The following is a 57,671-nucleotide window of genomic DNA, read 5'->3' as shown; positions in this document are numbered from 1 at the left end:
TTTTTTTAGCCAATTTATTTTATTTCTTATAGGAACATATTCAAAATCTTTAACCGATATTTTAGGATTTATCCCATTATTAAGAACTATTTCCTGGGCAAAGTACTTTATATTTTTGTCTGTTATTAAATCATAAATGAGCCCCGTTTTTTTCCCAACTTCTATTAATGCTTTTATAGGTGATAATTCTTCACTAATCTCTTCTTTTTGACAAAATATTTTTTTACTCTTCTCATCTATATATTTAAATGAAACACTTTTATTTTCTCTATCTATTTCAATATCAATAGGCAAATAAACTCCTCTATTTTTTAAATTATCTATTAGAATTTTCGCGGGTATTATCTCTTGTTTCTTATCTGACTTATTATTTTCTTTAATAAATACTTTGCTAATCAAATTATCTATTGATGTCTCAAGTACAATACTAACAAAATCATCTTTAGCCGTTGAATTTATTGTAATTTTACCAAAGTTTTTAATTAAATCTCTTTTTATTTTTTTATATTCCTCATCAAATTTAAACATGTAATCATGCAGTTCAAAATTCTCTACTAACCCTTTGTTATCAAGATATGAAAACACTAATCTTCTTACAATAGGATTTTTTATCACTTTATTCAATATCTCTTTATTCTTTTCTATCAATAAAATAAAATCTATTTCAGGATTTTGCTTTGATGGTAATTTGTTTTCTGATTTCCATTTCTGTATATCATATTTTTTATCGTATTCGAATCTAACTTCTTTTGAATTACTGTCTACATTAATCAAAATAGGGACTGTTATACCATTATTCTTTAAGATAGTTTTAATTCTATCTGCAATACTTACGGTAAAATTACTATCATTACTGTTATGAGTATAGTACAACTTTATAATATCCTTAATTAATTTGTTTTTTAATATAATTTCTACAATTTCTTTTTCTGGTTCTTTGAAGTTCTCTATATATTCACTATCATCCTTATAAGTTATTACATCAAGTTTAATTGGAAATTCATCTAAATAATTTTCTCCCTCTTCTTCTAAAATTTTAATCAGTTTTAATGCTACTTCATTTCTATTTTTATCTATTTCATCCTTAACAATTTGAACAATAAAACTTGGTTTATTGCCTGCTAATAATCGCCCATATCTGTCTCTTATTTCCCCTCTTGCTGCTGTTATCGGTATCTGCTTAACTCTTTTATTATCAGATATTTCTCTATATTCATCTCCTAGTACTATAGTAAGTGTTGATAATCTGAAAGCAACTAAAAGAAATACTATTGTAAGAATAATTAACAAGATATTATATCTGTTTTTTATTTTTTCTCTAAAAGTCAATACTATCACCTTCTCACTCTTCTATCTGAATTTACAGAAGGTCTTCTTGTAATTTTACAACCAACTTGTAAATGAATACAGAAAGTAAACTATTATAAATTAGCTCAATAAAAATTATCTTTCTTAATAAATAAAGATAATTATAGTTAACTGATAAAAAATACATAAAAAAAGAATATACTAGATGATAAAAAACTGTTGAAAAAGCTGTTAGCACAAAAGGTATAAAAGAACTATCTTTATATATTTTGTCATTTATCGAACCAATTAGATATCCTACAACAAAATATATAAATGCATTAATTCCAATAACATTAAAGAAAAGTATATCTTGAATAAAACCAATAATCAAACCTATAAAAGAGCCTACTTTTTTCCCTTTTAACACAGAAATACATATTAGAATAATCAAAGTTGTATTTGGCAGTATACCAAATACTCTTAAATGTTGAAATATAGTGGTTTGCAGTACAAAATTAAAAATTATCAATAAAATCATTTTAAAAGGCATTAGCTATCCCTCACTTATATTCCTTAACCCCTGTGATTACATAGACATAATCTAATTTTTTAAAATTAATAGCAGGCTCAACTAAAATTCGCTTTACTAAATCATTTCCCTTTTTTATTACTTTTTTTATTTTGCCTATATAAAATCCTTCAACAAAAACTTCTCCTAGTCCTGAAGTTATAAGCTTGTCCCCCTCTACAATATCGGCATCAGAATCAAATAGATATCCACTCATTTCCCCATCTATACTTCCATTTAAAATACCACCATCTTGAGTACGAATTACTTTAAAACTGACTTTGCTACCTTCATCGACTATAGCTAAAACTTTAGACCAATTGTCACCAACTTCAATTACCTTTCCAACCAATCCTTCTTCAATAATATCTTCATCTAACTTAATAGCTTTAATAATTATACTTCCCTCTTTAATACCATCTTTTCTTCCCTTATTAATTACAAATCTATCAAACCAATTTCCAGGATCCTTACCTATAATTTTTGCTTTTATAAAAGTATATTTTGATTTTTCAAGCATAATAGCTTCATTCTTCAGGTACTCAGCACGACTTATAATATCTTCCATCTTTCTATTTTCTTCTTTTAGTTTTAGTATTTCCGCTTTCATTCTTTCATTTTCTTCTTTTAATTTAAATATATTAGTTACAGACTTTATTGCATTAGTAATTTTCTGATCAACTGTATAAAACAATTCTTGAATTGGTGTAACTATTTTCCCTGTTAAATTTTCTATTGATGTAATACTTTGTCTATCTTTGGAAGTTAATCCTATTATAATAAGTAGAATGATAGCGACTAAAGCCACTACCATTCTACTTCTATACTTTTTCATTTTATGCACACTTCATCACCAACCATTATTACCTATTTGTAGTAATTAACACTCTCCTTAAAGTTTCTATCTCTTCAAGTGCTTTACCTGTTCCTAAGACTACACAGTCTAATGGGTTTTCAGCAATGTGAACAGGCATTCCTGTTTCTTTCTTTATTAATCTATCTAACCCATCAAGTAATGCACCACCACCAGTAAGCATAATACCCTGTTCCATAATATCAGCTGCTAATTCAGGTGGAGTTTTTTCTAAAGTATATTTTATAGCATCAATTATACTTGAAACTGGTTCTTTCATAGCAGTTAGAATCTCTGCTGCACATATCTCTATAGTTTTAGGTAGTCCTGTTACCAAATCCCTACCTCTTATTTTCATTTTCTTATCTTGAGTTTTTGGGTTTAAATCTGCTGAACCTATCTGTATTTTTACTTCTTCAGCAGTTCTCTCTCCAATCATTAAATTGTATTCTTTTTTAATATAATAGATGATTGATTCATCTAATTCATCTCCACCAACTCTTATTGATTTGCTCGTTACTATTCCACCAAGTGAAATAATAGCAACTTCGGTAGTTCCGCCACCAATATCTACAACCATACTACCTGTTGGTTCTTGTACAGGAAGACCTGCACCAATAGCTGCCGCCATAGGTTCCTCAATAAGGTGCGCTTCTCTAGCACCAGCTTGTCTAGCAGCTTCCTCTACTGCTCTTTTTTCAACCTCTGTTACCCCAGACGGTACACATACTACCACTCTAGGCTGTACTAAAGAACGTCTGGGATATGCTTTTTTAATAAAATGCTTTAACATACTTTGAGTAACATCAAAATCTGCTATAACACCATCTTTCATTGGTCTAATTGCAATTATATCACCAGGTGTTCTACCTATCATTCTCTTAGCTTCCTCACCAACAGCTAAAACCTGATTTGTTTTTGATCTAATAGCTACAACTGAAGGCTCTCTAATGATTATCCCTTTCCCTTTGACATATACTAATGTATTTGCTGTTCCCAAGTCTATTCCCATATCTCTTGAAAAGATATTTAAGATGCCCATCTTTTTGCTCCTCCCTATTTCATCTTATATTATGTTTTTCTCTTTTAGACTTACATATTTTCCATCCCCAATAATGATGTGATCTAGCAAATCTATCCCTAAAATTTTTCCCCCTTCTACAAGTCTTTTGGTAATATTTATATCTTCTTTACTAGGTGTCGGATCCCCACTAGGGTGATTGTGTACTATAATTATCGAAGCACTACTTCTTTTTATTGCTTCTTTAAATACTTCTCTAGGATGTACTATTGAAGAATTTAAACTCCCAATAGAAGTATTTTCTATCGCAATTATATTATTTTTTGTATCTAACAAAATAGTTTTAAAATACTCTTTCTTTAAATACCTCATTTCTTCCATTAAAATATTAACTACATCATGGGGACAAGTTACCTTTATTCTACTTTCTGCATTAAAAGAAGACAATCTCTTACCAAGCTCAATTGCTGCAATAATTTGAGCTGCTTTGCACTTTCCAATCCCATTAAGCTGAGTCAGCTCTTCGAATGTTAATTCAGTTAAATATCTCAACCCACTTTTGTCCATAGAAAGTATTCTTTGAGATAGTTCAATAGCTGTGTACTTCCTATTTCCTGTTCTTATAATTATAGCTAATAATTCAGAATTTGATAATGCTTTAGGACCAAATTTAAATAACTTTTCTCTTGGTCTTTCTTCCTCTGGTAAGTCTTTTATGGTATAATTATCCACTCCACCCATTCATATCAACCCATTCTATAATAGTCTTACTCCAAAGTATTTTTCTAAAACACTATCTAATTTTGATATCGGTAAACCCACCACATTCCAATAAGAACCTTTTATCCATTCTACAAATATTGAACCGTAGCCTTGTATAGCATAAGCACCTGCTTTGTCTAAATATTCACCAGTTTTAATATATCTCTTTATTCGATCTAAAGTCAAGTCTTTAAACTTGACAATTGTTTCAGCATAGTCAATAACCTTATTATATGTGCCTGTCTCAATAATCGCAAAACCCGTAATTACAGAATGGGTTTTACCACTTAATTTAGACAACATTTCAAATGCTTCATCTTCATTACGTGGTTTACCTAATATTTTATCTTTAAAAACAACAATAGTATCAGCTGCAATTACTATTTCTCCATTTTTCATTTTTAGAGATACATCATTTGCTTTCTGAAATGCTAGAGACATAGCTGTTTGCTTTGGCTCATCAAAATCATTAATTATCTCTAGTGTATCACTTTGCACAATATCAAAATCAATATTGAATTTAGATAATAATTCTTTTCTTCTAGGTGAACCTGAAGCCAAAATTATTTTCTTTTGCATGCTATCACCTACAATTTTCTGTATATAAATACTGAGATTATCAAACCAATTACACTTGCAACACTAACATCTATAGCTATACCAAAAGTCAAACTGATTACTTTTAGGTCTAAATGTATTGGAGATTTCAATCCTATTGCATAATTATATGCCAATATAGGTATCTTATCACTTAGCAAATCCCCAATTATACCACCAATTACAATTCCCGTAATTAACAATAAAAATAAAACCCACGGGTTTCTAGTTCTAGATCTCATTATAACCCTCCTTAGAATCATAAATTAAATATTTTTTTTAAATGTTTTGTCGTATAAAGAGTGCTTAAACCTACAAAATATCCAGTAAATAAACTAACTAAATTCATAACTGGTAAATATGAAAATATCTTGATATTTTCCATCATAATACTTGCAACACTTATTTGTCCTATATTATGAAAAATAGCTCCTATAATACTTATACCTATAACACTAAAAATCCTTGATAAAAATCTATATGCAAAGTACATTGCAAATAAGCTTAGTAAGCTCCCAGTTAAACTATAAAATAAACTTGTAACACTTCCAGTTGCCAAGCTAAATGCTATACTTCTTAATACTACTACTGTCAGAGCTTCTTTATACCCAAATATAATTAAGGTCGATAAAATTACAATATTGGCTAAACCTAATTTTGCTCCAGGCGCGATAAAAGGTAATGGTATGAAAGATTCAAATATGCTTAGCGCAAGTCCTAATGCTACCAATAATGATAAAAAAATAAGTTTTTTAGTATTATTCACTTTACTCACTCTTTCTAGTAGCTTATATCATCTATTTCATCATCTGTTTCATTTTCTCCCACTATTTCAATAGTCAATTTATGTGGTAGGCAAACTATAATTTCTCCAGGTTTTGATATCCAACCCTGCTTAACATCTAATTTATCAGGACAATCTGCATCTATTACTCTAACCTTACCATCACCAATTTCAATCTTGTTATAACCATATTGTGTTCTTATATCAATAGTCTTTCCAATCATGTTTTTATCAAAAGTAATCTTTTTAATAACTTCTCCATTTACTGCTATCCTTATATACTTATAGTCCGATTTACTTATATCGCTTCTAACTATACTAAAACCTATTATACTTGACAATATTATAAAGAAAATAAGATACTTGTCCCATCTTGTCATAGAAAACACCTTTCAAAGTCTATGAAATGTAAATGTATACAGAACATACATATTATCACAGTTTTAGTTTACCACTTATATTATCTAAATACAAGTAACAATTTTTTCATTAAAGCGTTCAAAAGCCAATTGGTCTTTGATATTTCGTCATTTGCTATTTGTCTTTATTAATTATACAACAGCCTTAAAACAACGAACCCTGTTCATTGTCTTACATTTAGTTAATCACAAGAATAAAACCCTGCTATAAATAGCAGGGTAAGCTTATTTGAGTTCAATTGCATCTTTAGGACATTTCTGAGCACATAGACCGCAACCTACACACTTATCTTCTAATATTTTATGTTTCTCTTTTAACTCTCCTTCTATAGCATCTACTGGACATTGTTTCTTACAAATTGTGCATCCTACACACTTTTCTTCATCAATATAGGCTTTTTTTCTTTTTTCAAAATTAGCTGATATAGCATTAGTCGGACATTTCTCTGCACAAATCATACAATTAGTACATTTGTCATAGTTAATCTTTGCTAAGTTGTTTTCGAATTCTATTGCATCAAATGGACAAAATTTTACACAAATTTTACAACCAATACATCCAACAGTACATTTTGATTTAACTTCTTTTCCAAACTCCTTACTATTACAATCTACAAAAACTTCTTGTTCATACGGTACCATTACTATTACAGATTTTGGACATACCTCTATACATTTACCACATGCAGTACATTTCTCTGGATTTATTTTTGCTATTCCATCAACAATTTCTATTGCATCAAACTGACATGCTTCAACGCAAGTTCCTAATCCTAAACATCCATACTGACAAGATTTACTTCCTCCTGCAACCATAGCAGCTGCTTTACAGTCTTTAATTCCTAAATACTCATATTTCTCTGTGGCATTACATGAAGTACCTTGACATATAACCCTAGCTACTTTCTTTTCTCCTACCTTAGCAGCTACTCCCATAATTTCGCCCAATTTTTCAGCCGTCGCAGCTCCCCCAACTGGACACCCATTTACTGGAGCTTTGCCACTAGCTACTGCATTTGCAAAGCCGTCACATCCCGGGAATCCACATGCACCACAATTTGCTCCTGGCAATGCTTCTCTTATTGCTTCAACCTTTGGGTCAACCTCTACAGCAAACACCTTTGAAGCAATTGCTAATCCGATACCAAATAATAATCCCAAACCACCTAAACTTAATACTGAATATATAATACTAGTAGACACTACTATCACCTCCTATACAAGACCAGTAAAGCCTAAAAATGCTATTGACATTAATCCTGCTGTTATTAAAGCAATCGGAAATCCTTTTAAAGATTCAGGTACATCGGCTAATGCTAACCTCTCTCTAATACCAGCAAAAAGTACTATTGCTAAAGAGAAACCTATAGATGCACCTAATGAATGAACAATAGTTTCTATTAGATTATAATCCTCTTGAATATTAATTATTGCCAATCCCAATACCGCACAATTTGTAGTAATAAGTGGTAAATATACCCCTAAAGCTTGGTATAACGTTGGACTCATCTTTTGAATAAACATCTCAACTAACTGAACTAATGAAGCAATTATTAAGATAAAAGCAATAGTTTGTAAATATTCTAATCCTAAACTCACTAGTATAGTATGATGTACAACATAAGTTATAATAGATGACAAAGTCATTACGAATGTTACAGCCATTCCCATACCAAAAGCAGTTTCTACCTGCTTAGATACTCCAAGGAAAGGGCAAATACCTAAGAATCTTGAAAGTACAAAGTTATTCACAAGCATTGCGCTTATTAATATTGCAAATAATCCTCCTATACTCATCTACAAACCCCCTCTATACTCTAGCAGTCTTTCTCGACTTTAGCCAGTTAAATAATCCTATTAAAACACCTAATGCTAAGAAAGCTCCCGGAGGTAATATCATTATTAGAGCTGGTTTGAAAGCTTCACCTAATATTTGAATTCCAAATACACTTCCTGCTCCAAGCAACTCTCTTATAATTCCCAAAAGAGTAAGAGCCCATGTAAATCCTAATCCCATACCAATTCCGTCTACTATTGAATCAACAGGATTATTCTTTGAAGCAAAAGACTCAGCTCTACCCAATATTAAACAGTTAACAACAATTAAAGGTATAAACAAGCCTAAAGACCTATATAAATCAATAGCATAAGCATGCATAAACATTTCAATTAGAGTAACAAATGTAGCTATTATTACTATATAAGAAGGTATCCTAATTTTACTTGGTATAAATTTTCTCAATAAAGATATAACAAAGTTTGAACTTATTAATACAGTAGTTGTCGCCAATCCCATTGCCATACCGTCAGAGGCTGTTGTTGTTACAGCCAATGTCGGACACATACCTAAAAGCTGCACAAATGTCGGATTTTCTTTTAATAAACCATTTTTTAAATTATCTATAAATTTCATCTCTACACCTCCAAGCCCGAAGTACTATTTTGCAAGATTATTAATAAATATTTCTCTAGCCAAGTTAACACCTTTAGTAACAGCTTTTGACGTTATTGTTGCACCAGTAAGTGCCTGTATTTCATTTTCACTACTTGGACTTCCTTTAACTACTACTAACTCTTTTGAAGCATCTTTATCTTTAAATTGGTTTTGGAACTTAGGTTGAGTTGCATTAGCTCCAAGACCTGGAGTTTCTTTATGACTTACTACTTTTATACCAGTTACTTTGTTTTCTAATGAAATTCCTGTTATAACTTCAACATCTCCTCCGTATCCAGGAGTAGCTGTCTTTATAGCATATCCTACCAAACTTCCATTTTCAGAATACCCACTATAAATCTCTCTTATACTTGGATTTTCACTAATTATTTCATTCAAAATTTTTTCGTCTAAAGGTTTGAAACTTTCAGCTAGAGGTAACACTTCTTTTCTTGCTACTTCACTCGCTTGATTTTCTACACTCGCAATAACATCTTTAGTCATATCATGAGTAAAACCTAACACTAAAGCTGCTATAGAAGTTATCAGTAATAGTATTAAACCTAATTTTATAATATCACCCATTTTGCTTCACCTCACCAAATACTCTAGGGCTAGTATATTTATCTAAAAGAGGCGCTACTATATTCATAAGAAGTATTGAATATGAAACCCCTTCAGGATATCCACCGTAAAGTCTTATTACTGATGTTATAACACCACAGCCTATACCAAAAATAATCTGTCCTTTTGGTGTTACAGGAGATGACGCATAGTCAGTAGCCATGAAAAATGCTCCTAACATTAGGCCACCTGCAAATAAATGATACAGCATATTACTAAATCCTGCACCAGAAAGTAGCATTATAACTGCAACTGTACCTATATAAGTAAAAGGAATACGCCAGTTAATAACACCTCTATAAAGTAAATATAAACCACCTAAAATTAAAAGTATTGCAGATGTTTCTCCTAATGAGCCTCCTATATTTCCGAAAAATACATCTTTTAAAGGTGGTAAAATTGGAGTTGCTGCACTTACTGCATCATGACCATGAGCTGCCTGATTTGCTATTTGCTTCAATATAGCTAAAGGTGTTGCAGTGCTTACTGCCTCTGGCCCTGGAGTCACCCAATTAGTCATAATAACAGGCCATGACGCTAAAAGCATAGCTCTTGCTGCTAAAGCTGGGTTCATAAAATTATGCCCTAATCCACCGAAAGCCTGCTTTACTATAGCAATTGCAAAAGCCGAACCTATCACCGGTATCCACCAAGGGGCTGATGCAGGTATATTAAAAGCTAATAGTAAACCTGTTACAACTGCACTTAAATCATTTACAGTTATAGGCTTTTTTAATAACTTTTGAATTAAAGCTTCTGTTGCTACTGCAGTTAATACTGCTAATACAATCAACTTTAATGCATTAAACCTAAAATAGTATATACTAGCTAAAGTCGCTGGTAATAGTGCTATTATTACATCTAACATAATTCTATTGATTGTTTCATCTGATCTAAGATGTGGAGAAGATGAAACTATTAACTTATTATCCACTATTTTCCCTCCAATCACTTATCTTTTTTTTCTTCTAGAAATTAGTTCTCTCTTAGCTACTCTTATTGACTGCAATAAAGGCCTTTTTGATGGACAAATGAAAGAGCATGAACCGCACTCGATACAATCTAATGCATGGTATTTTTCAGCTTCATCATACATATTTTTTAGTGCAAATTGACTTATAAATAGTGGTTGTAAATTAACAGGACAAATATCAACACATTTACCGCATCTAATACATTGTTTAGGTTCAGGTATCTTAGCCTCTTTTTCATTTAATACAAGTATACCTGATGTTCCTTTAATAACAGGTACCTCATCTGTAAACTGAGCAATTCCCATCATAGGTCCACCCATAATTATTTTCCCTGGCTTTCCTTTATATCCACCACATTGTTCAATCACTTCTTTAAATAGAGTTCCTATCTTAACAATTAAATTTTTAGGTTCATTTATAGCACTACCTGTTATCGTAACTATTCTTTGTATAAGTGGCATACCTGTTTGAATTGCATCTGCTATAGCTGCTGCAGTACCAACATTATTAACTATAACGCCTACATCCATTGGCAAGCCACCAGCTGGTACTTCTCTCCCTGTAATAGCATTAATTAATCGTTTTTCATCTCCTTGTGGATACTTAGTAACCAAAGTAGCTATTTCAATGTTTGGCTCATCTTTGACAGCCTTCTCCATTGCTTCTATCGCATCTGGTTTATTGTTCTCAATTCCGATAAATCCCTTATTTACACCAACAGCTTTCATAATAGCTTTTAAACCAAAAACTACTTTTTCTGGAGTTTCAACCATTAATCTATGGTCAGAAGTTAAATAAGGTTCACACTCTGCACCATTTAATATTATAGTATCAATCTTTTTATCTGGAGGCGGCGATAATTTTACATGAGTAGGGAATCCTGCACCTCCAAGCCCTGTTATACCCGCTTCTTTAATGATATTCAAAATTTCTTCTTTAGTAAGAGAATCTAAATCTCCTTTAGGTTTAACGTTTTCATCCACTTCATTACTGCCATCTGATTCTATTACTACAGACAACACTTGTGTACCTATAGGACTTGTATAAGGTACAATCTTCTTTACTATTCCTGCAATACTAGAATGAATTGGTGCAGAAACAAATGCTTTTGGTTCACCTATCTTCTGTCCAATTTTAACTCTATCCCCAACCTTTACAATTGGCTCACAAGGTGCACCTATATGCTGTGCTAATGGAATAATAACTGTTTGTGGCTCTTTAGCTTTTTCTAACGGAATCTTTTCAGTATACTCTTTAAAGTGTGGCGGATGAACACCACCTTTAAAGGTAAGATTTTTTAATTTCATATATCTCACCTCTTATTTATAATTTTAATAATTTTTAAACAAATCTTGTATACAAAATACTTAAATAGATAAAAATTAACACAAATATAGGACCCTCCCCTCTTACGGGTCCTATCATTTTCAACTTAATTATAACACCTTTTAATAAAATTGTACAGAAAATAAATCGTTTATTTATTAACATATCCACTAGCTCTTCCTATTGACTATTCCTATAAAGATTTTTTATATTCTCATTAATATAATCTTTTATCCATAGTATTATATTAGCTTCATTTATTGGCACATCTCCCAGTATTTTTTTTACTTCCTTAGTATCAAAAACAAAATAATTTCCATTATAACTGTGTCTGTAAACAATTTCTATATTCTCATTTGCATTTATTAGTGAAATTATTGTTTGTCCAATATCTCCTATTGGTGCTCTATCTATATGACTATGCCTAAAAACACATGTTACTTTAGTTCCTTTACCTATTTCAGAAGATATTTTAAAATCTCCTTCACATCTTAAAGTAGCTGCTTTCATCAAAGGTATTCCTAACCCTACTTTTCTAGTTGTTCTAGATGTAACAAAAGGGTCTTCTACTTTCTTTAATAAATCTTCACTCATTCCTTCACCGTTATCTTCTAATTCTATGGTCAATAAATCCCTTTCTGTATCCTCATCAATGCTAATATTTATTTTAGTTGCTCCAGCTTTAACTGAATTTTCAGCTAAATCTAAAATATGAAGGGAAAGCTCCTTCATTTTATATTCCTCCAACTCTTACTAAGATATTCTACTAAAGAATTTATATCTTTTTTTTCTATATCTAAAAACATAACTGGTTCATTAATATCGCCAAGATAATGTGCATCAGAATTTTTAATTAAATTATATCTTTCCAAGTTTATTAAATTTTTAATTGACTGAGAAGAATAATTTTTTGAGACCTCAACTGTTTTTACATTAAGTTCATCTGGTATAAATCCTAAATTCATAAGTATACTATAAGATTTTTTATCAATATGTGCTGGTACAAGCACTCCATTTAGTCTATTAACTAAGTTATTAATTTCTTTAATTGTATACTTAGTACTGTTTAGAAGAAATTTTTCAACCTCTCCTATAATGTTATCATTTTCATCCATTAACAGTTGGTTTCCAAAAAACTTTTTATTATTTTTAATATCTGGTAATCCTCTATAAATAAAATCCTGAAATTCTATACCATCTTCAATATTCCTAAAATAACATAATACATGAACTTCTTCTTTTGTAGTTACCTCTATACCAGGTATAACTAAAATGTCCCTTTTTTTAGCTACCTTCATAATAGATTCTACATTTCCCATAGTATTGTGATCCGTTACTGAAATTATATCTAGTCCTTTAATATACGCCATATTGACAATATTGTTTGGTGTCATATCCTCATCTCCACACGGAGATAAAGCTGAATGTATATGCAAGTCATAACTAAATCTCATACTAAACACCCAATTCATGTAATCTACATGCTAATTCGTATGCACTAAGTTTTGACCTCAACACTGGTATACCAACTTCATTGGCTTTTTTTATAGTTTCATCTTCAACTTCCATACCTTCTGCAATCAAAACAGCTGATAAACCTACTAAAGTAGCTACAGCAATTACATTTAAATGCGTTTGAATAGTAATCCATAAATTATTTTCACTAGCATTAGCCATTACTAAACTTAATAAATCACCTATATAGACTCCCTCTACATTATTTTCAATATTTTTTTCAGTTAAAACTTCAAGCTCTAATTCTTTAACTATTTTATCTAATCTCATAAATATCCCCCTTAGACTAATCTCTAAATATACAGTCTTCTATTTTACTATACCCTCTTACTATATCTTCAGCCAAGGCTCTACAAGAAGGTGCTCCACATGAACCACAATCGAGTCCAGGTAATAGGCTTGTCAATTTTTTTATTTCTTCTATCTTTTTTATTGCTTCGACTATATTTTCATCAAGTTTCATAGTTCCTTTAGATTGGATTTTCTCAGTCCAACAAGCAAATCCTGAATTATATAATTCCATAGCATATTCTTTTGAAACTTTTATCTCATCATCATGCTTTTCTGCTAACCTTCTAATTCTACTTTTAGCTATAAATGGATTCTCAACACATAATGGGCCTCCAACACAGCCACCAACACAAGCTAAACCTTCAAAGTATTCAATGTTATTTAGCTTACCCAATTCAATCTCTTCCAAAACTTTTATAACGTTGTCTATTCCATCAACTGCAATATAATTATCAACTCCAATAGATTTACTTTGTCCTCCAGCTCTAGCCCAATCTATTCCATAAGTAGAAGCTGTCCTAAAAACATCTGTCTTTTCAGCAGTATTTGAATTTTTCACTATATCCCCATATATCTGCTTTATAGAAATAGCACCATCAACATGCGAATTTTTTATACCTATTGGATTTTTGATGCTTGTAACTTTAGCAGGACATTGTGTTATATAAAATATACCTATCTCATCAGACTTTAAATTATACTTTTCCATAGCATTTTTTCTTGCTAATCTAGCTGCCAATTCCATAGGTGATTCAATTCTTATTATATTATCAATTAGTGATGGAAAATTAATTTGTATCAATCTTAATACTGCTGGACACAAAGATGAAATAAGTGGTTTTGGTTGTTTATTGTTTTTCAAGTTTTCTCTAATAATCAAAGTTATAATATCTGCCGCATATCCTTCATCAAATACCTCATCGAAACCTAACATTTTAATCCCTTCAAAAACTTTATTCATATCTTTATCTAAACTGAATTGACCATATAGAGTCATTGGAGAAATAGCTATCTTATATTTATACTTCTCTAATTTATCCAAAGTATCTAACTGTGTCTGTTGAGCATGATATGGACATACTCTTATACATTCACCACAATCTATACATCTCTCTTTTATGATTATAGCTTTCTTATTTCTTACTCTTATCGCCTCTGTTGGACATCTTCTCATACAATTTGTACAACCATTACATCTATCTTTATCAAGTACAACTGAATGAAAGTACTCTACCATAAAAATCACCTACTAGATTTTATTTATTTATGTAAATTCTCATATGAACTTCTGTTTTACCATTAGGAGTAGACTCTATATTAAATTCATCAGAACATCTTTTCATATTCGGTAATCCCATTCCAGCACCAAACCCCAACTCTCTAATATGATTTGGTGCTGTCGAGTAACCTTCTTTCATAGCTAACTCTATATCTTTAATACCCGGTCCTTTATCGGTTGCATAAATATCTACATATTGCTCTGTTATTATAGCTTTAATAACCCCACCATAGGAATGTATAACTATGTTCATCTCTGCTTCATAAGCTGCTATAGCTACTCTTCTAACTATCTTTGCATCAATTCCAAGCTGTTTTAAAATTTTCTTTATGCTGCTCGAAGCTTCTCCTGCTCTTGTAAAATCATTCTGCAAAATCTCATATTCAAGCTTTATAGAATTTTTCTCATTCATCTATCTTGTTACCCCTTCTATAGAAATGCCTTTTAATCCCTTTTCATATAGCTTTCCACATGCTGTATACAATGTATAGTCAGTAAGTAAAACAGTAATGTTGTGTGATTTTGCCATTTCAATAATTTCTTTACTTGGTTTTTTGCCTCTTACAAATACAATAGCATATAAATCTATCATTTCGGCAGTTCTAATAACTTGTGGATTTGTTAACCCTGTAAGTAAAACTGAACCATTATCTACAAAAGCTAAAACATCGCTCATTAAATCCGACCCAAAAGCAGAAAGAACTTCTCTATCTAGATATTCCTCACCAGTTAAAACTTCAGCATTTAATATTTCCTTTATCTCTTTTAACTTCACAATACCACTCCTATTATAGCTATTTAAAAATTTTTATAAAATTAAACAACATTTTATAATACTTGTCATAACTATCTTGTATAATCTCTTTATTACTTATTAGGTTTTGTAAAATCTGTTCTCTTTCTTTAACCTGTATTCTGATATTATCTAAAATATTATTAAAGTCAGAATTTTCTACATCCCCATCTATATTGTTTAATAATTTACTTATTTGATCGTTATTTTCCCTTATTGTTTTAATTATTTCCTGTAAATCTTTTTGTACAAGAACATAGTACCATAAAGAAGTCTCTTCATCAAATGCCTTCTTAAATGTCTCAATAATTTCATTTATCGTATCAGCAGTTTCCTGTTCATTACTATTATATTTTATCACAAAATCATCAACAGTTATTTTATTTACAAATGCATCTTTATATGATTCTCTAATACTCGTTAAAACTTTATCACATATTTCTCTATTAAGATAAGTCCCATAAAATACTTTATAGTCACTTATCTTAACAATATAACCATTTGCCCCTTTTTCTCTTAATTCTTTTCTTAATGTCTTAGCATTTTCAATATTACTAAAACTACCTAATTGGATGTTATATAAATCAAATCCTTTAATTGTTAATTCTAATTTTTCTAAATCATCAATTTTTTGCTTGTCTATATCTTTAACAATGTTCTCATTACTCTTATTATTACTTGAACTATTTTCAATTTTATTTGTAAGTTTAGTATTATCAATATCTTCAAAATGAGGCAATATTAAATTTTGAACAATCAAAATCCCTATAATTATTGATATAATTGGTGCTATGATAAAAAATACAAATATTGTCAACAATTTATCCTTCTTATTTCTCCTTTTCCTCATCGAACTCTTCAATCTCTCGCCTCCTAATCAGTTAAGATAACTACATACTTGCTACATATTTACTAATTCTATTTCTTCCTTGTTTTTTAGCTCCTATATACATAGCTCTATCTGCATAAGCCAAAAGTGCAGCACCAGAATCTGCTTCATCTGGAAATTCAGCTAATCCACCACTTATTGTTACTTTTATTTCATCTCCTTCGACACTATAAAACCTAGTATTTTCAACAACTTTCCTTATTCTCTCTGCTATATCATAAGCATGTTGTTGATCAGTCTTTGGTAATATTACTGTAAACTCTTCTCCTCCATATCTAAATACCTTATCATTTGCTCTGACATTATTTCTTATGATATTAGCTACTTCACTAAGTATTCTATCTCCTGTCTGGTGTCCATAAGTATCATTAATTTTCTTAAAGTGGTCAATATCAAAAATTATAAGACTAGTTTTATTACATTTAATACAATTTTTAACAGCACAAGTCGCACATGTATCTGTTAATGAATCTAAAGTATTAAAGAAATATCTCTGATTATACAATCCTGTTAACTCATCTTTTATAGCATTATTATATATTTCTTTATACAATCTTGCATTTTCTATAGCTACCACAATTTGGTTCGCTAGATTGTCCAAAATATATAATTGCTCTTTAGAAAATCTACCTCTATATTTACTACTAATTAATACACATCCAATTATTTCACTATCTAAAATCAAAGGTTCATATATTAATGAAACCAAATCTTCTGGTACTTTTGCAGAATCGTCGATATATTTGCTCTTTCTAACATCTTCAAGCACAAAACTTTCTTTTAAAGTTAATATCTCTTTAAAGTGCTTAGTTAGATAATTATCAATTATTTTACTATCAAAATTTATGTATTCATCTGCATTAAAATCTAAAGTCCTAACAGTACAACTACTTTTATCAAATTCAATCAGAGCACAATAATCACAATTCACTAGTTGTTTTATTCCAATTAAAATGTTAGATATAGTCTCACTCAAATCAAGCTTAGAAACTATAGATGCAGAAACTTGATGAGATAAACTTAATCCTTTATTAATAAATACCAAATTTCTCATTAATCTAAACAGCAAATTGAAAGTTATGATCAATAAAAGGAATACAACTAACCCAATAAAGCTATATTGCTGGTAGGAATATGACATTAATATAGATAATGGAATAACTATAAAATTAGTATAAAAATCCCATTTAAAAACCTCAAAGAATTTTGTTGGCAATTTATTGTTAAACATAATAATATTTTGCATTATTAATATTATCCAATTGAACACAAAAATAGCTAATCCAAAGATAATACAATTTACAATATCATTAATATTAGATATAAAAGCTATCTGTTTCCCAGTAGCTTTAATCAAATAATGCGACAATATAAACATAATAAAGAGCATACCTATGCTAAAATACATCCTTATCGCTTGTCTATAATAATAAAGATAATTTGATGTCATAAATACTATAAAAATTAGCCATAAGGTAGGTACGAGTCCACTAATGAAATAAGAGCCTAACATAACTGCTGAACTTAAAGTTACAGTAAAATCATCAATTTTTATGCTCATTCTCTCCAACAAAATACCTGATATGCTTAAAATTACAAATAATACAATATTGAAGGAAAAATACTCTTTATTGGCAATAGTTGCTAAAAGAAGCAATCCAAAACCGATTGTTCCAATAAGAGACTCATAATGCTTTTTTAATTTGCTTAACATGGCAAAACCCCTTACCCCCATAATTTTATAAATAATATTCAATAAATGTTTTATTTTTCCTTCAAAAGTTTATTAATATTTATAATTTAAATTCTATATTTATAATCTATAATTCTATCAATTAATTTTTTCTGTGTCAAAATTATAGTAACATCTATATAATATATTAAACTTTAAAAAACAAAATCTCCAATTTAAATAAATTAAGGTAGATTTTGCCCTAATCCATTACGGAAATTATATTCAAAAATATACACAGTTTAACAAAGAATATAATTCCTATGGATTATAAAATATATTTAAAGGAGGTTTATTCATGGCAAATAGTCTTTTTGATGGTCTATTGGGGGATGGAAATGAAAGTTTGCTTTTCTTCTTCTTACTACTTGTGATTTTATTTGGTGGTTTTGGTCATAATTACTAAAAAATAAAATCAAAATCTCTTTCACCCATCTAAAACTTTAATCATATTATATAGTGACCAAGAAAATATAGATAAAAATAAGGAGGTTATATATATGACTGATGGAAAAGGTCTTCTAGGCGGATTATTCGGTCGTGACGGCGGCAGCGAATTGTTATTTTTCTTCCTATTGCTAGTTGTAATATTCTGTAATTGTTATGGAGGATTTGGTTGTAACAGATAATTTTACAAAACTATTTTGGTATTCAAATTAAACATCTCTAAAAAATATTAAAACATGTAAATGCCAATATAGGAGGGATATATATGGCTGATACTCAATGTGGATATGGCTGCAATGACAGCTTATTGTTCTTCTTCTTACTACTAGTTATATTATTCTGCTATTGCTATTAAGAATAAACTTAAATGAAAAAGGGAGCTAAGTGCTCCCTTTCAATTACATTTTTTAATTAAATTTTGGTGCCGTGGGCGGGACTCGAACCCGCACGAGCATATGCTCACTACCCCCTCAAGATAGCGTGTCTGCCAATTCCACCACCACGGCGCTTATTAGACACTCTTTTAGTATAGCTTCTAAATTTATTAATGTCAAGTTCTAATCTAATTAATCTTTCTTATTCTCTTCTTGAAGTTCTTTTGGAATAAACCATTTGTCAATATTATTGTATATATTAGAATAAATCGGTTTTATTTCGCCTTTTACTTTATCATCAATAAGTATTGCGTTGTTTCTAAAAAACAAACTTACATATGGCAAATCTTCAACTATCAGCTTCTGAATTTCTTCATAAATACTTTTCTTTTCTGCTCTAGTAGTAGCTCTAAAAGCCTTTACTAAAAGCTGATCCATATTCTCATTTTTATAATTAATAAAATTACTTCCTTCATCTATTTGAGTTGAATGAAAAGCAAAAGATAAATCTGGAAGCAAAGATAACTCCCAACCAAGAAGTACTAAATCAAAATCACCTTTTCGAATTTTATCAACCATATTATTCCATTGTCTTTCTGCAGTTTCCACATCAATATTATCTATTGTAGTATCATACTGTGGAACTACCTCTATCCCAATTGCTTTTAAATCTTCTATTATCATATTCGCTGTCTTTAATCTTAATGGATTATATGAATTTGTTAACAGCCTAATCTTTAGTTTGTTACCATTTTCATCTTCTAAAATACCATCATTGTCAGTATCTCTCCATCCAGCTTCATTTAAAATTTCTTTAGCTTTATCTACACTATAATCGTAAGCATTTTTTTGCGACAATAACCAAGAATTCGGATGAATTGGTACATCTACCTTTGTTGCATGACCTAAATAAACTTTATTAATTATATTATCTCTGTTTATCCCAAATGCAATTGCCTTTCTTAAAGCTAATCCTTTTTCACCGTTGATTAACTTATTCTTAAAATTAAATCCTAAAAACTCATACTTTTGAGTAATATATTCATATATTGCTACTTTATTATCCTGAGCATATTTCTTCCAATCTACACCTTCTGCCCTAGTCAAGTCTAATTGTCCAGCTTCAAACGATACTACTGCTAGTTCATTATCTGACAATATTTTCCCAACAATTTTGGAAATGTAAGGCTTACCTAAATGCCAATCATCATTTCTCACAAGTTCAACTCTTTTAAGTTTATCATATTTGCTAAATTTATATGGTCCTGTGCCTATAGGGATAATATCTTTACTTAAAGCTTTTAAATATGTTTTCTTACTTATCTTAATCCCATCTTCGACAAATTGGTGCTTAGGTATTATTGGAAATGTTAAACTTTCAAGCGCATTACTATAAGCTCTATCAAAATGTATTTGTAAATTCAAATCATCTATAATTTTAACATTTAGAATATGCTGTATATCTGTTGGTTTAGCAGCTTTAAATGCAGCTTCTAACATATCTTTGTATAAAACATCATTTGCACTATATTTTATTACATCTATCGTAAACTTTACATCTGAAGCTGTAAATTTATGACCATCATGCCATCTAACATTATCTTTAAGTCTAATATCTACAGTCTGACCATCTTGACTGATTTTATAATCTTCTACTAATATTTTTCTTAAATTTAAATTTTCATCAAAATCAAATAAACTTTCATATATCAATTTATTAAAATAATATAAACTCTTATCACTGCTCAATAATGGATTAAATGTCTTAATATAAGAAATAGGTACTACTATTTCTCCACCAAAAGCTGGTTCATAAACTTCTTTTTGATATGCACTATCACTTTTATTTTGTTTGCCTTTAATATCATCTAGTTGATTATCAATCCCGCAGCCAATTAAACTAATTGCTAGCATAAAAACTATAAATGCTACTAATATTCTTTTGTGTTTCAAAAAAATTCCTCCTTGTTTTTTTCATCTCTTATCTAGAATTTGAATATATACACTTTTAATTATAGCAACTATTTTTTAGTAAGTTCAATAAATTTTAAGTTTATTAATTACAAAATATCTTCATATAAGAATTTATAAATTTTATATGTTTTTAGTACTTTTTTTACATATTCTTTAGTTTCTGTAAAAGGGATTTTATCAAGTCTTTTTCCATCACTACTATACATAGGATTTTTTAGCCATTTCTCTACATTCCCACTTCCACCGTTATAAGCAGTTAAAACTAATTTAATATCATTATTAAACTGCTTATGTAATTTATTTAGATACCAGCAACCTATCATAATGTTAATTTCTGGATTGTACAAAGAATCTTCATTATAATTTGTTATCCCTATTTCTTTCGAAGCCCATTTCCCAGTAATAGGAGAAATCTGCATCAACCCTTTAGCTCCTCTATATGACTTTGCATCTTTATAATACTTACTTTCAACTTTAATTATAGAAGCAACCAAAATGGGGTCAATATTATATTGATAAGAGTATTTTTTTATATAATCTTTATAATACAATGGATATATAATTTTCCCTATCCATTTTAAATTTGTAAAAACTGCTATAATTATTACTAAAGCACATATTATTGATAAAATTATCCTGTATTTTTTTAAATACAAAAAGATCCCTCCGAAATTTAATACCTATTTAATAATTTTATAATCTGGTCCTTCAATTCACTTATTCCTCTATTATTATCTATAATAACATCTGCAATTTTTAGTTTTTCAGTCATAGGCATTTGAGCACGTATTCTATTTAATGCACTTTCCATATCCAATTTATCTCTCTCAATTAGTCTACTTAACTGTTTTTCTTCATCTGCATATACCAGCCATATTTCATCAAACTTTAACCCTTGCTTTTCTAATATATTTTTTTCCTCTATTAATAAAGGTATATCTAAAAATATTACTTTGTTCCCATCAGAAAACTGCTTTATTTTATTTATCATTTCTTGAATTACCATTGGATGAACAATTTGATTTAATTTTCTTCTTTTTTCCTCATCTTTAAAAATAATTTCTCCAAGTTTTTTTCTATCAATTTGACCATTTTCCTGCAAAATGTCTTTCCCAAACTCCTTCACAATATCTAAATATGCCATCTTACCAACATCAACTACTTCTCTTGCTATCTTATCAGCATCAATAACTACATATCCAAATTCTTTCAGCAACTTAGCAACTGTACTTTTACCAGTAGCTATTCCTCCTGTTAAACCTATAATCTTTGCATAATTTACTTTATTTTGTTTCATACCAACTATCACCTATCTTCATATCAACTTTTAAAGGAACACTTAATTTAAATGCATTCTCCATCTGCAACTTAAGTATTTGCTTAACCTCATCCAATTCATCTTTATGAGCCTCTATAATCAATTCATCGTGAACCTGTAATATTAATTTTGATTTTAATTTTTTCCTTTTCAATTCATTAAAAACATTCACCATAGCAATTTTTATTATATCTGCTGCACTACCTTGTATAGGCGTATTCATCGCCATTCTTTCACCAAAAGATCTTATATTAAAATTCCTTGATTTTAGCTCTGGAAGATATCTTCTTCTATTCATAATTGTTGTTACATATCCTTTTTCTTTTCCCTCTCGTATTATATTATCCATGTATTCCTTAACTTTTTTGTATTTTGCAAAATAGTTTTCTATATATAGTTTTGCTTCCTTTCTGCTAATATTCAAATCCCTTGCTAATCCATAGTCACTTATGCCATATATTATACCAAAATTTACAGCTTTCGCTCTACTTCTCATAAGAGGTGTTACATCAGATTTTGGGACATTAAATACCTCAGATGCAGTTTTAGTATGGATATCCTCATTATTATAAAATGCTTCTTTTAAATTTGGATCATCTGTAATATGAGCAAGTACTCTTAATTCGATTTGTGAATAATCAGCATCAACCAATTTATATTCTTCACTACTTGGTATAAATACTTTTCTAATTTTCCTCCCCTCTTCTGTTTTTATAGGTATATTTTGAAGATTAGGTTCAGTACTGCTTATTCTTCCAGTAGTAGTAATTGTTTGATTAAAGGTTGAATGTATCTTATTAGTTTCTTTATCTACTAATGAAAGCAAACCATCAATATATGTAGTTTTTAGCTTCATTATACGTCTATATTCAAGTATTTTTTCTATAATAGGGTGTTTTTCTTTTAATTTTTCTAGTACTTCAGCATTTGTTGAATATCCTGTTTTCGTCTTTTTAATTACCGGTAACTCTAGTTTTTCAAATAGAATATATCCTAACTGCTTAGTTGAATTTATATTAAATTTTTCACCTGCTATGCTATATATCTCCTCTGTAAGCTCTGCCATTTTTGTTTCAAATTCTTCACCTAACTCATTTAATTTTTTAATATCTACAGCAAATCCCTCAAACTCCATAAATGCTAATACTTCTACTAAAGGTAGTTCAACAGTATAATACAACTCATTCATATTATACTCTTGTATTTTTTCTTTTATCGCATTCTCAACTCTCGATATTATTTCTAGTTTAGTAGAAAAGATCCTAGCTCTCTCTTCTAATGGAATATCTGTTATCTTTTTTCTATTTTTCCCTTTACCTAAAATATCATTTTCATCTTTAATAAAAACGGATAAATATTCTTTAGCTAGTTCTTTAATGCTGTAACTATTTTGTGAAGGATTTATTATGTATTGCCCTATCATACTGTCGAATGCTATTCCGTTTAAATATATTCCATTTTTCAAAAGTATTAAAATATCTTCCTTTAAATGATGTCCTTTCTTTTCTATCTCCTTATCTTCAAATATATTTTTAAATTTCAATAAAACCTTATCTTTAAACTCTTCTTCAACCAAATCTATATAATACGTTTTTGTCTTTTCAGTTTTAACTGTAAGCCCTATTATTTTGTCCTCTTGAATAAACTTTAAATATACACTTTTACTTTTATTTATACTTTGTATTATACTGTCTATTACTTCTAAATCTTGTACTATTTCATAATTACAATCGATATTTATCGTTAAATCGTCAGATGTTTCATTGCCACTTGAATTTTTACGAATTCTACTTAATAAACTGTTAAATTCAAGTTTTTTATATAAATCTATAAGTTCATCATAATCAGGTTCTCTTTTCTTTAGTTCTTCTAAATCTATACTAATAGGTACTTCTGTTATAATTTTGGCCAATTTTTTACTCATAAAAGCCTGAAGTCTATTCTCTATTAATCTCTCCTTAAGTTTCTTACCTGAAATACTTTCTAAATTCTCATATATACCTTCAAGAGAACCAAATTCCTTTATAAGTTTAATTCCTGTTTTTTCACCGATTCCAGGTACTCCAGGAATATTATCTGATTTATCTCCCATAAGTCCTTTTAAATCAATTAATTGAATTGGACTTATCCCATATTTTTCTTTCACACGTTGCTCATCATATATTTCAAGATTTGTTATACCCTTTCTGGTTATCAACACCTTAGTCTTTTTTGTCGCTAATTGTAAGTAATCTTTGTCTCCAGTAACTAAAATAGTTTCTAATCCTTTCTTTTCTCCTATTGATGCTAATGTCCCCGCAATATCATCTGCTTCAAACCCATCAATTTCTAAAGTAGTTATATTTAATTTGCTTAGTACATCCTTTAGAATATCAAACTGCATAATCAATTCATCTGGAGTTTTTGCTCGTTTTGCCTTATATTCTGTATACTCCTTGTGTCTAAATGTCGGTGTTTTTTTATCAAACACAACACATATATATTCAGGAGAATATTCTTCAACTATTTTATTTAGCATTGTCAAAAAACCATAAACTCCATTGGTGTGTATTCCTTCTTTAGTTTGTAATGGTGGTAATGCATGAAATGCTCTATGTAACAAACTATTACCATCAATCACCATAAATCTTTTTAATGACATTTAACCAACTCCTTAAGACTTCTTTAAATATATAGTTAATTTCTTATATTAAGTATATAAGAAATATAATGAATAGTAAACAAATAAAACCCTTGATATATAATCAAGGGTTAATATTTATATATTACATTTACTTTTGCTCTTATCTCAAGCTCTCCTTGTGAAATTGGAGTGTTAACTGCACCTTCTTTTAAGTAAGTAAATGTATCTCTATATCCTCCAACTATGGAATAATTCATATCTGACAATTCAATAACTTTATATGGTATATCTAATTTAACTCCGAAAGTATCAGCAATCGCAACACCTTTACTTTTCGCTTTTTCCATAGCCATTTTTAAAGCTTCTAAATAGTATTTTTCTTTATCTTTTACACTAAAAGTAATATTAGTTATTAAATTTGCACCAACTTCAGAAACTCTATCAATTATTTTGCCTATATTTTCTATATCTCTTATAGTAATTTGCACAACGTTTCTAACCATATATCCAGTTATAACACTCTTTCCTTTTTCTCTATCATATTCTTTCATGGCTATAATATTGTATTCTATAGTTTTTATATCGTCATCTTTTATTTTGAAACTCTTGATTTTACTCATTATATTTGTCATTTTATTCTTATTTTCTATTTGTGCATCTTGACTATTTTTACCAATAGTCTCAACTCCTATGTTAATATAAGCAATATCTGGTTTTACCTTAATTACTCCTTCTCCACTTACTGTAATTGTATTTCCTAAATCATCTTTTTCATCAGCTAACACATTGTCTACAGTTTGAGAAATCGAACCTAAAACATAACCTCCAATCAAAACTAAAGCAAATAATACACTTAATACAATAGCCTTATTTTTCACATTAATCCCTCCCAATTTAAATTTTAAATATTTATAGGCTAATAGCCATCAGCTGATAGCTAACAGTTAATGCTTTTGTGCATTAAATTTTTTATATAAAAAATAAACTATTGCAAACAAGATAAATATTAGAATAATTATAGGTAATATAGTTATTAAAAATACAATCATTTCTCCGAATAACTTAATTATACTATTTACTGTAGTAATAAAACCTTCCTTAGATTTTTTAAATATATTCTTATTTACATTTTTTATTTCCTTGTTTAAAGTTTCAACTTCATTTAAACTTATATTAATCGTAGCTAAATCTACTAAATTATCCCATTTTTTTAATACACTCGTATTTTGATCTATTTCAGTCCTTATTCTTCTTAATTCATCTTCAATCATAAGTATTTCTTCTACTTTTTCAGCTTTTCTTAAAATCTCTCTTAATCTTTCCTCTTGTATTTTTAAGTTCTTAACTCTATTTTCAATATCATAATATTGCTCTGTTATATCTCTTCCGGTCAAATTTTTCCTCTTTATAATCCCTAAACTGTCAATATATTTAATAGTATCTTCAAATTTGTCAGATGGTACTCTAACTCTCAAATAACCTCTTTTTAACGGTTCTTTTTCTTCTCTAAACTTATTATATTGATATCCTGTCTCTGAATTTTCTATAAAACCACCTAATGATTTTACATAATCTATTATTTCATTGAAAACTCTATGATAATCTTCTATATCTAATTCTATATAAGCTTCATCAATTATTTTTCTTTTTTCCGATTTACTTCGTTTTGTATTTTCTTTATTTGTAAGTGTAAATGCCACTGATTTATTAGAATCTAAACCATAGCTAGAATTGTTATAATCAGAAACTTTTCCTCTATCTAATTTAGGTTGACTTGCTCTAGGCTCTCTAGTCATTTGATTTTCCATAGCTGCATCTTTTCCATAATACATTAAATTTTCTTCTATTTTCGAATTGTTTGATATAAAAATTGATATAGAAATTATTACCACTAAAAAAGCAGCAGCTATTGTAGATAATGCCTTAAATCTATTTTTGTAACTTTTTAGTCTTTCAATTTCTTCAAGTTTCATCCTAAGCTTTTCATTAAAATCTTTAGGTAGCTCTACTTCTTCACAATCTCTAGCATAATTAACAATACTATTCATATTTTCAAATAAGATTTTACATTTACTACATTCGTTTAAATGCAACTCTAATTCTTTTTTTTCTATTTCATCTAGCATATCATCTATATAAAGAGATATTTTTTCCTCAAAACTTTTGCAATCCATCTTCTCCCTCCTTTCATTTTTTTTGACTTAAATTCACATCTTTATGTTCCATTTCTTTTAATATAATTTCTCTTAAAGCAATTCTTCCTCTACTTATCCTCGATTTAACAGTTCCAAGTGAACAACCTAATATCTCTGAAATTTCACTATAACTAAATCCCTGTATATCTCTCAATATTATAACTGTCCTATGTATATCATCTAATTTATCTATCGATTTTTTTACTAATTCCTTAGTCAGTTTTCTTTCCAACTCAGTTTCAGGAGTATTTTCATAATCTGCAATTTCTCTATTTATATCTCCTTTTTCACATTTGATAGTTTCGTCAAGTGAATAAACTACTTTTTTATTCCTTATAAAATCAATTGAAGTATTAACTACAATTTTGTAAATCCAAGTTGAAAAACTAGATTTAAATTTAAATTCTCTTATAGATTTATAAACTTTGATAAATGCTTCTTGCACAACATCCATAGCATCCTCAGAATTTTTTAACAATCTATAGGCTATATTGTACGCTCTTTTCTCATAGTCTTTAATCAACTCTTCAAAAGCATCAACATCCCCTTCTGCACTTTTTTTAATTAAGATACGCTCGGATTTTTTCACAGACTCACCCCTTTCTGCTACTCTTACACAACATAGACGAAAAACATAAAAAAAAGTTCCTAAAAAACAAATTCTTAAATTAAAATTTAAAGAGCTTCCCAAATACAAAGAAGCTCTTTAACATATTTAATCCGATATATTAAATATTCTCTTATTTAAAGTAATCTTTGTTCCATAATCATTCATTATTAAATTAAATAATTTTTTAACTTTATCAAAAGGTATATATTTAGTATTTTCTACACATATAACAGGTATCCTTTCAGAATTAACAAAAATATTATTCAAATCATTTAAATTGCTATCATCTAATATATTAAGCGGTATGTATAGTTCATTATCATATAAAACACTCTCATAAATAACACCATCACATATTATCATAGGACTTTTAGTTATTGTTAATTGCTTTTTAAATGTTGAAATATCTAATATAAGTTTTGTGTTCTCTTTTAAATAATTTGCATCAACATAAGGTATTCCTTCATAAAGTTCATATGGAATTTCCTTTCCATTTTTTAAATAATACTTTATTTTATTTTGTTCAATTTGAATACCAATATCTAGATATTGACTGATAACTGATAAACCTATCTTTGGATTTGCAGTTATATTCAAAACTTGATTAGTTAAATATTTATTGTTAAGAAATACTGCATCTGTACTTAATTCAATTAAATACGAATCTTTGTTTATATCTAATTGTCCTCCTAAAAGCTTTTGTATATCTGATAAAGCTATATAATATTTGTTATCTACATATACTGCTTTAATAAAATTTCCCATTACATAGACATAGTTTTCATTGTATATAACTGGTATATTAGTATTTAACCATTTTGCGAATTTGTTTAAGTTTATATAATATACTCCATCTATAATTTTCATATCATCAGTTATATATTTTTTATTTATGAAGAAAGTTAAATTATTAGAAAAAACAATTTTTTTATTCTTGTCTAATTTGGTAATTTGTTCCAATCTTTTATCTGATATCTCATTATATAAATTTAGTTCTTCTAATTTCTGTTTGATTAATTCTTTTATATTGCAAACCTTATTGTAATAATCTGGATAAATAATTAGAATAGGTTCTTCTCCATCTATATCATTAACTACCTCTATTAAATCATATTTTATCTGAACAGGTGTACCTACAGGTACTACACCAAATATTTCTTGAATATCTCTTTCATACATTCTAACACATCCGCCTGAAGCAAAAGTACCAATTGAATTAGGAGCACTATTCCCATGTATTCCATAATGCACCTTAAATCCCATCCATCTGCTCCCTAAGGGATTTCTCGGACTTCCTCCAGGTATGTTTTTCTTAGAATAATAAGGATTTATAACTTTATTTATTATTTTAAATTCACCAATAGGAGTTTGAGTTTTTGATTTTCCTACAGCAACTGGATATTCTTTAATAATTATATTATTCTTAAATAAGGTTAATTTTTTAGAAGGCACGTTAATAACTATTTTATACTGATTTTCAACACTCTCAGCATAAACATTAATGTTTAGTGTAAAAAATAATACTGCCAATATTATAAATATTATCTTTTTCTGCAACGACCTCACCCTCCTTAATTTAAGTCTCAATCTATAATATTGATATTGTAAAACATTTATGCAAAATATAATGTCTATCAATTCAACTTAAAAAAATAGAGCTGCAAAACACAGCTCTATGCAATCTCTCTTTCTTCTACTAATATCTCTCTTTTTAAATTGTACGGATGAAATATAGTCCTAACTATTTTCTTTTCAAGATTAAAAACTGCCGTAGCATGATGCATAAATTCATTTCTCAAATAATATCTTAAATCTATTACTCTTAAGATAATCTCTTCACCCTTATCTATAACTTTAACATGCTTTATAGGTGTGAATTCGGAAAAATATCTTCCAAGTTCAGTTTTGTCAAATTGCTTTATAAATTTATGATTAGTCTTTTTAAACTTCTTTCTTATTATGATTTTTTTATTTAAACAATAAACTTGTCCCACAATATTTGAGCCTTTAGTTTCTACAATGAAATCCCATTTCAAAGGATTGAAAAAAGAGGGTAAAACATTAATTCTTTTAATACTATTTTTATTTTTAAAGTTATTGTAAAGCACCTTTGTAACACTACTTCTCATATAAATTCTAGATAATAAATATACTATGAAAATTAATGAAAATATAATTCCTTTCATAACCACGTCTTTAAATAAAAATATCATACCTAACGATAAAAATATTATAAAGGGATCAAATAACATTAACAAACTTGCTGAAAATTTTCTCTTTGTAAATGGTAATAAGAACCTAGCACCATAGGAATTTAGCATATCAAATACAGAATGTGATAAGCTGCCTAAAAAGGTCCAAATGAAAATTCTAAAAAATGAATAATCTTTAAATATTAACCCTAAAGCTACAGATATAACCAGAGAAATAAAACCTATACCCAAAATTGAATGTGTCATTCCTCTATGATGTTTCAAATATTCATATTGCCCCTTTAATCTAAATACTATATCAATATCAGGTGCCATAGCTCCTATAACGCTACCCAACATTAAAGGATTTGCAGTATTTATTGGCTCACCACTTAAAGTAGATAATCCTAATCCTATTATTCCGTGTGTAATTGGATCCATTAAAAACACCTCCAAACTAGCTACGTATAAAATTATAGCACAGATTGCTCATATATTTCTTTGGTATATAATAGCATTCGTAACTAAAATTTTTAACAAAATAACTTGACTTTTATATGTTTTTTTGGTAACATACAATTTGTAGTCGATATGCCGAAGTGGTGGAATTGGCAGACGCGCCGGACTCAAAATCCGGTGGGGCTTACACCCCGTGCGGGTTCGACTCCCGCCTTCGGCACCAGAAAAACCCTAGGTTATTATAACCTAGGGTTAATTTGTTTTTCTATTGGATTTTACTAATTAAAACTTATCCAACATCATATAACTGTAATAACTTAAACAAAACAAGCATTTAATCTAAAATTGATTCCGCTTTCTTATAAATTTCTTTTATTTCATCCTTTGTTAATAAAAGATTTAAGACATGTGCTATTAGAATAATCCCCGGTATATCAATTAATAATCTAGTTACAGCAAAACGTACCCCTAAAGATGACATCTCAAATAGGAACATTGGAATTTTGGTAGTTGACCAAGCGCCTATAAATATCAGTACATTGCTAAATTTTACACCTTTTTTCATGAAAATTGCAGCTATAGGGAATGCTCCGTACAAAGGTCCTGCTGCTGCTGAACCTAAAATGATAGCAAGAATTACACCTTTTACTCCTGAATCTTCTCCCATATATTTCACCATAGTTTCTCTAGGAATCCATATATCTAACAATCCTAAAATTATAAAAACTGGTGGGATAACTAAAACCATCTCTTTAATACTGTATACTGCTGTATTGAAGGCTTTCATTCCTAAATTTCTGTTAAATATAGTAATAATCATCATAATAAAAATACCTACTAATGGGAAACTATATCTTTTTATTATTTTCATATTCCTCCCACAACCTTTCCTATAACATAAGCAACTAAAAATGAAAACAAAAATGCAAAACTATTTCTTAATATAGTAAGTTTTTTCCCAAAATATCGATTTTCTACTGGCATTGTAATAATTCCTACCATCATTAATGCAGAGATAAAAGCTCCTATCTGCATATATCCGGCTCCATTTTGCAAAAGCAAAGCCGCTGTTGGAAAAGCTACAAATCCTGGTATTAGTGTTATTGCTCCTACAACAGCTGACGCAATTATCCCAACCCATCCTGATTCTTTACCTATTAATCTTGAAATAACATCAGCATTAAATATTGAGAGAAACACCCCTACTAGAATAATAACGCCTAAAAATTCAGGTAATATGTTGCTAAATGCTTTCCACGATTTTTTTAAAGCTTTTTTGGTTTTCTGTTTGTCTTTTTTAAAAGATATTCCAAGTAATATAAAAGTAATAATATAAATAATATAATTTATCATTTTAATCCCCTCTTCCAAATATTTAATCATTTTTAAAAGTCCAGCTTAATTAGCTGGACTTTATTACTCATTTGTTGAAAAAATTATGTCCAAAGTGTTAGCTTTGTACCTTCGATAAAATATTTCATAAACAAATTTTGCACATATTGTTGCTAATAAATATCCTCCTATAACATCTATCACATAATGTTGTTTTATGGTAATTGTAGACAATATAACCATTGTAGAAAACACATAAGAAAATATCTTTATTGGTTTCTTTATATCTTTAATATTTAAAATAGCTACATGAGTTAAAACTGACTGTAATACATGAATGCTTGGAAAAGCATTTACTGGATTATCGTTTGAATATATTAAAATTATTAACTTGCTAAAAATATCACTACCAACTACTTCAGGTCTAATAACGTATGTCGGATATAATAAAAATATTATTAAAGAAATAGTTTGTCCCAAAATAACTGCTAATGAATGTGTAACAAATAACTTTTTATCTTTGATTAATAAATATAACAAAACACCCCATATATAAAAATACCATAATACATAAGGTATAACCATCCAATTAATAAAAGGAACATAATTATCCAAATAGCTCATTAAGTGATGCTTTCTCATATCTAATGTGTTTATTACTAAATACAAAACTTTAAGCATTATCAAAACTATTATAAGTAATACATATTTATATCTATCTTTATTTTCTTTTAAAAATTTCGTCATTCGTATTCACTCTCCTTCTCTACTATTCTAAATAAGCCTAGAAATAAAATCAAGTTAAATTTATTGACAAATCGTATTTTATTAATTACGATAATTAAAGAATATGAAAGTGGTGATATTATGGATTTTAGACAACTTGAGACTTTTGTTGAAGTAGTTAAATTAAAAAGTTTTTCTAAAGCTGCTGAAAAACTATATTTAACTCAGCCAACTGTTACAAATCATATTCAAAATCTAGAAAACGAATTGGGAACTTTATTACTAAATAGAACTGAAAGGAAAATAACCCCAACAGAAGCCGGTAATATTTTATATAAATATGCAATTGATATTCTGAATATTAGAGACATGGCTTGTTTTAGTTTAGGTGTATATAGAGGTAAAATAGAAGGACATTTAGAAATTAGTGCTAGCTCAATACCGAAACTATATATTCTGCCACAGTTAATCAAAAGCTTTTCTGAAAAGTTCCCAAACGTTACATTTTCAATAAATAATAAAGATTCAAAGGAAGTTGTAAAAAATATACTAGATGGAATTACTGACTTTGGCATAATTGGAGCTAAATATTATTCTAAACATCTAGAATACATAGAACTAATAGATGATAATATAGTTTTAATTACCCCTAATAATGAAAAATATCCATGGGAAAATAACCAGGAAATAGACCCTAAAATATTATTAAACGAAAGAATAATACTTAGAGAACTAGGTTCTGGTACAAGACATGTAGTTGAAAAAGCATTAAAAGAAAACGATTATAATTTAAATAATTTAAATATTGTAGCTTGTGTTGAAGATAATGAAACTATTAAGAAGTTTACAGAATTAGGAATTGGAATTAGTTTTATATCTGAAAAGGCTATCGAAAAAGAAGTAATAAATGGTACACTAAAAAAATTTAAATTGAAAGGTATAAACTTAACTAGAAAATTCTACTTAATTTATCATAAAAATAGACAACTATCTCCTTTAAACCTGACTTTCAAAGAGTTTATTCTCAATTATATTAATGGACAAAAATAGGTACTAGGCACTTGGGGCTTGGTACTGCTGGATATTGAGTTTACAATTAGGCAACAGCTGATAGCAAAAGAGAAATGGCGGCATCAATTGCCGCCTGTTTTCTTATGCATTAAAGAAAGCTTTATAACCTTTATATGTCATATATACATCTGATTTACTTACAAGTTCATAAGGAGCATGCATACTCAATACTGGCACGCCACAGTCAACAACTTCCATTCCATAGTTAGCTAAAATGTAAGCTATTGTTCCTCCACCACCTTGGTCTACTTTACCTAATTCACCGATTTGCCAAACAACATTGTTTTCATTAAATATTCTTCTAATTTCACTAATATATTCAGCATTAGCATCATTACAACCTGCTTTACCTCTCACTCCTGTATATTTAACTAAAGTTACTCCTTTTCCAATAAATGGTGCATTTCTCTTATCTAATACTTCAGGGTAGTTTGGATCAAAAGCTGCACATACGTCGGCAGAAAGAACTCTTGAATTAGCTAAAGCTCTCTTTGTTTTTAATTCACTATAACCTTCAGTTGTAAGTTCTATTAATTCTGACACTACATTTTCAAAGAACATTGAATGCATTCCTGTATTACCATAGCTTCCTACCTCTTCTTTATCTACAAATAAGGCTACGGCTGTTTTTTGTGGTGTATCAATTTCTAGTATTGCTTTAAGTGACGCATAAGCACAAACTCTATCGTCATGTCCATGAGCAGCAATTAAACTTCTGTCGATACCAACATCTCTAGCTTTTCCTGCTGGAACTACTTCCAATTCAGCAGTAGTAAAATCTTCTTCTTTTATACCGTACTTTTCATTTAACAACTTAAGTACATTTAATTTAATTTTTTCATTTAACTCTTTATCTCTATATGGAATACTTCCTATTATTATATTTAAACCTTCACCTGTTATACCTTCACCTAACTTTTTAGTTACTTGATCTTTTGCTAAATGCGGAAGAAGATCTGTAATAAAGAATACAGGATCATTTTCGTCCTCACCAATAACTATATTTACCTTCTCACCATTTGATTTAATTACAACTCCATGTAATGCTAAAGGCATTGAAACCCATTGATATTTCTTTATTCCTCCATAATAATGAGTTTTAAGTAACGCTAACTGACCATCTTCATAAAGAGGATTAGGTTTTAAGTCTATTCTAGGTGCATCTATATGTGAACCTATTATATTCATTCCTTTAGTTAAACACTCTTTACCAATAACAAACATTACTACTGCTTTTTCTTTGTTAACAGCATAAATTTTCATTCCTGGTTCAATTTTAATACCTTTTTCAATGATTTCCTCTAAAGATATGTAACCATTCTCTCTAGCTATCCTAACTATTTCTAATGCTGATTCTCTTTCAGTTTTTCCTCTGTTTAAAAACTCTTTATATCCCTCAGCAAACTCGAAAACCTTTTCCTCTTCAGCAACTCCTATCACTTCCCAAATGTTCTCCCATTTATGCGTTAATTCTTCCTGTAAAACTTTACCTTGTGACTTTTCGCTCATCATATCCCTCCTATTTAATTTTGGTATATAAATATTATCTTACTTTTTATCTACAATTGTCAACAAAATAGATTTCTTTCTCAGCATTATTACTAAAAATTAAAACTCTATTTTTTAAAGCTTTTTAATATTATTTCTATAAGCGTATATTGCTGCTTGTATTCTATCATTTACATTTATTTTCCTAAAAATATTTGAAACATGATTTTTAACTGTCTTCTCACTTATATATAATCGTTCAGCTATCTCTTTATTATTCAATCCTTCTGCGATTAAAGTCAATACTTCGTATTCCCTTCTGGTTAACACATCTTTAACCGAACTTTTATCGCTACCTCTATTTGCAACTTTATACTCTTTTGCTAAATATGTAGCAAGACTTGGTTGAATGAAAGATTTCCCTCTATAAACATCACGTATTGCTTTTATTAAAGTTTCTGAATCTGCATCCTTTAATACATATCCATCTGCACCTATATTTAAAGTTTCATATAAATACTCTCTATCATCATGAATAGTGAGCATGACTATTTTCGAATCTACTCCTATATCCTTTAGCCTTCTTAAAGCCTCTATACCATTCATCAAAGGCATATTTATATCTAATAATACAACATCAGGTTTGTATTCAAGAGTCATATTAATTGCTTCCTCACCATTAGAAGCTTGTCCTATTACTTTGATATCACTTTCTAATTCCAATATCTGTTTTAGTCCTTGTCTCATCAAAGAATGGTCGTCAACTATAAGTACTGTTATCTGTTTTTTCAATTTAATCATCCTTCCCGTCTATCGGTATTTTAAAAATAATGCTAGTTCCTCTCCCAATTGAAGAAATTATTTCAAGTTCACCATTAAGCAATTCTACCCTTTCTCTCATGCCTAAAATTCCAAATCCTCCTTCAGCTATATTAGTTTCTTTTAACTTTTTCTCTACGTCAAACCCGATACCGTCATCTTTCACAGCTATATTAATGTTATTCAAAGTAGTTTCAATTTTAATCTGAACATTTTTAGCTTTTGAATGTTTTTTTATGTTATTCAAAGCCTCTTGTATAATCCTAAATAATGTAATTTCAACAATAGATTCCATACTTTTAAATTGTCCTATTACAAAAACTTCAACATTTATACCGGTCTCTTCAGAAAAGTTATACCCATATCTCTTTATAGTTGGAATAAATCCTAAATCATCAATTGACATAGGCCTTAGATCATATATTATTTTTCTTATATCCTTAAGGCTTTCTCTAACTATATTTTTTAAATTCTTCAATTCATCTCTAACTTTATTCACATCAATATCTAAAAGCCTTTCACATATTTCTGTTTTAATTACAACATTAGCAAGTGACTGTGCTGGGCCATCATGAATGTCTCTTGCCACTCTTTGTCGTTCTTCTTCCTGAGCCTTCAAAATTTTTATTCCTAGTAATTGTTTCTTATGCATATCCTCAATAGTTTCACTCAGGTCACTTAAGTTTCCACTTAAATACTCTAAAGCAACACCAACTTGAGTAACTAATCTTTCTGCCTTTTTAAGAACTTTTTGAGCGTTAATTAACCTTAACTCTAGCTCTCTTCTTTTATTTATAAGGTCTTTTTCTTCCTGTCTCTTCAACATTAATAGTATCTGCAAATTTTTCGCATTATCATATGCCCTTTTAATATCTTCTTCTGTATAAAGTTTAAAATTTTTACTTATAATCATTAATTTTTTCCTACTATTTTTTTCTTCAATTTCTAAAATATCTACTTCTTTCACTAATTTTGAAACTCTCTCTTTTAATTCTTCTAATTCTCTTCTTATAGATTCGCATTCTTTTCTAGCACTTTCTGCTATATCGAATATTTCTTCTTTTCCTTTATTAATAGATTCTATAGTTTTTTTTAAAACTTCATTTATACGGTTAATATCTACTACATTTCTTTTCATAATTACACCTCATATATTTGCTTTATGTGTAATATAGTATATTTCGATTTTATTTTACTTATATCCTGCTTTTTTATCTTTGTAATATATGGTACTTCTGAACCATTCTATAAACACAAAAAAGCCGATAATATATCGGCAATATTAACTAAGTGGCTCAAATTTTGTTAATAAAAATTTATCATCTACTCTTAATAACTCTATTTCATACTTAACTACTTCTATTGATTCATTTTCATAAGATTTTATATCCCATTCAATTTCAGTTACAAAACTGATTTTTTCTAAATTATAGTCAATAAAAGATACATTTAATATTCTCAAATCACTAACATATTCAAAATCCGTTGGGTTTTCTCTTAAATAAGTTAAATATTCTAAATCCTCTCTTACTAGTACATCATCTTCTATTTTTTTTAATTTTTCTTTTGCTATATCTAAATCTAAACCTTCATAAATACATGAATTCATTATATTCATTCTACTTAATAAAATTGTTCTAATTGTTCCTATTACAAAAGCCTCATTTATTATATCATTATAAATCTGAGCCTGTCCAATACTAAAAAACAAAGTAATAATCATTAAAACGATCATAATAGTTAATTTTTTTTTCATTCCTATCCCCCTAACTTTATTATCCATAATTTAAGTATAGAGGAATAGGATTGAAAATTTTATCATATGTTGGCAGCTTTAAATTTTTTCGTAATACATATTACTACATCTTAATATCTATTTCGTCAAAAAATCTATACTTCCATAGACTCTATCTCTTTCTTTTCCTCTTCTGTTAATATTTTTTCTAAATCAACTAAAATTATTAATCTTTCATCAAGTTTACCAACGCCTGTAATATACTTACTATCTATCCCTGTTACAATATCAGGTGCTGGATCTATATCTTTATCATCTAATCTAATAGTTTGAGAAGCTTCATCTACTATAAAACCTATTTGCTTATCTTTTAAGTTTATTACAATAATTCTTGTATTATTGTCAATATCTTTTTGTTCAATATTAAATCTTTTATGAAGACTTATTATAGGTATAACATTTCCCCTATAGTTTATTATTCCTTCAACAAAAACTGGTGCATTAGGTACTTTAACACTTTTTTGATATGGCCCTATTTCTTTAACATTCATAATATCTATACCATATTCCTCATTACCTATTTTAAAAACTACATATTGCTTTTCAGCCATTTAAACTACCCCCTAATTTTTTTATTTATATTCATTTATTCTACATATTTTTCATTTATCCTCTATTCTTTTTATTCTGCAAACTTAATTGAATTCAACTGTTTTCTAAAACTTTTTCTAAAATTTTCAAGATATTCTTCTCTTAAAGCTTTTTGTTCTTTTTTTTCTTCTTCTGTTAAACCTTCTATTTTAGATTTTCTAGCCAAATAGTTTATTCTATTTAATTTTTCCTTTGATAACATAACAACACTCCCTCCAATAACTAAAATAATCTGTAATAAAGATTTTGCTCATATCCATAAACGGAAATTATATTTAAAATTACCCACGATTTAATGAGGTATATAATTTCCTATAGATTATAAACAAAAATACACATGTAAGTCAACGACCTACATGCGTATCTTACTACTCTAATTCACCTATATATGATTCTACTTCTCTTAAAATATCGCCTGAACTAATTAATTCAAAACTCTTATTAATATCTTTATATAAAATCCTATCTTTATCTACATGCGTTATATTCTCCCTAATTTTATTATATGCAGTTTTTGTTCCTCTTCCTAGTTTTTCACTTCCATTAAAATCTATAGCTTGAACAGCCGTTAACATTTCAATTGCCAGTACATTTTGTACATTAAATAATATTTCTTTTGCCTTTCTTGCAGCAATAGTACCCATACTAACATGATCTTCTTGATTTGCAGAAGAAGGTATTGAATCTACACTTGCAGGATGTGCAAGTACCTTGTTTTCAGATACAAGCGAAGCTGCTGTATATTGTGCTATCATAAATCCAGAATTTAATCCTCCCTTTTCTGCCAAAAACGCTGGTAGCCCACTCAATTGTGGATTTACTAATCTTTCAATTCTTCTCTCTGAAGAATTAGCTATTTCAGATAAAGCAATTCCTAAGAAATCCATAGCTAAAGCGATAGGTTGTCCATGGAAATTGCCCCCTGAAACTACAAATTCATCATCACTAAAAATCAGAGGATTATCTGTTGCTGAATTTATCTCTATATTTATTTTTTCTTCAACATATTCTAAAGCATCTTTACTAGCACCATGAATTTGTGGAATACATCTTAAAGTATATGCATCTTGAACTCTTATCTCACCTTGTCTTGTTATGTTTCCGCTATTTTCACATAGTCTTCTAATATTGCTAGCTGTTTTAATTTGACCTAAATGAGGTCTAACTTTATGGACTCTTTCATCAAAAGCATCTATTATTCCATTAAGTGCCTCTATTGTCAATGCTGCAGATATATCTGCAATTTTCATTAATTGTTTCGAATCGTAAACTGTTAAAGCTCCAATAGCCGTCATTATTTGAGTACCATTAATTAGTGCTAAACCTTCTTTTGATGTTAATTCAACTGTTTGAATACCAGCTTTGTTCATTGCCTCTTTCCCACTCAATCTTTCTCCTTTGTATATTGCTTCTCCTTCACCTAAAAGTACTAAAACCATATGTGATAGAGGTGCTAAATCACCACTTGCCCCCAAAGAACCTTTCTCTGGTATTATTGGATGTACTCCTTTGTTTAACATATCAATTAAAGTTTGGAGAGTGCTTAGCCTAATTCCTGAATTTCCTTTAGCTAAAGCATTTGCTCTTAGAAGCATTACGGCCCTAACTATCTCTTCGCTTAAAGGATTTCCTACTCCACATGAATGGCTCATAATTAGATTTTTCTGCAATTGTTTTGTCTCTTCTTTTGAAATAACCGTCTCACTAAACTTTCCAAATCCAGTTGTAATCCCATATACAACCTTTTCATTTTCAACAAACTTATCTACAAGTTCTCTAGCTTTTTTAACTCTTAAAATCGCATCATCAGACAACTCTACAATATATCCATTTCTCGCAACATTTACTACATCACTAATTGTTAAGTTGTAACCATCTATAATCACTTTCCCCATTCTTTCAACCCCTTCTAAAAATTTTACTCAATACTTTCACTTCCTTTCTTATTTCTTCAATATTTAATATTTTCCCTTCAAATAAGTTTAAATTTTAAGAAATATTTAAAATTTCAGTAATTTAATAGTTTATCACACTAAATTTTTTGAATCTTAACCCAAACGAAAATTTCCTATAGGCGTATATATTCTCTTACCGCCTATTAATTCACTATTCATAAGCGTCAAATTTTTTAATGTAAAACTATACTCTAAATCTTTTTCTATCAAATCATCTATAAAATACTTTTTTGATTCAAATACTACATCTCTTGCTAAAGTTATATGCGGAGTATATTTTCTTTTCTCTTTTTTAAAACCATACTTTATCAACTCTTCATCAACTGCAAATTTTATTTGTTTAACCTTTTCTACTTCGCCTGAGATCCCTAGCCATACAACTCTCATCATACCATTTCCAGGAAAATAATCTAACTTGTCCAATTTAAGCTTAATTTCATCGAAATTAGAAGCAATCTTTCTAAGACTTTTATTTATATCACCAACATAATTCTTATCTACACTTCCTAAGAATTTTAAAGTTAAATGAAAATTATCAATATATACCCACCTTCCCTTTGAAGAATTATTTTTCACTTTCTTCTGTATTTTCCCTAATTTCTCTTTTAAATCTCTATCAAAAGATAATGCAATAAACAATCTCATTTTCAAAACCTCCTCATAAATGAAAAGCAGCATAAAGCTGCTTTTATTTAAGTAGTCCTTTCAATTGATTATATACATCCTGAGGTGATTTCCCAGCTGCATCTATAACAGGTTTTTTAGTCATACTATCATGTATCCCCATAAAATTACTATCTTGCCCTGAAACTATAATAGCATCACAATTATCTAAATTATTTTTACTCCTACTTAAACTTTCTACATAATATCCTCTGCTTGAAAGAAAATCCCTCATATTCTTTAATCCATCTTCAACTACAATTCTCTTTTTCACAGTATTCACCTCCAAATACTCTCATATTTATTATGAGTATCTGGAGATGTATTTATTCCTATTTATTTAATTTTTTTGAACTATCCCTCTTCTGTAAATGGAATGGCAATATTGTACGTTTTTCTTCTAATGGTTCTTTTTTAAGCTCCTTAATTATCCTTCTTATTGCAACAGCTCCTATATCATAAAATGGTATCTTAATTGTTGTTAATCTAGGCCTTAAATTAGAGACAATACTAATATCTCCAAATCCTACAACTGAAATATCATCTGGTATTCTTATTTTATTATCATAACAATAATTCATGACGCCAATAGCTAACTCATCATTACTACAATATATAGCCGTAAAATCATTATAAGTCTTAAATATTTCTTTAGCAGCTTCATATCCATCTTCTATCTTGTATCCCTTTGCAAAATAAATATTGCTATTCATATCTTCAGTATCTGTCGAAGCTTTTTCAAATCCTTTTATTTTCATATTCTCTAATGAATTAACATCTTCCTTTACTCCTAAATATAATATATTTCTATGTCCTAAGCTAACTAAATACTTAGTCATTTCATAAGAAGCATCAATATAATCTATAGTCACTGTTGCATAATCTTCTTGGTGTGAAAATCTACTTAAAAATACAAATGGTATATCATATTTATCAATTTGTTCTTTAATTTCTGGATTTAAAACATCAGATACTAAAATTATCCCTTCAACCTGCTTTCTATTAAGTAGCTGCATATATTTTAACTCTGCTGCCTTATCGCCATACGTACTGCATAAAAGAATATCATAATTATACATTTTTCCAACTTCTTCAATACCTCTTACCATATCAGCTATGTATGAATTACCGATATCTGTTACAATAACACCAATCAAAAATGATTTCTTTGTAACTAAAGTCCTAGCAATTTCATTTGGTTTGTATCCAATTTCTTCTATTACATCCAAAACTTTTTTTCTAATTTCTGGACTAACAGGCTTAGAATTATTAATAACTCTAGATACTGTTGAAATAGATACACCAGCTATTCTGGCTACATCTTTAATAGTAACTGACAATAAATCACCTCCAAAACATTTTCTTTAATTTTTACAAACAAATATATGATATTATATTCTATTTATTAAATCAAATAATAGCTGCAATTATATCTGCTATTTTACAAACAAAGTTATATGAATTATAATCGAATTCCTTTTCCTTTATTGGTACTGAGAGATATAAAACACCTTTAATCTTTCCATTTATAATTGAAGGTGCAGCTATTACTGACTGCCAATCTGGTTTCCCTGTTATAGGATCAATTTTGCCTATATCTTCCCAATCGATTAAAAATTCACCTTTATTATTATCTATTACCCTTTCTATAATATTTTTATTATATCTAGGATAATTATCCCATTTCTGTTCTTTTCTTCTTCTAGCATATATCTTATTTATGCTTGAATCTTTATCAATTGTAAATAATATTGCTTGTTGAACTTCCATAACTTCAATTAATCTACCTAAAACCTCAAATATCTTATGCTCCACTTCTATATCTAGTTTTAATAGATTTAAAACATCAATCATTAAAGAAACTATACGTTGGTCCTGTACTGTGTTTCCAGTTACTATACCAGCAAGTTTGTCAAATCTTACTGCTTTATCTCTAATAGAACTATCCCAAAGAACTGCCTTATTCCTTCCTGTATTTTTTGCATGATACAAAGCTTTATCAGCATTTTCTATAAGTTCGTCTTTAAATTGTCCATGTTGTGGATAATTCGATACTCCTAAACTAATAGTAACTGGATAATCTTTACTTATCAAATTAGCATTTTCTACTTCTTTTCTTATTTTTTCTGCAACTTTTAATCCTTCATTTCCTTTGGTATCGTGCAGAATAATTATAAATTCCTCACCACCATATCTCCCTACAATATCAGTATTCCTAATATTATTCTGGATTATTTGCGCAACTTTGCTTAAAATTTCATCGCCTTTTTGATGACCAAATACATCATTTACGTTTTTAAATTTGTCTATGTCTGCCATTATCACCGAGAAACTATGGTTGTTAACTTTCGAGAATCTTAGTATTTCATCAAATAGAAAGTCAAAATATTTTCTATTATAAATTCCAGTAAGTTTATCTGTTGACGAAGAAACTTTCAAATAATAATTTTCAATATTTAAGTAAGCTATATAAGATAACATTTTCATTAACTCAAAAGTGCTTTGATCAAATCTATTAAAAATTATATCTGAATCCAAGTAAAAATACCCTATAATCTTATCATTCGAAAAGCTCTTTATCTTTTTTCTTCTTTCTACTTTGTTTAATAAACTTTCCTTTCTAGTCCTAAAAATTGGAATACAAATCATTGATTTAATATCACCAAATAAAAGTCTCTCTGTTTCACTTTTTACCTCTTCAAAAATATTTTTTAAAATAAAAGCTTTCTGTTTCTGTTTAACTATAAATTTTATTTTTTTCAGTTCTGCCTGGTCAATATTATCTATCGTAGAAGCGATAACTTCTAATTCATTTGTAACTTCATTATTTATGAAAATAAAACCTCTGCTAGCTAAGCTTTGGTCAACTGCAAATCTTATTAGCCTTTGTAAATTACTTTCATAATCATCATTAAATTTTTCTATCAATTTTGTTACCTGTAATATATTTAAATATGCCTTTGCATCTTTACTATTTTCTTCTATTGTCTTGTTTATTTTATTAAATAAGTTTATTAAAAGATCAATATCTTTCATATTATTATCTTTCAATTTTTTAAGTACTTCATTTGCTTTCTTCACCAATAATTCATCTTTATCCTTTAATAAATTATCTATTATCATACTTACTCTTTGTGTTATCTTATACTTTCCATGACTACTGAAATAAGTTAATCTAAAACTCTCATCTGGTATTTTTTTTGAAAGTCTTTTTAACAAATCCAAAACCATCAGATAATAATTAGCTGCTTTATAATACTCTTGTTTCTTAAAGAACTTTTCGCCAATCATATAATAAATAAACAATTCAAACTCTAAAAATCTATTATCTCTAACTAGTTTGAGTACTTCTATTAGTCTTTGAATTCCCCAATCTTCTATACATATAATCAACATTCTTCTAACTATATCCAGATAAATTGTAGATACTCTTTTTGCTATTTCAGCATCTTCTTCTAATAATTCTAATGCGTAATCTATATCACCAACTTGAATAGCAACATATGCTATCCTTAAAAGGAAATCTCTTCGACCAGTATTTCGATTTCTAAGTTTAAATTCATTTCTTATTCTATTAATTTCTTCTTTATCTAATATACCAGTTTCATAATATTTAATAAGAGCTTTTAAAGATATTGCGTTAAGTTTATATTTAATATCAAATTTAGTACTATTTTCTATTGTCTTATCACAATATTCTCTTGCTTTATCCCATTTCCCAAATTTATAATAAAATTCACTTAGAAAATTATAATACTCAGCAACATTTATTTTACTTATATTAGATTTTTTGAGTTTCTCTTCTATAACATAATAACAATCAAAAGATTTATCAAACTCTCCTGTATGAAGGTATATAGCAGCTAAATTTTTCATAGCAAGAAAATACATATCTTCATATTCAAGCTCTTTTGATAGTTTAACAGCCTTTTCAACTACTTCTTTAGCCTTTTCATATTCATTAATATTTAAGTATAATTCACCTATATTGTTTAGAAATACCACTTCATTTTGTATAGAATTATACTTCTGAGATATCTCAATTCCTTCTTTCATATACTTCATTGCTTTGTCAATTTCATCAAAATAATTAGCATAAATTATACCAATATTATTAATAGGACGAGTAGATTCTACAAATTCATTAGCTTTTTGGAATAACTCTATGCTTTTTTCAAAACATTCTATCGCCAAATTAATTTTTTCTGTAAACATATGAACAAGACCCATATGATTATAAATACTGCCTGCATATTTATATAAATTTTCTTCCAAAGCTAATCTTAAATATTTTTTACTAAGTTTCAAAACTAAATCATATTTGCCCTTCCAAATATTAATTTTATTTAATAAAATCACAGCATCTAAGATAGCTTCAATCGAGTCTATAGCTTTGGCCTCTAAATATGCTTCTATCGCTAATCTTCTACATGTGTTCAAATCATTTCTTAGATAAAAAATATTAGCCATATTTATTTTGCATCTAATAGCCAACTGTTTATTATCTGATTCCAGCGCTCCTTTTAGGACTTTTTTATACATATCTATAGCTTTATTATTTTCACCCTGATAAGCATATAATTTACCCATATTTATTAATACATCTAATTTCCTTATATCATTCGGTTTTTTCTCTAAAAGTCTATATGCTTTTTCCCATAATAACATTGCACGTGAATTCGCAAGTAATCTCTGCATCTTCTTTGCAAATGTAATAGCATAATCAATGGCTTTATCTATTTCATTAGATAAAGTTAAATGATAGATTAATTCATCAAAATTTACTCTATCCTGTTTCTTATAAATATCCTCAAGAATTTCAGATGCTTGTCTATGCAGTTTACTTCTTTCATTTTTATCAATACTGTTATATATATATCCTTTGACATTCCGATTATAAAAAGTATAAGTATAACCCCAATCCTCTACTCGTTTATCCAATAGTTTCATAGAAACTAATTTTTCAATTAAACTTAATAATTTTTCCTCACTTATATTTACCATTTTCTCTATAATTTTTTGAGAAACTGGACTGTTAAATACAGAAATTATTTTAATAATACTGTACAAATCTCTATCTAATAGTTCAATTTGTTCTTTAATAGCTTCATCTATATTTTCAGGTATAAGAAGTTGGTTAATGTTTTCAATCTTTAAATTCCATGTACCTCTTTTATCCAAATAAAGTTCTTTTGCTACATACAGTTTTTTCAAAACTTCTTCTATATATCTTGGATTCCCATTAGTTTCTTCTATTATTCTAGCTGTAAAATTAATAGGTTTATAATCAATATTCAAAATATTACTTAATAATTCTGCTGTTTCATATAGATTAAGTTTAAGTAATTCAAGTTCTTTAACTTCATCTAACTTTTTCCATTCATTAATAATACCTTTTATCTCTGACCTATATTTTATTTTTTCTTCATCATAAGTAATAATCAATAATAAAGGAACTGAACTGCTGTTTCTTATAATATAATTCAACATTCTAAAAGTTTCTAAGTCCGCATTATGCAAATCATCTATCATAATATAAGTTGGCGTCTTATTTACATAATCTACAAAGAAGTTAGTAATCCGATCATATAACCTTAACTTTTCCTTATCTGCACTTAAAACTGGTGATGGTTTAATGTCTTTAATAAGCCTTATCTCTGGCATTATTTTAACTAATTCTGCTCCATATTTCTCAATTAAACTAATATCTGCACTCTTTACCATCTGTTTTAAAATCATTTGAATTGGTGAAGAGCCAACTGAATTTGATATATCAACCATAACTTTAAATAATGTTCTGTTACTCATTCTCAATCTAAATCCTATTTCATTGAGAAAACGTGTTTTACCAATTCCACTTTCTCCTTTAATTAACACCAATTTTGTTTTATAATTGCCTATATTGAATTGACTATCAACATCAAGCACTTCTTTTATTTCTTTATCTCTACCTACTATCGGTGTTTTAAATATTAAATTTCGATTTGCAAAATCAAACTCGAATTGTCTTCCTGTGATAATATTCAAATCATTAACTAATTGGTAAATATCATCATATCTCTTATTAACATCTCTGCTTATACATTTTTTAATAATCTTAAAATAATCATCATCACGACTATTTACTTCTTCCAATATACTTTGATAATTAAAATCTATCTTATTACCTTTTAACAAAACATAAAATAATATACCAATTGAAAATATATCTGTTCGTTTATCTATCTTTTTTTTATCAAAGGTAAATTCAGGTGCAATAAATAATCTATCATTATAGCCAAAAGTTCTGCTTATAATATGTTCTTTCACCGAAACAATATCTTGTAATTTAACTTTTATTTCATTTTTAGATTTATTTATAAAAATATTTTGTTGATTTAAGAAAGTATAAGTTATTCCTTGTAAATGCAAATGATATAATACATCGCATATTTGATAAATAATATTGATTACTTCTTGTTCTGTAAATTTATCTATAACATCAATAAGCTTAAATCCACTTTTTACTTCAGTTGTATAAAAATACAGAAGTTTTTTTGAATCTTTATTATCAATTGTTTTAACTATGTCAAAACTGTAACTTCTGATAATATTAGGGTGCGTAATAGTACTATATCTAATAAAATTTTGTATTAGGTATTTTACATATTTACTAGTATTTGGGGTGTCTTTGTATAATTTTAAAAATTTCTTTGCATTATTTTTTATTAAGTCCCTTACTTCATATTTAATACTTTCATCATTTTCTTCAATAATATTATTTATAAAATACCTATTGTTTATTAATTCCATAAAATCCCCTTCCCTATAACAAACAATACTTAACATTGCAAGTTTCAGAATATATCGAATTTAAGTAACATTATACCATAAATCAAGCTTAAAGAGTATATCTTACACATGTTATCATACTTGTATACTTTTCCATCTACCAGATCTGAATCTGATAAATAATAATAATCCTCTTATAATTAAATCAATACTCATAGCTATCCAAGCACCAATCAAACCAAGTTTTAAAACTATTACAAATAGGTATGCTAATGTAAGTCTTATTCCCCAAATACCTGTAAAAGTAATTATAAGCACCCATCTAGTATCTCCTGCACCTCTTAATCCCCCAGCAAATCCCATTACACCTGCTAAAAAAGGCTGTGATATAGCAACAATTCTGAGACACCATCTCGCACTATCTAATATTTCCCTATCTCTTGTAAAAATCATTAAAAACATATCAGGCCAAATAAAGAAAAAAAGTCCAAATATCCCCATCACTATAGAAGCCATTTTTACAGCAATATATCCACTTTTCTGTGCTAGTTTAGGATTTTCAGCCCCTAAATACTGACCAACTAATGTAGTTGCTGCTAGTGCAAATCCAAACCCTGGCATAAAAGATATAGATTCAGCAGTTAATGTAATTCTATGTGCTGCTACCATTGTTGTTCCAAGACTTGTTACTATTCTAAAAAACAAAAGTTGTCCAAATCTCATAAAAAATTGTTCTATTGCAGCGGGTATTCCAATATTAAAAATACGTTTAATAATTTGAAAATCGATTTTATTATTTTCTTTAATATTCACTTTTATTTTACCTTTACCTTTAATAATTATTAAAAAAATAAATAAACCAGCAATACTTCGAGCAAAAGCCGTAGAAATAGCTGCCCCAACCACTTCTAAACCAGCACCTGGTATTTTAATAAATATACTTTTATTTAATATAGGAATACTTATATTTATCATTCGAGTATGGTAAATTAAAAAAAAGTTTCCAACTATATTTATTATATTTGAAACCCCATTTATATATATAGGTGTCTTAGTATCCCCTGTACCTCTAAAAACACCACTCATTATAATACCTATTATCATAAAAGGTAAGGATAAACTGACAATTTTAAAATAATTTGTAGCTTGTGGAATTACATCTGCTTTTGCTCCCATTAAAATAACTACTGTTTTAGCCAGTAACTGACCTAATAAAGCAAAAAATACAGCAGTAACTAAACTAATGATAAGTGCTTGTTTAGCCACATCATTTGCTTTTTTGATATCTTTAGCTCCAATAAATCTCGCAACTAAAGCAGTAGTTCCAACACTTATAGCTGAAAAGATTGCCATCGCAGTCATCATAGGCATATCACTTATGCCTACTGCTGCAATAGCTGAAGCTCCAAGACTTCCAACCATAGCCATGTCAGCAAAACCTAATAAAGTCTGCATAAGCATCTCCATAATTGCAGGGAGAGCTAAATTAATAGTTTGTCTAGTTAAGTTTTTATCAGTTAATGCTTCATTCGCATCTTTTACGGTTTCCATCATAACTCCCCCTCTCTTTCCATAGCTATATATAACTTTTCTAAACTTTTAACAAGAGACTGCTTTTCTTCTTCTGTAAAAGAACTTAACATCTTTTCTAAGTAATCTATTCTTCTATTAAGGACCTTTTGCAATATTTCAAATCCCTTATCTAGCACTTTTATTCTAACCACTCTTCTATCTTTATCATCTCTTACTCTTACAACCAAACCATTCTTTTCCATTCTATCAACTAAATCCGTTATTGTGCTATATGCAAGAGCTAATCTTTCACTTATCTCACCTATCGTCAAATTCCCTTCTCTTATCAAATACTGAAGTGCATTAAATTGAGGCCCTGTTATATTATAATCTTTTAAAATTTCTCTTCCTTTTTTCTTTATTATGCAGTCGATTTTTCTTAAATATTTTTCAATAGCTTCAACATTATTAAGTTTACGCATTTCTTATACCTCCTAATATTTCGATACTCTAAATTTTATTACTATAGTTAATAATACCATTTGATACATTGTAGTTCAACAGAATAACCTTAACTTTTGCACAAAAATAATAAGCAATTTCATATAACATATTTTCCTAAATTAATTTCTACAATTTTCTCAAAATACTAAGAAGGATTTATAAAACACTTATAGAATAAGTAATCTGTGACTTTGTTTACCTTAACTATTTAGCGAAAGGGGGGGAAGGTTGAAATATATACATACTAAAACAAAAAAGCCAAAATATTTCTCTTTACTTATCATTCCCCACTCTAACAATATAAAACAATTTAAAATAGCCACATGGATTCCTAAACTCTTAATATTTCTTATTACTATCACTTTATCTACAACTATTTTTCTATTTTATTCTTATCAAGAATTAAAAAATGAATATTTAGCAAAACTCGATGAACTAGAGTATGTAAATAATGTAAACCTAAAGCAAAAAGCTGAAATTGAAACTTTGAGACAAAAAACTACTGAAATACAGGAAAAACTCGATACTATTTCTAAATTTCAAGAGAAAATCAAAAACATGGTCGGAATTAAAGATAATAAAAAAGAAAAAAAAGCAATAAATCCTTCAAGAAGTGGAAATTTATTTTCTAAAGAAAAACTAGTTTTAGAAGAACTTGATAGTAGCATAACATCACAAATGGATGATTTATCAAAACTTTTAGATAGTAGTAAAGAAGAATTAATTAAACTAATAGCAGATGTAGAAAAAAAGCTAAAATATTTAGATGCTAAACCGAATCTAATGCCTGCCAAAGGTAAAATAACTTCGGGGTATGGTTATAGACGCAATCCATTTGGTAAAGGAAGAGAGTTTCATAAGGGATTAGATATAGCAAATAAACCAGGAACGAAAATTAGAGCTGCCGGAAGTGGGGTTGTAACTTTTGCGGGTTATTATGGGGGGTATGGGAAAGTCATAATAATCAGTCATGGATATGGTTATCAATCTATATATGGACATAACAAAAAACTCCTTGTAAAAGTAGGGCAACATGTAAAAAAAGGAGAAGTCATTGCTGAAATGGGCAATACAGGTAGAAGTACAGGACCACATTTACACTTTGAAATCAGATACTATGGCAAACCCGTTAACCCAAAAAATATAATTGATAATTATGAATAACTTTATAAGGAGCGATTCATAATGTTTAACAAAAAAGAAGCAAAACTTGATAAGATCGATACACTCATTGGTAAAAATACAAAACTTGAGGGTAAAATTGAATGCAAAGGAACAATAAGATTAGATGGTGAGCTAACAGGAGATCTAATCGTCGAAGGAAATGTTATTATTGGAGAAAGTGGAAAGATTAATGGTAATATTACATGTAATAATATTTTTATATCAGGTATAGTTAAGGGTAATATTATCTCAAAAGAACTATTAAGATTAACGAATACAGCCAAATTATATGGAGATATTCAAGTAAAAACATTTATCGTTGATGAAAATGCCGTATTTGAAGGTTCATGTAAAATGGAAGTTGCTAAAACCTTAAATGAAACAAAAGTCAACAAAGAATCAAAAAAATCAAAATAAGGAGCAATTCTAAAGCTCCTTATTTTTATCTTACAAAAATTCTAAACGCTTGTGGTGCTATCTCGAATACAGCTGGTAACATTCCGAGATATTCTCCATCTACATCAACATGTACTTCATCCTCAGTACTAATTTTAATTCTTTTAGTTTTAAAATAAACTACATTTGGATGTTTTATATGTTCACCCTTTAATAAATTTATAAATATAGAGACTATATCAGTAATTTCTGACTTCTTTATTATTATACAGTCTAAGTAACCATCTTCTACTTCTGCCGTTGGAGCAAGCTTTTTAAATCCTCCAATTGATGAACTATTAGATATAAGAAATAATAGCACATCTTCAGTAGCATTATATTCATCACTTTCAATCGTCAATTTTATTGGTTTAAACTTTTGTCTAGGTATTTCTTTAAGCCCTTCTATATAATAAGCCATTCTTCCAAGTACAGTTTTCAACTCTGATGGTACTTGATGTGCAACATTAGTTAATAATCCACCAGCTGCAACATTTACGAAGTACTTATCTCCTACCTTTCCTAAATCTACATCAATTGTCTTACCAGCTAATATCATATCACAAAACTCTTTCACGTTTCTTGGTATATCCATGAAATTTGCAAAATCATTTACAGTTCCAGCAGCAAGAATACCTACAGGTATCTTTCTACCGCCCACTACAATACCATTTGCAACTTCATTTACTGTACCATCTCCACCACATGCAATTATTATATCCCAATCTTCCCTGCAGCACTTTACAGTCTCATTAAAAGCGTCATCTTTCTTTTTTGTTGCAAACTTACCTACTAAATAGCCATTATCCATTAAAATATTACAAATTGTATCTATTCTCCTTTGAACTATCTGCCTTCCTGAAGACGGATTATATATAACTTTTACTTTTTTCATTCGTATCACCTGCTGCATAATTTTTGTATTCAAAATATTATTCTAAAACAAATCATAGTATAACATAATAATCATTTATAGGCAAAAGCTTAATTATATTATTTAATTCCAAGATAATTTGCTATATTTGCATCAGGCATAATTTTCCCCTTTATCAGTTCTTTTTTACAGGTCATTATAGTTGTTATACCAGGTCCATGCCCCATCTTAATACAATCACTATGAATTACAATTCCTATACTAACTGCTCCTTTAAGATATCCTCTACCATAAGTATTATCACAATCCTTTAATAATACCAAATCTCCAAACCTTAGTTTATCTAATCCCAATTTTTTAATTTCCTCTTTATCTAAAGTCATAATATCATAATCTCCACTAAATGAATTAGAAGAACCTATACCAGAGCCCATTAAATATGGGGGTACTTCTGCTACAACAGGTACTTCTATTTTTCCATCATCAGTTTCCTTAATACCTAGCTTTAAAAATAAATCAGGGTCTATATTCATAATTTTTATTTCAGGAAAATCTAATAATTGAAGTCCTTGTCCATAAGCTTTTATTAATATTTTATCATCTATAGCCATTTTTTCTAAATCTTCTTCTTTAAAATAGATGAGAACATGATCAATACCTCCATGTTTACCTGTTACAAAACCTTTTGCCCCTTTAGAATCGCCAGAAATTACTATTGCTTCATTACCTATACAAGCAAATAAATTTAAAGCTACATTTTCATTTTTATTTTCATTACGTATGCTAACTCCTGGCTCAACATGATCACCAACCCAACCAAAAGCACAATCCCCTACTTTTACATTATATGTTATACCGCCAGTAGCCGGTAGTACATTTGGAATACCATCACCACTTATTCTATAAGGAAAGTTCTGAATAGGATGATGGATTTTCCCTTGAACTGATTGTTTAACTAACTTATCAATATTTGTATTTAGCATATATAAATCACTCCTATCATTTAAGTATTATTTTAGTCATTGCAAAAGGTACATATAATAAACTTGATAAGTATATATTAACAGCTATAAAAAATATTAAAAAACTAATATAACTTAAATTCTTATTTTCTTTATAAAAAATATATATTACAATTCCAGAAATTAAATTTAAAATTAATGGCATTATATATGGAGCAAATTTAAACTTAAGATAATTAGGTAAGAAAAATACTGTATATCCACTATAAAATGTACTTCTAAATAACAATAAATTTAAAACTATATATAAAGATAGAAATATCTTAAATTTAATATTTTCTTTATCAATTCTATATTTTCTAAGAATAAATTCTACTGGTAAAAAGATAACTAGAACATATAGGAAACTCTCCATTCCCTTCAAAAATCCAAATGCTAAAGCATAAAAAGGAGATGCTAATGCTCTATAAAATGCAGTTATATAATCGTTTTTTGTATATCTATTATTTTCTGAAATAAAATCTTTATTTTTGCTATTTATAAACAATTTATAGCCACTTACCTCTATGTCTAGCCAAGCTAAATAATCGCCAAATTTAGTTCTTATAAATGAAGGCCTTTTTGACTGATCTCCAGTATTAGAAATAAAAACTACATTCGATATATTGCCTTGTTTATCAATCTCTAATTCAAAAATGTCTGAATACATGGCATATTTATTTCTCATATTTATACCCGAACATATAATTTTAATTTTCCCATTATCTTTATAAAGAGATATACTATCTCCTAACGCTATTACGCCGTCTATATGACTATCTGTGATTTTTCTACTAACTTCAGGTTTGAAAGTTTCTGCATCTAAAATTTCTAGTTGTAGATAAACTCTATTTCCACCTTTTGCATTAGTAATTGGATATACCAAAAATATTTTATTATCTACTATCTCGATTTTAATATCTCTAATTACAGCATTAAAACCACTTTTAATATTCGTTATTTTTCTAATATCATTATCTAATTTATCAAACCTTACTAATAGTATATTGTTAATGTTTAAATCTACTTTGTCTACAATAAATATATACTTACCGCCATTTATATCCTTTAAATGAATATTTTTTATATTCCATCTATTGTTCATTTCATATATTCTTTTTAATTTATCATTTTCAAGTTTATATATATCAATATTTTTATCACTATATGTACCAATATATAATTCATCTTGTATTTTACTTAAAGTAAATCCTTTTATGTTGTCTAACAATTCAACTGACTGAGTAAATCCTGTACCTTCATCATAATAAGATACTTTAAGTTTATTATCTTTTACATAAAACAACTTATTTTCAAATAAATAAATATTCTTAATCCTATTTATATTAATATCTATATTAGATAAATTACTCTCTAAAACTTTTCCTGTTTTTGACATTAAATAACATAAAAGTCTTCCTTCTTTATTGAAAGTCGCTATTAGTATATTATCTTTATAGGTTCCAATAATAGGTTCTTTATTAATAAAAGATTCCCCTATTTCTATTCCCCTACCCCATTCATTGGAAAATTTTAATGATTGAATTTTTAAATAATTGTATGTATGAAATCCTATTAAAATAATAATTGTAAGTATAAGCGCAAAAATAGTTTTCATAAATTTAGGCTTTCTGCTCATGCTCCCCCTCCTTCAATAATCTTTGTATTTTTTAAGAACAAAATCTTCAACTTAAATAAATTATAAGGAATATTTTGGTCGCATCCATAAACGGAAACTATATTTAAAATTATCCATAATCTAAAAGGATATAATTTCCTATTAGATTATAAAATATATGATACCATTTATTAACAACCATTTCAATTATCAGAATATTAATAACTATTAATTTAACGTAATAATATTGGTGAAAACTGTAAGTTTTCTATACGATAATTACATCTGTACTTAGTTAAATCTTAACTATTTCTGCATTTATGTTATAATTATATAGGTGTATAGTCAAAGAAAAACATTCGATTAGGAGTGATATAAATGTACGATTTTCACGTTCATAGCAGCTTTTCAGGCGATTGTAAATATACAATGGAAGATATGTTAAAAGGAGCTTTACAAAAAGGAGTTAAGCAAATTTGCTTTACTGACCATTTAGATTTTGAATATGGAGACGATTTAATAGATTTTGTGTTTGATACAAATGATTATTTTAAAGAAATTAATAGATTAAAGTATAATTATAAAGGGATAATTGATGTATTAAGTGGCATAGAAGTTGGTATGCAACCTCATCTTGCCGAAAAAAAGAAAGAATTTATAAAAACACACAATTTCGATTTCATTATAATGTCGATTCATACTGCTAAAGGCAAAGGCATCCATGAAGGTACTTTTTATAAAGATAAAAACATAAAAGATGTCTATTATGAATACTATGAGGAACTTCTTTTATGTATTGATGCTCTTATGGACTTTGATGTTATAGGTCATATTAATCTTATTGAAAGATACCAAAACTTTATGGAAAAAACTTTAGAGATAAAAGAATACTTAGATGTTATTGAAACAGTTTTAAATAAAATTATCGAATTGGGAAAAGGAATCGAAATTAATACTTCAGGAATCAGATATGGTATAGGTAGTTTTCACCCAAATACTGATATACTCAAACTTTATAAAAGCCTAGGTGGAGAAATAATAACTTTTGGCTCTGATGCTCATAAACCAGGAGATATATGTGCTCATTATAAAGAAGCTATTGAATTATTGAAAAGTATTGGCTATAGATATATAACCGTATACAAAAATAGAAAACCTCAGTTTATTAAAATAGAGTAAGGTTCTTTACATCCTTACTCTATTTATTTCAACTCTCTTTTCAAAATTACATCTCTCACACTTAAACAAATGGCAGCATTTTTCATGTTCTACTCCATCAACAAGTTGTGTTATATCATTTGATAGATAAGGACTATATTCATCTAAGTAATCCACTATCGCCCCTTTATCTTTTAGTCTATCGCCACATTTTAAACAATATATTTCATAATTTAACATGCCATTACAGAGTGGACAAACTAACTCCATATTATGCATCTCCTTTTAATTAGTTTTTTATCTTAATAATTCTATTCTTAATCTTTGTCACATTTCTTAAACATATTCTTAGTTTCCTAAATAAATGTTAAATTTTTAAAAACAATATATCTTCAGTAATATTATTCCTTTAAACAAAATATGTATAATACAGCAAATATTTTGGGGTGATAGTTTGAAAAAAAATAGCTTCATATACGGTTCAATAATTCTTGCAACTGTAAATTTCATAGTTAGATTTATAGGTTTTTGCTACAAAATAATTTTATCAAAACTTATTGGGCCAGAAGGCATAGGGCTATTTCAAATGGTATTCCCAGTTCTTATGTTCTTCATAACTATTACTACTGCTGGTATTCCTATAGCCGTATCAAAATTAGTTGCTAAACAGAATTCTATGTATAATTTAAAAAGTGCAAAAAAGATTTTTAAAATCGCCCTATTTATGACTTTTTTAATAGCTCTTGTTCTGAGTTTAATCATTTTAATAGGCAGCGACTATATTTCATTAAAAATTCTTAAAAATAAAGAAATAAATAAAAGCATAATTATGTTAGCACCGGCAGTACTAATAATTTCAATTTCGTCAGTATTCAGAGGATATTTTTACGGTATGAAAAAAATTAGCCCAGCTGGTATAGCTCAAATAATAGAACAAATAGTAAGAATTGCTTTTGTACTGGGAATAATCTATTATATGTATCCAGTCAGTTCGAAACTAGGAGCTTTTATAGCAGTTTGTGGAATAAGTATTGGAGAAATTGCAGGTTTAATTTGGATGATACTAAACTATAAACTTTTTGGTGAAAATAAAGCTATAAGTTCATCAAAACCTGTATATACTATACAGATAATTTCACAAATTTTCTATATATCAGTACCTATAACCATATCTAGATTAATTAATGTATCAATGCAACTTATAAATGCAGTACTAATTCCTCAAAGACTAATAGCAGCAGGATACAGCCAAGCAGAAGCTATTTCAATTTTTGGTAGAGTTATTGGAATGTCAATGCCCATTTTATTTCTACCATATATCGTTACATCAGCTCTTGTAATAAACATTATTCCGAATCTCTCTGAAGAATTAGCTTTAAAAAGATACAAAATGATTAAAAACGATATTCTATTATCTCTGAGAATAACTTTATTAATTTCTATACCTCTAACATTTATATATATCTTTTTCTCAGAGCCTATAGCTATGTTCTTTTACGATGATAAAATTGTAGGTATTTACTTGGGTATACTCGGTTATTCAACAATATTTTTATCCCTGCAACATGTATTATCTGGTATACTTCATGGCTTAGGAAAACAAGTAATAGCAACAATAAATTATTTAATAGGAATGTTAATTCAAATATCATCAACATATTTTCTAGTGGGTAACCCAATATTTGGTATTAAAGGTTTTTTCCTAGGCTTTATTTCAGCAACAATTATCATTAGTCTTTTACATTATATTAGTATAATAAGGATAATGAAAATTAATTTTAATACCACAGACTATATAATAAAACCCATAATATCTTCAGTTGGTATGACTGCAGTAATACTAATTATTTA

Annotated in this window: 58 protein-coding genes and 2 tRNA genes (2 of these 60 cut by a window edge); 7 read left to right on the top strand and 53 right to left on the bottom strand. The window is 28.4% G+C overall.

From position 1 onward, the window contains the following. The 23 genes from AB4Y15_RS05570 to AB4Y15_RS05460 all read right to left on the bottom strand — a co-directional run. Positions 1–1,338, bottom strand: partial view of a penicillin-binding transpeptidase domain-containing protein gene (locus AB4Y15_RS05570; protein WP_427338978.1) — the 5' end (the start) only. The gene continues 2,007 nt to the left of window position 1, outside the view; only the first 1,338 of its 3,345 coding nucleotides appear in the window; its start codon is at positions 1,336–1,338; the stop codon falls past the left edge of the window. A 22-nt stretch (positions 1,339–1,360) separates the two neighbouring features. Next, positions 1,361–1,840, bottom strand: coding sequence for a rod shape-determining protein MreD (gene mreD, locus AB4Y15_RS05565; RefSeq protein ID WP_427338977.1), 480 nt, complete (start codon positions 1,838–1,840; stop codon positions 1,361–1,363). A gap of 10 nt (positions 1,841–1,850) precedes the next feature. Continuing rightward, positions 1,851–2,693: a rod shape-determining protein MreC gene (mreC, locus tag AB4Y15_RS05560; RefSeq protein WP_427338976.1), complete on the bottom strand. Its 843-nt coding sequence runs from the start codon at positions 2,691–2,693 to the stop codon at positions 1,851–1,853. A 28-nt stretch (positions 2,694–2,721) separates the two neighbouring features. Further along, positions 2,722–3,753, bottom strand: coding sequence for a rod shape-determining protein (locus AB4Y15_RS05555; RefSeq protein ID WP_427338975.1), 1,032 nt, complete (start codon positions 3,751–3,753; stop codon positions 2,722–2,724). Positions 3,754–3,777: 24 nt separating this feature from the next. Beyond that, positions 3,778–4,473, bottom strand: a complete 696-nt coding sequence (radC, locus tag AB4Y15_RS05550) for a RadC family protein (protein ID WP_427338974.1) — start codon at positions 4,471–4,473, stop codon at positions 3,778–3,780. Between the two features lie 15 nt (positions 4,474–4,488). Next, positions 4,489–5,073, bottom strand: a complete 585-nt coding sequence (locus AB4Y15_RS05545; protein WP_427338973.1) for a Maf family protein — start codon at positions 5,071–5,073, stop codon at positions 4,489–4,491. A gap of 8 nt (positions 5,074–5,081) precedes the next feature. Further along, a complete protein-coding gene (locus tag AB4Y15_RS05540; RefSeq protein ID WP_427338972.1) occupies positions 5,082–5,333 on the bottom strand; it encodes a DUF4321 domain-containing protein in 252 nt (83 codons plus the stop codon). Positions 5,334–5,350: 17 nt separating this feature from the next. Beyond that, positions 5,351–5,866: a Gx transporter family protein gene (locus AB4Y15_RS05535; RefSeq protein WP_427338970.1), complete on the bottom strand. Its 516-nt coding sequence runs from the start codon at positions 5,864–5,866 to the stop codon at positions 5,351–5,353. A 5-nt stretch (positions 5,867–5,871) separates the two neighbouring features. Beyond that, the gene (locus AB4Y15_RS05530) at positions 5,872–6,255 is read right to left on the bottom strand and encodes a NusG domain II-containing protein (protein ID WP_427338969.1); all 384 of its coding nucleotides are present in this window, start codon (positions 6,253–6,255) and stop codon (positions 5,872–5,874) included. 264 nt (positions 6,256–6,519) lie between these two features. Continuing rightward, entirely contained in the window at positions 6,520–7,497 is a 978-nt protein-coding gene (locus tag AB4Y15_RS05525) for an RnfABCDGE type electron transport complex subunit B (protein WP_427338967.1), read from the bottom strand. A gap of 12 nt (positions 7,498–7,509) precedes the next feature. Then, complete coding sequence (rsxA, locus tag AB4Y15_RS05520; protein ID WP_427338966.1) at positions 7,510–8,091, bottom strand: electron transport complex subunit RsxA; 582 nt, start codon at positions 8,089–8,091, stop codon at positions 7,510–7,512. A 13-nt stretch (positions 8,092–8,104) separates the two neighbouring features. Continuing rightward, positions 8,105–8,707, bottom strand: a complete 603-nt coding sequence (gene rsxE, locus AB4Y15_RS05515; RefSeq protein ID WP_427338965.1) for an electron transport complex subunit RsxE — start codon at positions 8,705–8,707, stop codon at positions 8,105–8,107. A 24-nt stretch (positions 8,708–8,731) separates the two neighbouring features. Then, a complete protein-coding gene (locus tag AB4Y15_RS05510; RefSeq protein ID WP_427338963.1) occupies positions 8,732–9,313 on the bottom strand; it encodes an RnfABCDGE type electron transport complex subunit G in 582 nt (193 codons plus the stop codon). Further along, on the bottom strand, positions 9,306–10,286 hold the full coding sequence (locus tag AB4Y15_RS05505) for an RnfABCDGE type electron transport complex subunit D (RefSeq protein WP_427338962.1): 981 nt from the start codon (positions 10,284–10,286) through the stop codon (positions 9,306–9,308). The genes AB4Y15_RS05510 and AB4Y15_RS05505 overlap by 8 nt, the downstream gene beginning before the upstream one ends. Before the next feature lie 18 nt (positions 10,287–10,304). Then, positions 10,305–11,633 carry an electron transport complex subunit RsxC gene (rsxC, locus tag AB4Y15_RS05500; RefSeq protein ID WP_427338960.1) on the bottom strand — a complete coding sequence of 443 codons (1,329 nt, stop codon included), beginning with the start codon at positions 11,631–11,633 and terminating at the stop codon, positions 10,305–10,307. Between the two features lie 199 nt (positions 11,634–11,832). Next, positions 11,833–12,384 (bottom strand): ATP-binding protein, encoded by a 552-nt coding sequence (locus AB4Y15_RS05495; RefSeq protein ID WP_427338959.1) that lies wholly within the window; start codon positions 12,382–12,384, stop codon positions 11,833–11,835. Then, entirely contained in the window at positions 12,381–13,106 is a 726-nt protein-coding gene (locus AB4Y15_RS05490) for a PHP domain-containing protein (protein WP_427338958.1), read from the bottom strand. The genes AB4Y15_RS05495 and AB4Y15_RS05490 overlap by 4 nt, the downstream gene beginning before the upstream one ends. A gap of 1 nt (position 13,107) precedes the next feature. Then, complete coding sequence (locus AB4Y15_RS05485; protein WP_427338956.1) at positions 13,108–13,437, bottom strand: DRTGG domain-containing protein; 330 nt, start codon at positions 13,435–13,437, stop codon at positions 13,108–13,110. A gap of 16 nt (positions 13,438–13,453) precedes the next feature. Continuing rightward, positions 13,454–14,695, bottom strand: a complete 1,242-nt coding sequence (locus tag AB4Y15_RS05480) for a [Fe-Fe] hydrogenase large subunit C-terminal domain-containing protein (RefSeq protein WP_427338955.1) — start codon at positions 14,693–14,695, stop codon at positions 13,454–13,456. Positions 14,696–14,714: 19 nt separating this feature from the next. Next, entirely contained in the window at positions 14,715–15,149 is a 435-nt protein-coding gene (locus AB4Y15_RS05475; RefSeq protein ID WP_427338953.1) for an ATP-binding protein, read from the bottom strand. After that, a complete protein-coding gene (locus AB4Y15_RS05470) occupies positions 15,150–15,512 on the bottom strand; it encodes a DRTGG domain-containing protein (RefSeq protein ID WP_427338952.1) in 363 nt (120 codons plus the stop codon). A 19-nt stretch (positions 15,513–15,531) separates the two neighbouring features. Next, entirely contained in the window at positions 15,532–16,392 is an 861-nt protein-coding gene (locus tag AB4Y15_RS05465) for an SPOR domain-containing protein (RefSeq protein WP_427338951.1), read from the bottom strand. A 28-nt stretch (positions 16,393–16,420) separates the two neighbouring features. Next, positions 16,421–18,133 (bottom strand): sensor domain-containing diguanylate cyclase, encoded by a 1,713-nt coding sequence (locus tag AB4Y15_RS05460; RefSeq protein ID WP_427338950.1) that lies wholly within the window; start codon positions 18,131–18,133, stop codon positions 16,421–16,423. A 518-nt stretch (positions 18,134–18,651) separates the two neighbouring features. Here AB4Y15_RS05460 and AB4Y15_RS05455 point away from each other — a divergent pair. Next, the gene (locus AB4Y15_RS05455) at positions 18,652–18,780 is read left to right on the top strand and encodes a hypothetical protein (protein ID WP_427338949.1); all 129 of its coding nucleotides are present in this window, start codon (positions 18,652–18,654) and stop codon (positions 18,778–18,780) included. A 237-nt stretch (positions 18,781–19,017) separates the two neighbouring features. Here the strand turns inward: AB4Y15_RS05455 and AB4Y15_RS05450 are convergent. The 10 genes from AB4Y15_RS05450 to AB4Y15_RS05405 all read right to left on the bottom strand — a co-directional run bounded on the left by AB4Y15_RS05450 (position 19,018) and on the right by AB4Y15_RS05405 (position 30,325). Further along, positions 19,018–19,104 (bottom strand) — tRNA-Leu (locus tag AB4Y15_RS05450). Positions 19,105–19,164: 60 nt separating this feature from the next. Continuing rightward, positions 19,165–20,925: an ABC transporter substrate-binding protein gene (locus AB4Y15_RS05445; protein WP_427338948.1), complete on the bottom strand. Its 1,761-nt coding sequence runs from the start codon at positions 20,923–20,925 to the stop codon at positions 19,165–19,167. 107 nt (positions 20,926–21,032) lie between these two features. Continuing rightward, on the bottom strand, positions 21,033–21,602 hold the full coding sequence (locus AB4Y15_RS05440) for a lytic transglycosylase domain-containing protein (RefSeq protein WP_427338947.1): 570 nt from the start codon (positions 21,600–21,602) through the stop codon (positions 21,033–21,035). 17 nt (positions 21,603–21,619) lie between these two features. Continuing rightward, complete coding sequence (coaE, locus tag AB4Y15_RS05435) at positions 21,620–22,243, bottom strand: dephospho-CoA kinase (RefSeq protein WP_427338945.1); 624 nt, start codon at positions 22,241–22,243, stop codon at positions 21,620–21,622. After that, a complete protein-coding gene (gene polA / locus AB4Y15_RS05430; protein ID WP_427338944.1) occupies positions 22,230–24,905 on the bottom strand; it encodes a DNA polymerase I in 2,676 nt (891 codons plus the stop codon). Before polA ends, coaE begins: the two co-directional genes overlap by 14 nt. 110 nt (positions 24,906–25,015) lie before the next feature. Beyond that, the gene (locus tag AB4Y15_RS05425) at positions 25,016–25,765 is read right to left on the bottom strand and encodes an SIMPL domain-containing protein (RefSeq protein WP_427338943.1); all 750 of its coding nucleotides are present in this window, start codon (positions 25,763–25,765) and stop codon (positions 25,016–25,018) included. 66 nt (positions 25,766–25,831) lie between these two features. Continuing rightward, entirely contained in the window at positions 25,832–27,061 is a 1,230-nt protein-coding gene (locus AB4Y15_RS05420; protein ID WP_427338942.1) for a DUF4349 domain-containing protein, read from the bottom strand. 13 nt (positions 27,062–27,074) lie between these two features. Then, the gene (locus AB4Y15_RS05415) at positions 27,075–27,671 is read right to left on the bottom strand and encodes an RNA polymerase sigma factor (protein ID WP_427338941.1); all 597 of its coding nucleotides are present in this window, start codon (positions 27,669–27,671) and stop codon (positions 27,075–27,077) included. Between the two features lie 126 nt (positions 27,672–27,797). Further along, positions 27,798–29,249, bottom strand: coding sequence for a L,D-transpeptidase (locus tag AB4Y15_RS05410; RefSeq protein WP_427338939.1), 1,452 nt, complete (start codon positions 29,247–29,249; stop codon positions 27,798–27,800). A gap of 116 nt (positions 29,250–29,365) precedes the next feature. Then, positions 29,366–30,325 carry a metal-dependent hydrolase gene (locus AB4Y15_RS05405; protein WP_427338938.1) on the bottom strand — a complete coding sequence of 320 codons (960 nt, stop codon included), beginning with the start codon at positions 30,323–30,325 and terminating at the stop codon, positions 29,366–29,368. A 152-nt stretch (positions 30,326–30,477) separates the two neighbouring features. Between AB4Y15_RS05405 and AB4Y15_RS05400 the strand changes: the two genes are divergently transcribed. Further along, a tRNA-Leu gene (locus tag AB4Y15_RS05400) sits at positions 30,478–30,566 on the top strand. Positions 30,567–30,677: 111 nt separating this feature from the next. On the opposite strand, the gene AB4Y15_RS05395 is transcribed toward AB4Y15_RS05400, so the two are convergent. The 3 genes from AB4Y15_RS05395 to AB4Y15_RS05385 all read right to left on the bottom strand — a co-directional run bounded on the left by AB4Y15_RS05395 (position 30,678) and on the right by AB4Y15_RS05385 (position 32,422). Next, positions 30,678–31,214 (bottom strand): permease, encoded by a 537-nt coding sequence (locus AB4Y15_RS05395; protein WP_427338937.1) that lies wholly within the window; start codon positions 31,212–31,214, stop codon positions 30,678–30,680. Beyond that, positions 31,211–31,696 carry a hypothetical protein gene (locus AB4Y15_RS05390; RefSeq protein ID WP_427338936.1) on the bottom strand — a complete coding sequence of 162 codons (486 nt, stop codon included), beginning with the start codon at positions 31,694–31,696 and terminating at the stop codon, positions 31,211–31,213. The genes AB4Y15_RS05395 and AB4Y15_RS05390 overlap by 4 nt, the downstream gene beginning before the upstream one ends. A gap of 63 nt (positions 31,697–31,759) precedes the next feature. Then, positions 31,760–32,422, bottom strand: coding sequence for a phosphatase PAP2 family protein (locus AB4Y15_RS05385; protein ID WP_427338935.1), 663 nt, complete (start codon positions 32,420–32,422; stop codon positions 31,760–31,762). Between the two features lie 120 nt (positions 32,423–32,542). Between AB4Y15_RS05385 and AB4Y15_RS05380 the strand changes: the two genes are divergently transcribed. Then, positions 32,543–33,451 carry a selenium metabolism-associated LysR family transcriptional regulator gene (locus tag AB4Y15_RS05380; RefSeq protein ID WP_427338933.1) on the top strand — a complete coding sequence of 303 codons (909 nt, stop codon included), beginning with the start codon at positions 32,543–32,545 and terminating at the stop codon, positions 33,449–33,451. Between the two features lie 102 nt (positions 33,452–33,553). Here AB4Y15_RS05380 and AB4Y15_RS05375 read toward each other — a convergent pair whose 3' ends face one another. The 13 genes from AB4Y15_RS05375 to AB4Y15_RS05315 form a co-directional block, all read right to left on the bottom strand. After that, positions 33,554–34,981, bottom strand: coding sequence for an aminopeptidase (locus AB4Y15_RS05375; RefSeq protein ID WP_427338932.1), 1,428 nt, complete (start codon positions 34,979–34,981; stop codon positions 33,554–33,556). A gap of 114 nt (positions 34,982–35,095) precedes the next feature. Beyond that, a complete protein-coding gene (locus AB4Y15_RS05370; RefSeq protein WP_427338930.1) occupies positions 35,096–35,752 on the bottom strand; it encodes a response regulator in 657 nt (218 codons plus the stop codon). Position 35,753: 1 nt separating this feature from the next. Beyond that, entirely contained in the window at positions 35,754–36,917 is a 1,164-nt protein-coding gene (locus AB4Y15_RS05365; protein ID WP_427338928.1) for a sensor histidine kinase, read from the bottom strand. A gap of 144 nt (positions 36,918–37,061) precedes the next feature. Further along, positions 37,062–37,535 (bottom strand): hypothetical protein, encoded by a 474-nt coding sequence (locus AB4Y15_RS05360; RefSeq protein WP_427338927.1) that lies wholly within the window; start codon positions 37,533–37,535, stop codon positions 37,062–37,064. A gap of 134 nt (positions 37,536–37,669) precedes the next feature. Then, positions 37,670–38,125 (bottom strand): chemotaxis protein CheW, encoded by a 456-nt coding sequence (locus tag AB4Y15_RS05355; protein WP_427338926.1) that lies wholly within the window; start codon positions 38,123–38,125, stop codon positions 37,670–37,672. Positions 38,126–38,196: 71 nt separating this feature from the next. Beyond that, positions 38,197–38,367, bottom strand: a complete 171-nt coding sequence (locus AB4Y15_RS05350; protein WP_427338924.1) for a DUF896 domain-containing protein — start codon at positions 38,365–38,367, stop codon at positions 38,197–38,199. Positions 38,368–38,533: 166 nt separating this feature from the next. Further along, entirely contained in the window at positions 38,534–40,060 is a 1,527-nt protein-coding gene (gene hutH, locus AB4Y15_RS05345) for a histidine ammonia-lyase (protein ID WP_427338923.1), read from the bottom strand. A gap of 153 nt (positions 40,061–40,213) precedes the next feature. Then, a complete protein-coding gene (thpR, locus tag AB4Y15_RS05340) occupies positions 40,214–40,765 on the bottom strand; it encodes an RNA 2',3'-cyclic phosphodiesterase (protein ID WP_427338922.1) in 552 nt (183 codons plus the stop codon). Between the two features lie 43 nt (positions 40,766–40,808). Continuing rightward, complete coding sequence (locus tag AB4Y15_RS05335; protein WP_427338921.1) at positions 40,809–41,057, bottom strand: YkuS family protein; 249 nt, start codon at positions 41,055–41,057, stop codon at positions 40,809–40,811. A 58-nt stretch (positions 41,058–41,115) separates the two neighbouring features. Further along, complete coding sequence (locus AB4Y15_RS05330; protein WP_427338919.1) at positions 41,116–42,123, bottom strand: LacI family DNA-binding transcriptional regulator; 1,008 nt, start codon at positions 42,121–42,123, stop codon at positions 41,116–41,118. Between the two features lie 70 nt (positions 42,124–42,193). Continuing rightward, positions 42,194–47,575 (bottom strand): diguanylate cyclase, encoded by a 5,382-nt coding sequence (locus tag AB4Y15_RS05325; protein WP_427338918.1) that lies wholly within the window; start codon positions 47,573–47,575, stop codon positions 42,194–42,196. A gap of 114 nt (positions 47,576–47,689) precedes the next feature. Continuing rightward, positions 47,690–49,105: an MATE family efflux transporter gene (locus AB4Y15_RS05320; protein ID WP_427338917.1), complete on the bottom strand. Its 1,416-nt coding sequence runs from the start codon at positions 49,103–49,105 to the stop codon at positions 47,690–47,692. Further along, positions 49,105–49,548, bottom strand: a complete 444-nt coding sequence (locus tag AB4Y15_RS05315) for a MarR family winged helix-turn-helix transcriptional regulator (protein WP_427338916.1) — start codon at positions 49,546–49,548, stop codon at positions 49,105–49,107. The genes AB4Y15_RS05320 and AB4Y15_RS05315 overlap by 1 nt, the downstream gene beginning before the upstream one ends. A gap of 250 nt (positions 49,549–49,798) precedes the next feature. Here AB4Y15_RS05315 and AB4Y15_RS05310 point away from each other — a divergent pair, with 250 nt between their 5' ends. Both AB4Y15_RS05310 and AB4Y15_RS05305 read left to right on the top strand, forming a co-directional pair. After that, positions 49,799–50,734, top strand: coding sequence for a peptidoglycan DD-metalloendopeptidase family protein (locus AB4Y15_RS05310; RefSeq protein ID WP_427338915.1), 936 nt, complete (start codon positions 49,799–49,801; stop codon positions 50,732–50,734). A 21-nt stretch (positions 50,735–50,755) separates the two neighbouring features. Continuing rightward, positions 50,756–51,151, top strand: a complete 396-nt coding sequence (locus tag AB4Y15_RS05305) for a bactofilin family protein (protein ID WP_427338913.1) — start codon at positions 50,756–50,758, stop codon at positions 51,149–51,151. 25 nt (positions 51,152–51,176) lie between these two features. Here AB4Y15_RS05305 and AB4Y15_RS05300 read toward each other — a convergent pair whose 3' ends face one another. The 3 genes from AB4Y15_RS05300 to AB4Y15_RS05290 all read right to left on the bottom strand — a co-directional run bounded on the left by AB4Y15_RS05300 (position 51,177) and on the right by AB4Y15_RS05290 (position 54,683). Next, positions 51,177–52,064 (bottom strand): YegS/Rv2252/BmrU family lipid kinase, encoded by an 888-nt coding sequence (locus AB4Y15_RS05300; protein ID WP_427338912.1) that lies wholly within the window; start codon positions 52,062–52,064, stop codon positions 51,177–51,179. Positions 52,065–52,162: 98 nt separating this feature from the next. Beyond that, entirely contained in the window at positions 52,163–53,026 is an 864-nt protein-coding gene (locus AB4Y15_RS05295; RefSeq protein WP_427338911.1) for a DUF4438 domain-containing protein, read from the bottom strand. A 16-nt stretch (positions 53,027–53,042) separates the two neighbouring features. After that, a complete protein-coding gene (locus AB4Y15_RS05290; RefSeq protein ID WP_427338910.1) occupies positions 53,043–54,683 on the bottom strand; it encodes a hypothetical protein in 1,641 nt (546 codons plus the stop codon). A gap of 357 nt (positions 54,684–55,040) precedes the next feature. Between AB4Y15_RS05290 and AB4Y15_RS05285 the strand changes: the two genes are divergently transcribed. Further along, complete coding sequence (locus AB4Y15_RS05285; protein ID WP_427338909.1) at positions 55,041–55,841, top strand: histidinol-phosphatase HisJ family protein; 801 nt, start codon at positions 55,041–55,043, stop codon at positions 55,839–55,841. A gap of 6 nt (positions 55,842–55,847) precedes the next feature. Here AB4Y15_RS05285 and AB4Y15_RS05280 read toward each other — a convergent pair whose 3' ends face one another. Further along, positions 55,848–56,090 (bottom strand): hypothetical protein, encoded by a 243-nt coding sequence (locus AB4Y15_RS05280; protein ID WP_427338907.1) that lies wholly within the window; start codon positions 56,088–56,090, stop codon positions 55,848–55,850. 184 nt (positions 56,091–56,274) lie between these two features. Here AB4Y15_RS05280 and AB4Y15_RS05275 point away from each other — a divergent pair, with 184 nt between their 5' ends. Next, positions 56,275–57,671: the 5' portion of a putative polysaccharide biosynthesis protein gene (locus AB4Y15_RS05275; protein ID WP_427338906.1), read on the top strand. Its footprint extends 145 nt past the window's final position; 1,397 of the gene's 1,542 nt are visible here — the first part of the coding sequence; the start codon lies at positions 56,275–56,277; its stop codon lies beyond the right edge, outside the window.

The organism is Caloranaerobacter longqiensis, from assembly GCF_050286925.1.
Classification (GTDB): Bacteria; Bacillota; Clostridia; order Tissierellales; family Thermohalobacteraceae; genus Caloranaerobacter.
This window is presented reverse-complemented; position numbering and strand designations above follow the sequence as displayed.

What these genes read in the sequence shown, in the direction of transcription:
- mreD (WP_427338977.1), bottom strand. Translation starts at nt 1,840, where the DNA reads ATGCCTTTTAAAATGATTTTATTGATAATTTTTAATTTTGTACTGCAA.
- mreC (WP_427338976.1), bottom strand. Translation starts at nt 2,693, where the DNA reads ATGAAAAAGTATAGAAGTAGAATGGTAGTGGCTTTAGTCGCTATCATT.
- AB4Y15_RS05555 (WP_427338975.1), bottom strand. Translation starts at nt 3,753, where the DNA reads ATGGGCATCTTAAATATCTTTTCAAGAGATATGGGAATAGACTTGGGA.
- radC (WP_427338974.1), bottom strand. Translation starts at nt 4,473, where the DNA reads ATGGGTGGAGTGGATAATTATACCATAAAAGACTTACCAGAGGAAGAA.
- AB4Y15_RS05545 (WP_427338973.1), bottom strand. Translation starts at nt 5,073, where the DNA reads ATGCAAAAGAAAATAATTTTGGCTTCAGGTTCACCTAGAAGAAAAGAA.
- AB4Y15_RS05540 (WP_427338972.1), bottom strand. Translation starts at nt 5,333, where the DNA reads ATGAGATCTAGAACTAGAAACCCGTGGGTTTTATTTTTATTGTTAATT.
- AB4Y15_RS05530 (WP_427338969.1), bottom strand. Translation starts at nt 6,255, where the DNA reads ATGACAAGATGGGACAAGTATCTTATTTTCTTTATAATATTGTCAAGT.
- rsxA (WP_427338966.1), bottom strand. Translation starts at nt 8,091, where the DNA reads ATGAGTATAGGAGGATTATTTGCAATATTAATAAGCGCAATGCTTGTG.
- rsxE (WP_427338965.1), bottom strand. Translation starts at nt 8,707, where the DNA reads ATGAAATTTATAGATAATTTAAAAAATGGTTTATTAAAAGAAAATCCG.
- AB4Y15_RS05510 (WP_427338963.1), bottom strand. Translation starts at nt 9,313, where the DNA reads ATGGGTGATATTATAAAATTAGGTTTAATACTATTACTGATAACTTCT.
- rsxC (WP_427338960.1), bottom strand. Translation starts at nt 11,633, where the DNA reads ATGAAATTAAAAAATCTTACCTTTAAAGGTGGTGTTCATCCGCCACAC.
- AB4Y15_RS05495 (WP_427338959.1), bottom strand. Translation starts at nt 12,384, where the DNA reads ATGAAGGAGCTTTCCCTTCATATTTTAGATTTAGCTGAAAATTCAGTT.
- AB4Y15_RS05490 (WP_427338958.1), bottom strand. Translation starts at nt 13,106, where the DNA reads ATGAGATTTAGTTATGACTTGCATATACATTCAGCTTTATCTCCGTGT.
- AB4Y15_RS05485 (WP_427338956.1), bottom strand. Translation starts at nt 13,437, where the DNA reads ATGAGATTAGATAAAATAGTTAAAGAATTAGAGCTTGAAGTTTTAACT.
- AB4Y15_RS05480 (WP_427338955.1), bottom strand. Translation starts at nt 14,695, where the DNA reads ATGGTAGAGTACTTTCATTCAGTTGTACTTGATAAAGATAGATGTAAT.
- AB4Y15_RS05475 (WP_427338953.1), bottom strand. Translation starts at nt 15,149, where the DNA reads ATGAATGAGAAAAATTCTATAAAGCTTGAATATGAGATTTTGCAGAAT.
- AB4Y15_RS05460 (WP_427338950.1), bottom strand. Translation starts at nt 18,133, where the DNA reads ATGTTAAGCAAATTAAAAAAGCATTATGAGTCTCTTATTGGAACAATC.
- AB4Y15_RS05455 (WP_427338949.1), top strand. Translation starts at nt 18,652, where the DNA reads ATGACTGATGGAAAAGGTCTTCTAGGCGGATTATTCGGTCGTGACGGC.
- coaE (WP_427338945.1), bottom strand. Translation starts at nt 22,243, where the DNA reads ATGAAACAAAATAAAGTAAATTATGCAAAGATTATAGGTTTAACAGGA.
- polA (WP_427338944.1), bottom strand. Translation starts at nt 24,905, where the DNA reads ATGTCATTAAAAAGATTTATGGTGATTGATGGTAATAGTTTGTTACAT.
- AB4Y15_RS05420 (WP_427338942.1), bottom strand. Translation starts at nt 27,061, where the DNA reads ATGGATTGCAAAAGTTTTGAGGAAAAAATATCTCTTTATATAGATGAT.
- AB4Y15_RS05405 (WP_427338938.1), bottom strand. Translation starts at nt 30,325, where the DNA reads ATGGATCCAATTACACACGGAATAATAGGATTAGGATTATCTACTTTA.
- AB4Y15_RS05395 (WP_427338937.1), bottom strand. Translation starts at nt 31,214, where the DNA reads ATGAAAATAATAAAAAGATATAGTTTCCCATTAGTAGGTATTTTTATT.
- AB4Y15_RS05390 (WP_427338936.1), bottom strand. Translation starts at nt 31,696, where the DNA reads ATGATAAATTATATTATTTATATTATTACTTTTATATTACTTGGAATA.
- AB4Y15_RS05385 (WP_427338935.1), bottom strand. Translation starts at nt 32,422, where the DNA reads ATGACGAAATTTTTAAAAGAAAATAAAGATAGATATAAATATGTATTA.
- AB4Y15_RS05380 (WP_427338933.1), top strand. Translation starts at nt 32,543, where the DNA reads ATGGATTTTAGACAACTTGAGACTTTTGTTGAAGTAGTTAAATTAAAA.
- AB4Y15_RS05375 (WP_427338932.1), bottom strand. Translation starts at nt 34,981, where the DNA reads ATGAGCGAAAAGTCACAAGGTAAAGTTTTACAGGAAGAATTAACGCAT.
- AB4Y15_RS05365 (WP_427338928.1), bottom strand. Translation starts at nt 36,917, where the DNA reads ATGAAAAGAAATGTAGTAGATATTAACCGTATAAATGAAGTTTTAAAA.
- AB4Y15_RS05360 (WP_427338927.1), bottom strand. Translation starts at nt 37,535, where the DNA reads ATGAAAAAAAAATTAACTATTATGATCGTTTTAATGATTATTACTTTG.
- AB4Y15_RS05355 (WP_427338926.1), bottom strand. Translation starts at nt 38,125, where the DNA reads ATGGCTGAAAAGCAATATGTAGTTTTTAAAATAGGTAATGAGGAATAT.
- AB4Y15_RS05350 (WP_427338924.1), bottom strand. Translation starts at nt 38,367, where the DNA reads ATGTTATCAAAGGAAAAATTAAATAGAATAAACTATTTGGCTAGAAAA.
- hutH (WP_427338923.1), bottom strand. Translation starts at nt 40,060, where the DNA reads ATGGGGAAAGTGATTATAGATGGTTACAACTTAACAATTAGTGATGTA.
- thpR (WP_427338922.1), bottom strand. Translation starts at nt 40,765, where the DNA reads ATGAGATTGTTTATTGCATTATCTTTTGATAGAGATTTAAAAGAGAAA.
- AB4Y15_RS05325 (WP_427338918.1), bottom strand. Translation starts at nt 47,575, where the DNA reads ATGGAATTAATAAACAATAGGTATTTTATAAATAATATTATTGAAGAA.
- AB4Y15_RS05320 (WP_427338917.1), bottom strand. Translation starts at nt 49,105, where the DNA reads ATGGAAACCGTAAAAGATGCGAATGAAGCATTAACTGATAAAAACTTA.
- AB4Y15_RS05315 (WP_427338916.1), bottom strand. Translation starts at nt 49,548, where the DNA reads ATGCGTAAACTTAATAATGTTGAAGCTATTGAAAAATATTTAAGAAAA.
- AB4Y15_RS05305 (WP_427338913.1), top strand. Translation starts at nt 50,756, where the DNA reads ATGTTTAACAAAAAAGAAGCAAAACTTGATAAGATCGATACACTCATT.
- AB4Y15_RS05300 (WP_427338912.1), bottom strand. Translation starts at nt 52,064, where the DNA reads ATGAAAAAAGTAAAAGTTATATATAATCCGTCTTCAGGAAGGCAGATA.
- AB4Y15_RS05295 (WP_427338911.1), bottom strand. Translation starts at nt 53,026, where the DNA reads ATGCTAAATACAAATATTGATAAGTTAGTTAAACAATCAGTTCAAGGG.
- AB4Y15_RS05290 (WP_427338910.1), bottom strand. Translation starts at nt 54,683, where the DNA reads ATGAGCAGAAAGCCTAAATTTATGAAAACTATTTTTGCGCTTATACTT.
- AB4Y15_RS05285 (WP_427338909.1), top strand. Translation starts at nt 55,041, where the DNA reads ATGTACGATTTTCACGTTCATAGCAGCTTTTCAGGCGATTGTAAATAT.
- AB4Y15_RS05280 (WP_427338907.1), bottom strand. Translation starts at nt 56,090, where the DNA reads ATGGAGTTAGTTTGTCCACTCTGTAATGGCATGTTAAATTATGAAATA.